Source organism: Paenibacillus sp. CECT 9249 (assembly GCF_918697855.1).
Lineage (GTDB): Bacteria > Bacillota > Bacilli > Paenibacillales > Paenibacillaceae > MSJ-34.
Window position 1 is genome coordinate 1 of sequence record NZ_CAKKLI010000048.1, and the last position, 40,845, is coordinate 40,845.

Annotated in this window: 34 protein-coding genes, 1 pseudogene and 1 other annotated feature; of the genes and pseudogenes, 24 read left to right on the forward strand and 11 right to left on the reverse strand. The window is 49.9% G+C overall.

From position 1 onward, the window contains the following. Positions 1 to 300 precede the first annotated feature (300 nt). The 6 genes from LQ229_RS22540 (at position 301) to LQ229_RS22565 (ending at position 6,286) form a co-directional block, all read left to right on the forward strand. Complete coding sequence (locus LQ229_RS22540) at positions 301 to 1,530, forward strand: S-layer homology domain-containing protein (protein WP_230192963.1); 1,230 nt, start codon at positions 301 to 303, stop codon at positions 1,528 to 1,530. Positions 1,531 to 1,682: 152 nt separating this feature from the next. Then, positions 1,683 to 2,186, forward strand: a complete 504-nt coding sequence (locus LQ229_RS22545; RefSeq protein ID WP_062410729.1) for a hypothetical protein — start codon at positions 1,683 to 1,685, stop codon at positions 2,184 to 2,186. 644 nt (positions 2,187 to 2,830) lie between these two features. After that, positions 2,831 to 3,262 carry a hypothetical protein gene (locus LQ229_RS22550; protein WP_062410728.1) on the forward strand — a complete coding sequence of 144 codons (432 nt, stop codon included), beginning with the start codon at positions 2,831 to 2,833 and terminating at the stop codon, positions 3,260 to 3,262. A gap of 64 nt (positions 3,263 to 3,326) precedes the next feature. Beyond that, positions 3,327 to 3,491 carry a hypothetical protein gene (locus LQ229_RS22555; RefSeq protein ID WP_160327413.1) on the forward strand — a complete coding sequence of 55 codons (165 nt, stop codon included), beginning with the start codon at positions 3,327 to 3,329 and terminating at the stop codon, positions 3,489 to 3,491. Then, entirely contained in the window at positions 3,466 to 5,364 is a 1,899-nt protein-coding gene (locus LQ229_RS22560) for an FtsK/SpoIIIE domain-containing protein (protein WP_230192964.1), read from the forward strand. The genes LQ229_RS22555 and LQ229_RS22560 overlap by 26 nt, the downstream gene beginning before the upstream one ends. Positions 5,365 to 5,446: 82 nt before the next feature. Further along, positions 5,447 to 6,286, forward strand: a complete 840-nt coding sequence (locus tag LQ229_RS22565; RefSeq protein ID WP_230192965.1) for a tyrosine-type recombinase/integrase — start codon at positions 5,447 to 5,449, stop codon at positions 6,284 to 6,286. A gap of 38 nt (positions 6,287 to 6,324) precedes the next feature. Here LQ229_RS22565 and LQ229_RS22570 read toward each other — a convergent pair whose 3' ends face one another. The 3 genes from LQ229_RS22570 to LQ229_RS22580 all read right to left on the reverse strand — a co-directional run bounded on the left by LQ229_RS22570 (position 6,325) and on the right by LQ229_RS22580 (position 10,294). Continuing rightward, entirely contained in the window at positions 6,325 to 7,188 is an 864-nt protein-coding gene (locus LQ229_RS22570; protein ID WP_230192966.1) for a DUF3775 domain-containing protein, read from the reverse strand. A 551-nt stretch (positions 7,189 to 7,739) separates the two neighbouring features. Further along, on the reverse strand, positions 7,740 to 9,998 hold the full coding sequence (locus LQ229_RS22575) for a DUF3987 domain-containing protein (RefSeq protein ID WP_230192967.1): 2,259 nt from the start codon (positions 9,996 to 9,998) through the stop codon (positions 7,740 to 7,742). Between the two features lie 107 nt (positions 9,999 to 10,105). Then, entirely contained in the window at positions 10,106 to 10,294 is a 189-nt protein-coding gene (locus LQ229_RS22580; RefSeq protein WP_230192968.1) for a helix-turn-helix domain-containing protein, read from the reverse strand. A gap of 154 nt (positions 10,295 to 10,448) precedes the next feature. On the opposite strand from LQ229_RS22580, the gene LQ229_RS22585 reads away from it, so the two are divergent. After that, positions 10,449 to 10,856 carry a helix-turn-helix transcriptional regulator gene (locus LQ229_RS22585; RefSeq protein ID WP_230192969.1) on the forward strand — a complete coding sequence of 136 codons (408 nt, stop codon included), beginning with the start codon at positions 10,449 to 10,451 and terminating at the stop codon, positions 10,854 to 10,856. 5 nt (positions 10,857 to 10,861) lie between these two features. Then, positions 10,862 to 12,064: a tyrosine-type recombinase/integrase gene (locus LQ229_RS22590; RefSeq protein WP_062410719.1), complete on the forward strand. Its 1,203-nt coding sequence runs from the start codon at positions 10,862 to 10,864 to the stop codon at positions 12,062 to 12,064. 35 nt (positions 12,065 to 12,099) lie between these two features. Here the strand turns inward: LQ229_RS22590 and rlmD are convergent, their stop codons facing one another. Next, entirely contained in the window at positions 12,100 to 13,557 is a 1,458-nt protein-coding gene (gene rlmD, locus LQ229_RS22595) for a 23S rRNA (uracil(1939)-C(5))-methyltransferase RlmD (RefSeq protein WP_230192970.1), read from the reverse strand. Positions 13,558 to 13,782: 225 nt separating this feature from the next. On the opposite strand from rlmD, the gene LQ229_RS22600 reads away from it, so the two are divergent. The 4 genes from LQ229_RS22600 to LQ229_RS22615 are packed head-to-tail and all read left to right on the forward strand — an operon-like array spanning position 13,783 to position 19,626. Continuing rightward, positions 13,783 to 14,820 (forward strand): ABC transporter ATP-binding protein, encoded by a 1,038-nt coding sequence (locus tag LQ229_RS22600; protein ID WP_230192971.1) that lies wholly within the window; start codon positions 13,783 to 13,785, stop codon positions 14,818 to 14,820. Beyond that, the gene (locus LQ229_RS22605; RefSeq protein WP_216541284.1) at positions 14,817 to 15,959 is read left to right on the forward strand and encodes an ABC transporter permease; all 1,143 of its coding nucleotides are present in this window, start codon (positions 14,817 to 14,819) and stop codon (positions 15,957 to 15,959) included. The genes LQ229_RS22600 and LQ229_RS22605 overlap by 4 nt, the downstream gene beginning before the upstream one ends. Next, positions 15,950 to 17,758, forward strand: a complete 1,809-nt coding sequence (recQ, locus tag LQ229_RS22610) for a DNA helicase RecQ (RefSeq protein WP_230192972.1) — start codon at positions 15,950 to 15,952, stop codon at positions 17,756 to 17,758. Before LQ229_RS22605 ends, recQ begins: the two co-directional genes overlap by 10 nt. 56 nt (positions 17,759 to 17,814) lie before the next feature. Next, positions 17,815 to 19,626: a B12-binding domain-containing radical SAM protein gene (locus tag LQ229_RS22615; RefSeq protein WP_230192973.1), complete on the forward strand. Its 1,812-nt coding sequence runs from the start codon at positions 17,815 to 17,817 to the stop codon at positions 19,624 to 19,626. A gap of 1,020 nt (positions 19,627 to 20,646) precedes the next feature. Here LQ229_RS22615 and LQ229_RS22620 read toward each other — a convergent pair. Genes LQ229_RS22620 through LQ229_RS22630 form a run of 3 tightly spaced genes read right to left on the reverse strand, consistent with a single transcriptional unit; the run spans position 20,647 to position 23,215 of the window. After that, positions 20,647 to 21,618 (reverse strand): type I phosphomannose isomerase catalytic subunit, encoded by a 972-nt coding sequence (locus LQ229_RS22620; RefSeq protein ID WP_216541281.1) that lies wholly within the window; start codon positions 21,616 to 21,618, stop codon positions 20,647 to 20,649. A gap of 25 nt (positions 21,619 to 21,643) precedes the next feature. Continuing rightward, positions 21,644 to 22,261, reverse strand: coding sequence for a class I SAM-dependent methyltransferase (locus LQ229_RS22625; RefSeq protein ID WP_216541280.1), 618 nt, complete (start codon positions 22,259 to 22,261; stop codon positions 21,644 to 21,646). Next, the gene (locus LQ229_RS22630) at positions 22,262 to 23,215 is read right to left on the reverse strand and encodes a TIGR01212 family radical SAM protein (RefSeq protein WP_230192974.1); all 954 of its coding nucleotides are present in this window, start codon (positions 23,213 to 23,215) and stop codon (positions 22,262 to 22,264) included. A 346-nt stretch (positions 23,216 to 23,561) separates the two neighbouring features. On the opposite strand from LQ229_RS22630, the gene trmB reads away from it, so the two are divergent. The 5 genes from trmB (at position 23,562) to rplT (ending at position 27,347) form a co-directional block, all read left to right on the forward strand. Continuing rightward, a complete protein-coding gene (gene trmB, locus LQ229_RS22635) occupies positions 23,562 to 24,275 on the forward strand; it encodes a tRNA (guanosine(46)-N7)-methyltransferase TrmB (RefSeq protein WP_216541278.1) in 714 nt (237 codons plus the stop codon). Positions 24,276 to 24,684: 409 nt separating this feature from the next. Beyond that, on the forward strand, positions 24,685 to 25,926 hold the full coding sequence (locus LQ229_RS22640; RefSeq protein WP_216541277.1) for a glycosyltransferase family 2 protein: 1,242 nt from the start codon (positions 24,685 to 24,687) through the stop codon (positions 25,924 to 25,926). A gap of 101 nt (positions 25,927 to 26,027) precedes the next feature. Continuing rightward, positions 26,028 to 26,171, forward strand: a sequence feature (ribosomal protein L20 leader region). A 47-nt stretch (positions 26,172 to 26,218) separates the two neighbouring features. Next, complete coding sequence (gene infC, locus LQ229_RS22645) at positions 26,219 to 26,716, forward strand: translation initiation factor IF-3 (protein ID WP_216541276.1); 498 nt, start codon at positions 26,219 to 26,221, stop codon at positions 26,714 to 26,716. Positions 26,717 to 26,756: 40 nt separating this feature from the next. After that, entirely contained in the window at positions 26,757 to 26,957 is a 201-nt protein-coding gene (gene rpmI / locus LQ229_RS22650) for a 50S ribosomal protein L35 (RefSeq protein ID WP_216541275.1), read from the forward strand. A gap of 30 nt (positions 26,958 to 26,987) precedes the next feature. Next, a complete protein-coding gene (rplT, locus tag LQ229_RS22655) occupies positions 26,988 to 27,347 on the forward strand; it encodes a 50S ribosomal protein L20 (protein WP_216540379.1) in 360 nt (119 codons plus the stop codon). A gap of 267 nt (positions 27,348 to 27,614) precedes the next feature. Here the strand turns inward: rplT and LQ229_RS22660 are convergent, their stop codons facing one another. Then, positions 27,615 to 27,722, reverse strand: coding sequence for a putative holin-like toxin (locus tag LQ229_RS22660; protein WP_216540378.1), 108 nt, complete (start codon positions 27,720 to 27,722; stop codon positions 27,615 to 27,617). A 233-nt stretch (positions 27,723 to 27,955) separates the two neighbouring features. Here LQ229_RS22660 and LQ229_RS22665 point away from each other — a divergent pair, with 233 nt between their 5' ends. Then, entirely contained in the window at positions 27,956 to 28,222 is a 267-nt protein-coding gene (locus LQ229_RS22665; protein ID WP_216540377.1) for a hypothetical protein, read from the forward strand. Here the strand turns inward: LQ229_RS22665 and LQ229_RS22670 are convergent. Beyond that, positions 28,204 to 28,671, reverse strand: a complete 468-nt coding sequence (locus tag LQ229_RS22670; protein ID WP_216540376.1) for a GNAT family N-acetyltransferase — start codon at positions 28,669 to 28,671, stop codon at positions 28,204 to 28,206. The genes LQ229_RS22665 and LQ229_RS22670 overlap by 19 nt on opposite strands. A gap of 479 nt (positions 28,672 to 29,150) precedes the next feature. Here LQ229_RS22670 and ilvB point away from each other — a divergent pair, with 479 nt between their 5' ends. The 6 genes and pseudogenes from ilvB (at position 29,151) to LQ229_RS27370 (ending at position 38,074) form a co-directional block, all read left to right on the forward strand. After that, on the forward strand, positions 29,151 to 30,896 hold the full coding sequence (gene ilvB / locus LQ229_RS22675) for a biosynthetic-type acetolactate synthase large subunit (RefSeq protein ID WP_216540375.1): 1,746 nt from the start codon (positions 29,151 to 29,153) through the stop codon (positions 30,894 to 30,896). Continuing rightward, positions 30,897 to 31,388, forward strand: a complete 492-nt coding sequence (gene ilvN, locus LQ229_RS22680) for an acetolactate synthase small subunit (protein ID WP_216540374.1) — start codon at positions 30,897 to 30,899, stop codon at positions 31,386 to 31,388. It abuts the gene before it with no gap. Between the two features lie 122 nt (positions 31,389 to 31,510). Beyond that, entirely contained in the window at positions 31,511 to 32,503 is a 993-nt protein-coding gene (ilvC, locus tag LQ229_RS22685) for a ketol-acid reductoisomerase (RefSeq protein ID WP_216540373.1), read from the forward strand. 895 nt (positions 32,504 to 33,398) lie between these two features. Beyond that, positions 33,399 to 34,199: a LamG domain-containing protein gene (locus LQ229_RS22690; RefSeq protein ID WP_230192975.1), complete on the forward strand. Its 801-nt coding sequence runs from the start codon at positions 33,399 to 33,401 to the stop codon at positions 34,197 to 34,199. Between the two features lie 11 nt (positions 34,200 to 34,210). Further along, positions 34,211 to 37,624: pseudogene (locus LQ229_RS27365) on the forward strand (endo-alpha-N-acetylgalactosaminidase family protein); the annotation flags it as partial. Positions 37,625 to 37,699: 75 nt separating this feature from the next. Further along, positions 37,700 to 38,074: a dockerin type I domain-containing protein gene (locus LQ229_RS27370; RefSeq protein WP_356711725.1), complete on the forward strand. Its 375-nt coding sequence runs from the start codon at positions 37,700 to 37,702 to the stop codon at positions 38,072 to 38,074. Positions 38,075 to 38,850: 776 nt separating this feature from the next. On the opposite strand, the gene LQ229_RS22700 is transcribed toward LQ229_RS27370, so the two are convergent. Together LQ229_RS22700 and LQ229_RS22705 are read right to left on the reverse strand one after the other, a co-directional pair. Beyond that, positions 38,851 to 40,041 (reverse strand): MFS transporter, encoded by a 1,191-nt coding sequence (locus LQ229_RS22700; protein ID WP_216540370.1) that lies wholly within the window; start codon positions 40,039 to 40,041, stop codon positions 38,851 to 38,853. A gap of 105 nt (positions 40,042 to 40,146) precedes the next feature. Next, entirely contained in the window at positions 40,147 to 40,713 is a 567-nt protein-coding gene (locus LQ229_RS22705) for a TetR/AcrR family transcriptional regulator (RefSeq protein WP_216540369.1), read from the reverse strand. Positions 40,714 to 40,845 lie beyond the last annotated feature (132 nt).

Here is a 40,845-nt window from a genome sequence, read left to right on the forward strand (position 1 = left end):
CATGCCGGAAAGTCCAGTCCCAGATGAAATTTTCAAAGAACGAGCCTGGAAATTTCGAGGCCGTTTTCCATCCCCCTCAGGGGATGGAAACTAACCTATAAGAGCTTTCAAAAGATACTATACGAGGGAGGTTAAGACTATGAGAATTAAGAAACGTTTAGTCTCATCTCTTTTAGTTGTTAGCCTTTTAGTAAGCATGGTTCCTTCATTTGCTGTTGCAGCATCTGGGGATAGTCTTCTTATAGTTAAATAGGATTCAAGGGAAACTTAATTCAAATAAATAACATGGTGGTGTTTTACTTGAAAAAATCTGTAGTCAGCTTTTTCCTTGCAGTACTATTGTCTGTTTCTTTGCTAGGCGTTGCGTATGCTGAAACGCAAACTACCGAATCGAAAATTATTTCTTTCACGGATATTTCCGGGCATTGGGCTGAATCTCAAATCAACAGCGCGGTTGCGGCTGGCTATGTTAGTGGCTATCCGGATGGAACGTTCAAGCCTGACCAAGAAGTCTCGCGGGCGGAATTTACAAAAATGTTGACTACGGCGTTGGGACTGAAAAGTGTGTCCGGTGCTTCTGGGGCATGGTATCAAGAAGCCGTAAATGCCGCTACGGAAGCCGGAATTTACGCTGACGATTTCAAGACTGGCACTTGGGATACGAAAATGCCGCGTAAGGAAATGATGCTTCTCTCTGTACGGGCAGGCATTACCGGTTACAAGCAAGATTATGACATAAACCGGAACCTCTATGAAGGAGCCAGGGCCGGGTTGATTATGGGTACGTCTCCCGGAAATATTGACCCTGACGGTACAACGACTAGAGCACAAGCAGTTGTCGTAATTGAAAGGGTACTTGCAGTTAAACGTGGCGAAACCTTGCCGAGTGACAAATACGCGGTCGGGGCGGCTGAAATCTTGTGGCATCGGACTAACATTTTGACGATGTTACCACAGTATTTTGGGAATCCAACTCAGGAATCCGCTAACGAATATAGCGAGTTTAAAGATGACCTCATGCGGTCTGTTTCTGATAATGGAAAGATTGCTTGTTCAGTAAATAGGCTTGTTGTTGTAGACCTCGATGACCCTAATGATCCTAATAGGGCTCTTGTGACATCTGATGATTTTCGTTGGTATAACGCTAAAGACTCTTTCAAACTGAAAGAAGCTTCTGGCGGTTACGCTGTATTCTATATTGTGGATATTAGCTTAGATAAAGATCATGGTGCCTCCTACGTAACACCTTGTAGAGCTACTGTATACAACAGTGAATGGCATGAGTCTCCCCTTAATGCAACAGATACTAAAAATCTCAATAGAGATTATTCATTTTTCCCTTGGGATAGTAAATATGAAGAATTTATGCTTGGTATTCGTACTGGGACTGAGAGCGGCAAAGTCACTTATACTGCAGGTCAGTTGATTCCTAAACAACATAAAGTATCTAATAAAGAATTTGTTGTTAAGTTCTCTGGAATTGGAAAAAATGAAGGCGTCAAACAGATTTATAGCTCTACGTTAAAATAATCCCTTGAGGGTGATTTAATGAACAGAAAATTGCTAGTTCTGGCGGCCAGTTTACTGGCCGCCATTCTTTTTTAAGATTTAAGTAACCTATTTCAAAATATACATGCTTTTTGTTATGATAAAAGTAACCTTTTTCTAACGGGGTGGTTATGATGTCAAGAGGCGGAAAACGGGTAGGCGCGGGACGGAAAGCCCAAGGTGTAACACGTAAAGTATCTTTAACCCTCACAGAGGTGGAATGGGCGCAGATTAAGGAATCCGGCTTGACGGTTGCGGCTTTCTTAAAACGCCTTATGCACGGGCAGACGGAAGCGCCAGCAGCCAAACCAAGCGGCTACCCGCGCCGCCATGCGGAGGAACGTTGGCAGAATTATTTAATGAACAATGAGCAGCAGTATGCAACCGAAGTTGTAGAAGCAGCGCAGCAATCGTTTTATAATATCCTGTTTCCTCAAGGAGCCGAAACCGCCCAAGTCAAAACCAAAACACAATATGAATGCCCGTTTACCGGCAAGCGCTTCGGCTCGATGGATGCCCTCGTTAAAGCGGCCATTCCGTATTTGCTGAAATCAGCCGGACACGATCTGCGACACAAGAGGGAATTGGCTTATATCCGAGAACGCGAAAGCTCTCCCCGGTATATTGACCAGCTATAAATTGTTACCGGGAAGATAGCCTGTTACCGGCTCATCCTTAGAACCACAAGGGTTTTCAGGTTCGGTAACAAGGTAACAAGTTTTTTTCATACACCTATGCTTCTATACAAGGATTTGATGCAATCTCATCCCACGGCTTCATTGCTTGCCGCACCGATTGTGTATATCCCCTCGCAAATCCTGTTACTTTGTTACCTTATTATCAATAAAAATAAAAAATATAGATAAATCAAGGGTTTTCAGCTATTTTGACGGTAATATGCGGTAACAAATCGCTGGTCAAAAGTAACGAAAACGGCCTCATTTTAAGAAAAACTAATATTCACTTTACGAAGAATGCAGTGTCACGCTTTATTATGACGCGCATTCTTTTTTCATTTTTCTAACTTTATCAGAGTGCTACCTTTCCAAAATTAGAGTATAAAAAGGTTCATTAGATTATGTATTTAGGTGAACTCTGCAATATTCACTTCTCCTCAATCGCTTCTCTAAAAAAATGCAGAGTCTATCAAATAGTCCGATGTTTCAACGGTGTTGTCGGCGGGGAGGCGTGAAAAGTAATGGTTATGTTCAAAGGGGGTGGAGCGCATGTAATTACTATTTGCCGCAGGTAGGAGAATCAAAGATGATCAGGAGGTTTGCTTATGCCATTTTTAGGCTATATCATCATGGCGCTGTTGCTTTGGTGGATTTTTTTCTCAGGCGGGAATCAGAAAAACCGCCCTTCTGTGCCAGCGGCGATAAAGCTTGTTGACAGCGGCAATGTTTTGCTGGAACGGTTGGTGGAGTGCATTGAAGGCGGTTGGTCTATGGCTTCTGAACAGGTGGAAAAAGGAAAATGGCCGGAGTTTGGTGCTGCTCTGTTTCTCTTCCTTCGCAATGAAAATTTCCACTCCAAGCGCAATAGGTTAAGTATCTCTGAATTTTTGGGGAAATCCGCTTTTGAGAAGGACGATCTGTGTTATTTAGCTAGAGCAGCCGCTTCGGAAGGTTTATTAAAGTTTGATGGCAATTCCATTGATTTAAAGGATACTCCATGCCTTGAAGAACTGCTGAAAAACAATTTATTTCGTTAAAACCAGAAGGGCTTGTATATTAACTCACACTGCAAGCCCTCTTGTATCTCAGGAGGAAAAGCGAATGCGCAAACGATATACCTTACTTATTGACAATCATCTTTTAAAGGAATTGAAGCGCTTTGCACTTGATCATGACATGAAGCTGCCTGATCTTTTTGAACGAATGGCGCGGACGTTCTTGTCACAGGCGGGTGAAAACCATGAGTATCATTCAAAAAGTTCGTAAGCAGCTTTCTTCGCTTTTTCCGCCAATCAAGCGTTTCCTTGCTTGGTGGCGCTATGACGATCAAGAGCGCTTACGGAATAAGGTTATTGAAATTTGGATACGGTCAGCACAAGAAGAGCTTCTGCGTGCTCATCATCTGCTCAATGATATCGCCAACAAGCCATATTATGAAGTAGATGTTCCACAGAATACAATTGATTGGGTAGTGCGATCAATTGCTCACTATGAGGTGATTAAACGCCCGACGTCGCCGCTAGATCGCCGATTGGCTTTGAGGTTGGGGATGCAAGCTCCGGCTCTAAGAAGGCGGTTATTGTGGCTCCTGAGCGGGTTTGCTTTTGCCGTCATAACCACATTTATACTTGGGTTATTTACTGATTTCCCTTTATTTCATTGGTTCCCTATTGTAATTTTAACAGGCTTGTTTTTTTATATCGTCTGCCTTTATACAGGTTACAAGCTGTTTCCTTTCATCCGTTCACTTACCGCTGATCATACGGCTTGTGAACATCTCTTTCACGCGTACTTGTCACAGATTTTTCAGCAAGCGAACGCGCTGCTTCATAGCAGGAATTTGAAAAAGGTATCTCAAATCAATACCGCTTTACACGCGATCAGCTATCAGAAGCTGCAAAGGGGGAGTGTGCAAGAATCAACCAATAATACGGTTATGAAAGAAAGCAAACCTGTCCCTGATTTCAAATCCCAGAACCAGACTTTAAACCATCACTACTACCCCATGAAACAGGCATGGGAACGATTTTTAACCGAAGTGCTGCACTTGAAAGACGTTTCAAACATCTCTCCTATACACCATGATTTAGGCCAAACAGAAGTCTTTATATGGGATATCCCTTCCGTTGCCTCTACACGTTGGGAGGAAAACGTTACCCGCATCGAAGCCTATTTGAAAAAGCCGGTATTCTTTATCCACCGGGATTATGACGGAATCGGAACGGTTGGGGTTGAAATCGCCAAGCAGCCGCTGCCAAAGGAAATCCATTTCCAGAACGTGATTAACCTTCATGCTGTCGCCCAAATGCCGGAAAGCGTAATTGTGGGTGTGAATAGCAAAGGCATGGTTACATGGAATTACCGGAAAATCCCGCATGGAATTGTCGCCGGGACAACGGGAGCCGGTAAGTCAACCGCTCTTTATTCGGTCATCTTGCAGCTTCAACGTCAAAATCATTTTCCGATGTTTATTGATCTTAAAGGCGGCGTCAGCTTCGGGTTCGTGGAAGATGCCGGATACCCGATAGCAACGACGAAAGAAGCCGCTTTGGAACTGGTAAAAAGCGCGGCGCAGGAAGTCGAACGGCGCGAACAACTTTTGAAAGAATGGGGTGTGTCGCCCGATATCGCCGTTTACAACGAAATGACCGGTGCAAATTTGCCGGAACTCTTTGTGGTATTTGATGAGTTTGCACAGTTTACGGATAAATGGCAGGGACTTGAGGAAGGCATGTCCTGCCTGAAGGCGATTGCGGCGAAAGGCAGGAGCAACGGCGTTCATTTGCTGATCGCTACACAGCGGCCTAGTCAGGAAAGCCTTGGCTCAACCGATTTTCGGAGTAACATTTCCTTTCGCTGCATAGGCCGGATGGATTCACAAACGTCCAGTCAAATCGCCCTTGGCAATGGCGCTGCTTTTGAACGCTTGCCCTCCACCGATTATGCCGGGCTTTTCATTGTCAGAGGAACGGATGCTCCTACGGACAGTTTGATTAAAGTTCCGTTTATCAATGACATGGATTTTAGGCGGTTATTCTTGGAGTACCGAAATCCGCATGAAGGTTATAAGGTGGGGCGCAACATCGGCTTTTTAGATTCGCGGCGGGAAATTCCTCAAAACTTCAATGATATTTTCTAAGTTCAATTGCAGAGAAGCTGGCTTCCGCGCCAAAACCTTAACGGGAAATGGCGCGGAAGTATGATTATCGGGGGGATTAACGATGAAAAATTTTGTCGCAGAAGTTCAACGTTTTCTTTCCGATCAGGAGGCACAAGGTAAAGCCAAAAATACTATCAAAACTTACCGGCGAATCTTGGAGGCGTTTGGCCGCTGGCTTGATCGAAACGGCGGGGAGTTAGCAGAGCCTACAAGGTATGATGTTCAAGCCTATATCAAGGCGCTGGAACAGGAAGGCAAAAGCGCGGCAACCATTGATAAGGTGTTTGCTTGCTTGAGTATCTACAGCCGCTTTATCCAGCGTCCCGATATTGTTGAACACATTAAGCGTATCAAGCCGCAAAACAAAAGGCAGACGGCTCCAAAATCGTTAGAGGAGTTAGCGGTTAAGCGGCTCAAACGGGAGATTGAGAAAACCGGAAACAAACGGGATATCGCTATCGGGTATATGCTGCTGGAAACCGGCGTTCGGGTATCGGAATTATGTGCGTTGAACCGTCAGGACGTTATTTTGAACGAACGGAGCGGTGAAATGATCGTTCGGAACGGAAAAGGCGGCAAGTCCCGCACTATTCCGCTATCCCGTGAAGTTCGTTATCACCTAATGCAGTATCTTGCAACGCGAAGCGATACCGAACCGGCGCTATTTTTGAGCAGTCATAAAAAACGAATTTCAGCCCGGACAATCCAGCATTTGTTAGCCAAGTATGGGACGCATCCCCACGCCTTGCGGCATACGTTTGCGCGGCGGCTGGTTGCTGCCGGAACTGATATAAGCACAGTGGCGGCTCTTACCGGCCATTCTGATATTAATATGACGAAACGTTATTCTATGCCTTCTTCTGTTGAATTGGCTGAAGCTATAGATAAGGCTTTCTTGTGAAAAAATAAACCGGGAACCAAATGGCCCCGGTTATATTTTTATTCAACGTCATACCCCATAATCTTAGCCCCTTCTTGCAGATATTGGCTAAGATACCTTTTCTCCATCATCATATCAATTTCCAAGTCTTTGTTTCTTCCGTCATGGTAAGCTGCGTTCCCTGATTTATCTAACTGAACCTCGATGTAGTCATGATCTCGGCCAAGATACATCATTGTATATAACAATCCGACTTCGCCAGGTTCGAGGCTGGCCAGAAAGTCTCTTAGAATTTTATTGGATGACTGAATCTTTAAATATTCTGGTGAATTCAGAAAAGCTTTATACTCCTTATAACCGTCTGGTGATACTACAATACACTTCAAGCCATATTTTTCAATATTGCGATCTCGTTCCCTTGCTAAAGCAATGGTTTGTTTGATCAGTTCAAATTTATTGGCCATTAAATCTTCCTCCTTCAAATCCAAATGGGATAACATTGAGAAAGAATCGTTATCGTCGTTTAGCATCAGTCGCACAACAAAAACCGGATTTCCGTTCATTTGGCTATACTCCCTTGTTGCGTAAACCCTTAAATATTTTGGTGAAAGAAAATTATTAAAAAGGAAGTCCTGCTCTTCCATCGTCAGATGTTCCGTGAATGGATGAATCCAAATATCATCTTCTCGAATAAATTCAAGCGTGTTGGATAGATTCTTACCCCGCCAATCCGTTCTTGATACTTCGGCAAGCCATTCGATGCAAACTTCAAAGCAGCAGTTGGGATACCAGTATCTCCGCTCTTGCATGTGGATAAAGGCTAGTTTGGCATAGGCAAATGCAATTGGCAGAGAGTTCGTATCCACAAGGTAGCATTCTGATTGCGAAAATAGCTCCGTTGCAACAACCTTGAATTTTTTCATAGATACAGATTCCCCCTTAAGTAAGAAATACTTTTGTGAGACCGGTAAATAAATTATGATTTCACAGGCAACATCCCCCTTTTTAAGTAGAGTAATTAATGATTAATTCGCCAATTTTTAGATCATGTTTCTCAATCATTGAAGTAAAAAAAGAACAAAATTTTTTTGGTAGACCTCTTGAACCTTTTTGCGACACTCATCCCTGAATTAATGGAGTAGATTTATTCGTATATTATTCGTATAAATTACGTACAACAAAGAAGTTGAAAACCCTTGATATCTCATGTTTATTCCTAAAATTTCGTAATTTCGTTTAATTTGTATGTGGAAACAAAACCGAAGGAAAATGCGATGATCAACTTCTAAGCTCTACTCAAATTTATTTCCACAGAGGGTGTTACCCCTGTGAACAAAATCAATACTTTTATGTTGTCATGTATCACGAAATAAACGAATTTACGAATAAAACGCCAGAACCCTAGTGTGATATGGAGCTCTGTCATCGGGTACAGACGAAATTATTGCGAAATTAACACGAAGTAAATCCTCCGTTATTCCTGTTCAATTAATCGAATCATCGTGATCGGTTTGCCCTTGCCTTTTGGGTTCGGCATTTTATCAACTCTAATTAATCCTAATTCGCGGAGCTTGCCGATGGCAGCAGCAATATCGGCTGCCTTTTGATTTTTTTTGAAAATCCCAACGCTGATTTCCGTAGAAGTAAGACCTTTTGGGTGTTCTTTCAATGCTTCGAGAATTCGCGCTGTTATTGGGTCAAGGGAATTGAAATTTTGCCCAAATATGAATTGAGCGGACTTCCGGCAATACTCCCAAACGGCCAATCCTGCTTTAAGATGTTCAATGCGAACCGTCCACGACATATCAAGCAAGGCATAAATGCAAGCTAGACGCATGATATAAGGCGTTCCACGACTGATCGCTGCTCCGATGATTCCCGGAATGTCACGCTGTAATGAATCATATACACGCTCCCACAAGGCATTAGCGGCTTCATCACGCTCCATAGGCCTTCTTTGGTTTGAACCCTCACCTTGTGCAAATTTTACTGCTCCTTGAATGCGTTGGACGGCAGATGAAATATCCACTTTATGAAATTCACCGCCGGATGGCAAAGACTTGGACTGCTGAACGTATACCCACAAAAAGCGATTGACAAAGCCGCTATGAATTTCAGTATCGCTTATGAGCTTTCTTAACTCCTCCGGCGTAATATGCCCCAGAATTGAAATATGAGTGTCTGAGGCACTTACAGGATGTTTTGTAAGAGTCTGAATATCTCCCCGGCCATCCCAAGCGTTCCGAACGATCGCGGCCAGTGTGTTTCCGTCCCGACGCAGCACCTTAAGAACCCCACCAAACTCACTTTCCACAATAAGCAGCCGCTTGTCTTCAACGCCGTAATCGGTAATAACTTCTTCATATTCGCCAGTAGGCTGCTTGTTCTTTCCATTGCCTTCTATGACTGGCCTCATTTCAGTGACTTGATCGCGAACAGCGTAAATGACACCTTCGCCGCTTGATAAACCTGATTTCTTGCGTTTGGATAGTTCAGGATCAACCGCACTCATAAGGCGAATAATTGGTTCAAGAGAAGTACCCTTTTTACCTTTGAATGTGGCACCGACAAGAACCGCGAACAATTTCATACGATGTTCGCCCCCCGAAACGGTGAAATGCGGCCATGTTCCTACCGTATTGCCGAATATCGTAAGAAAGTTGATAAGTAAAGCAACTGGGTCTGCCTCCGTATGCGGCAAAATTAGTTTCACGACTTCCCCAGCCAAGCCATAGAACGCATCCGGGGAGACCGTTACATTCCATTCCTGCTTAGGGATAAGCATTAAGCCAAGATCATCATCAGCAGTTTCACCAGTGGTTGAGTTTCCCTTTCCTCTATATTGAGCAGTGACCTTAGTTAAAGCTTGTGCTATAGTTGGTTCCCGGTAATCGTCCCGTTTCCATTTTTCACGCATTAAACCACTACTTCGGAATAGTCTGTCGATTTGCACAACATCTTGGGTATAGAAGGCCAATAAATTGCATAAAGCCTGATCGGCCTCTGATTGACTTCCATAATTGCTCCAATCGCCACTATAGAGCTTTTTAAATTTCTCGCCGTTCTTAGCCTCTGTTGCAATGCTGATAATTTCTTGATCGGATAAATTCGGGGTTTTAACCCGTACATTAATTGCATTTGAGCGTAACCTTGCGGTTGGTTCTTCTATTGCAAACATTCGTTTGCATAACTCATCAACTTCTTTCTGCCGGTTCTCGATGGTTTTCGGTGAAAGCTCCAAATGATCGCCAGTGATTGCAAAAAAGCGTTTGCGGTCGTAAATTTCAAATGCTCCGATTCGATTCCTCTCGCTGTTTAGCTTCGCTTTAACAATGACATGAACGCCTCTTCCGCTCTGGCTGCGTTCCGAATAACTGTCAAGAGCGTACAAAATTTCATCTGCTTCATCAGTAAGCTTGCCACCGTCAATACAACCATCAATGTCAATTCCAGTAAAAGGGTCGTCTGTACTAAATACATACCCGAGGCCGCTGTAGGCTCCCGGTTGGCGCTTGTAAGCTTTTAGCGCCTCCGCAAAGCTTGACCAACAAAGGGAATTAGTTGTATCCGCTTTTTCACCCTGAACAGTGTAAGGAATTTTGCTAGGTTTTTCCTTCCCCGAAAGCAACTCTAATCGCCATAGTATCCATTGATTGCGTTCTTTCAGTTCATTTGGGATGTTGTCAGGGTAGAAGTTTAAATTTACGTTTACTGAATGTTCTTGTTGTGTCAAGGATTTTCCCTCCTCGTATTGTTCTTGATCACGAGAAGTTAAGGGAAAATAGGGGTATGAGGGAATTGTGGAATTAAGAGGATGTTGTGGAAATCAATCAAACTTGCTTATCTAACTTGCTGCTCTTGCGAAGCTAACCAAGCGTCAACCGCTTCTTTCCTGAACAAAATTCGCCCTCTTCCAATGCCAAGACGAATATACGGTACTTTCCCCGCCTTAACAAGCGCATAAGCTAAATCCTTGGAAATACCCGCATATTTTGCGAACTGCTCTAGCGTCATAGTCGCTTGCTGCATTCGGCTTCCTCCTCCCGTTAAAGTTGAAATCACTCTAGTCACACTTAGAACATGATTTCTAGGGATAGATTACATCTCTATTGTTTATTTGTCAACAGATGTTGTTATTTCAACGATATTAGGTTATATTTATGTTGAAAGGAGGTGAAGCATTATGCAGCCTAAAGAATTTGGATTATATTTGAAAAATCTTAGACAAAGTAAGCATCTTTCACTTACAGCAGCGGCACGAAAGGCAAATATATCTCATGGTTACTTGTCTCAGTTAGAAAGCGGCTCAAAAGGTGTGATGCCATCACCGGAAATTTTACGAAAGATAGCATCAGCGCTAGAAACTCCAATAACTGAGTTAATGTATCATGCAGGTTATTTACCTTTTTACGACCCGCAAATTGAATTGGATGATACCCAATTTAACCAAGAAAATATTAATAACGGCAGGGAATTGACTTATATAGTCGATCAACCTGATTGTACCCTGTATTCAAAATACTTAACCGATTTTGAAAGAACGCAATTGAAAACATTCCTAGATTTTTTGTACCATCAACGAAAGGAATGAAGCTTATGGCCAGCATTGAAAAACGCGGAAAAAACTCGTGGCGGCTTGTTGTTGAATTAGGTACTGACGCACATGGGCACAGACTTAAGAAATCAAAAACCATCAAAGTCGAAGATGAGGCATTATTGCGGACTAAAAAAAGACTTAACGATTATTTAAATGAGGAGTTGACTAAGTTTAAAATCGAGGTTGAAGCCGGTGAATATATCGCTCCTGAAAAAATGAAATTTTCCAGCTTTGTTGAGGAGTGGGAAACAAAATACGCGGTTAAACACCTCGAAGCCAGTACACTGAATACTTATAAACGCTGTCTGAATAAACGCATTTTACCTGTATTCGGCCATCTTCGGCTTGACCAAGTGAAACCAATTCACATCCTGAACTATATTGATTCACTCGAACAGGAAGGAAGCCGTTTGGACGGTAAACAAGGCAAATTATCCTCCGGCAGCGTATTCATGATGTATCGAATTTTGAAAAACATTTTTTGCCGCGCCGTTGAATGGAAACTGATCAAGAGTAACCCTGTAGCTGATGTTGCTCGTCCACGTGTAAAGTACAAGGAATCACGGGTTTACTCGGAGGAAGAAGTCCATAAGTTATTTGAAGTATTGCAACATGAGCCGTACCACTGGCGCATGATGATTACGTTGGCTCTTACAACGGGGATGCGCCGGGGTGAATTGGTCGGATTAGAGTGGAAGCACGTTGATTTAAAGAATGGCATTATCGACGTTCAACAGAATATTACAACGTTTAAAGATGGCGAACCTATTATCAAACAACCAAAGACAAAGCATAGTATTCGTAAAATTGCCCTTCCCGCATCCGTTACGGCAGAACTGAATGATTACTATCTTCACTGCCGTAAGGAGCGCATGAAAATGAAAACCGTCTGGAAACGGGATGAACACTTTTTTGTATTTTTCAATGAAGAAGGCAAGCCGTTCTATCCAGAAACGCCTTACCTTCATTTCAGAAATCTATTGCTTAAACACAAGCTCCCGTATATTACTTTCCACAGTTTACGGCACACTTCGGCCACACTGCTTCTAAACCAAGGTGTCCATGCAAAAATCATTTCTGAACGACTAGGACACTCTAATATTGGCACGACAATGAACATCTACGGTCACGTTCTTCGCTCCGCTGATCAAGAAGCGGCAAACAAGTTCGACGCGATTTTACCAATCACCAAAGCAAAATAAACCTCTCAGTTCATTCGTCCCCATTTCGTCCCCAACTAACACTTCAATGAGTCAAATCCCTTATAAATCAAAGAACAAACAACTTCCACATGCACCGTATGCGGGAACATATCCACCGGCTGAACCCATTCGATGCGGAAACCGCCGTCCTGCAGCACCTTGCAATCTTTGGCCAGCGTGGACGGATTGCACGAAACGTAGACGATCCGTTTCGGTTTCGTCTGCACGAGCGTGCGCAGCAGGCGCGCATCGCAGCCCGTACGCGGCGGGTCGACGACGACGACGTCGGGGGAGACGCCCTGCTTCACCCAGCGGGGAAGCAATTCCTCGGCTTTGCCGGCGTAGAAGGCGGCGTTCGCGCGCCCGCTGCGCTCGGCATTGCGGCGCGCATCGTCGACGGCCTCCGGGATCGCCTCGATCCCGCGCACCTCTTTGGCGTAAGGAGCGAGCCAGAGTCCGATCGTACCTGTGCCGCAATAGGCGTCGATCACCGTTTCTCGGCCTGTTAGCGCCGCCGCGACGCGCACCGTCTCATACAGCTTCACCGTTTGTTCCGGGTTTAGCTGGAAGAACGCGCGCGGCGACAGGGCGAACGGCAAGTCGCCCAGCGACTCTTCAATCGTTTCTTTGCCCCACAATATGCTCGTTCGCTCGCCGAAAATCAGCGAGGTATTCTTCGGGTTGATGTTCTGCGCGATCGTCGTCACCTCAGGCAGCGCGCGCCGGATCGCCGCGACGAGCGCTTCGCGCTGCGGCAGCTTGTCCGTTGCGGTAACGAACGTAACTTGCAGCTCTCCCGATTGCAGGCCGGCGCGAACGACGACATTGCGGACGGAGCCCGTATTGCCTCGTTCCTTATAGACAGGAATGCGGAGCGCCGTTAAAATGTCTCTGATCGTATCGACCGCCTCGTTCACCTTCGAGTGCTGGATCGGGCAGCCGGAAATATCGACAAGCTTATGGGTTCCCGGTTCGTATAAGCCTGTAATCAACCGTTCTTTCTCGAATCCCAATTGCACTTGCGCCTTGTTGCGATAACCCCAGGGCTGCTCCATACCCAGGATCGGCTTGATCCGTACGTCTTCCGCCCCCGCATACCGCCGGAACGCTTCCCGCACGATTTCTTCCTTCGCTTGCAGTTGGCCTTCGTATTTCATATGCTGCAATTGGCAGCCGCCGCACCGGTCGAATACCGGGCAATCCGGCTTCTTCCGCATCGGCGAGCGCTTTTCAATTTCCGTCAATTCGGCATAAATCAAATTCGGTTCGATTCGCGTCACTTTTGCTTTGACGACTTCATCCGGCAGCGCGCCGTCGATAAACACCGCTTTGCGCCGGTAATAGCCGACGCCTTCGCCGTTGATTCCGATCCTTTTGATCGTAACCACGATCCGCTGTCCTACCTGCAAATATTCCGCCGATGAGGTTGCGGCCTCTTTTTTTCTCCCTTCGAACTTTCTTTTTCCCGGATTTGTTTCTTTGTATTTATTCACGTTCATTCGCTCCACTTCGTTCGATTCAATTCGCGTTGGACTCACTATATCACGAGTTGCAAGCGGCGCGCAATTTCGAGCGCCAGGGAGGACGGTTCCGCAGTCCGGATCGGAATGCGGCCTTCGAGTGTGCAGCGTTTCCAGCGCATGGTATAATGTAGAAATGACAAAACTGCTATCGGAATACTTCGATAACAATCGACGCAAGCAGGAGGAGGGAATAGGATGCGCGAACAGAACGAAACGGAAGCTGCGGGCGGCGGCGCGGCGGATACGGAGGCAGAGAACGCGAACGGGCGGCAAGGCCAGGATTCAAGCGACAATATCATTGAAGTCCGCGGACTCGTCAAACGATATGGGACATTTACCGCGGTCAACGGCGTTCATTTCCAAGTCAAGAAAGGGGAAGTATTCGGCCTGCTCGGACCGAACGGCGCCGGAAAAACGACGACGATGGAGATGATCGAAGGACTGCGGCAGCCCGACGAAGGATCGGCGGTCGTAGCCGGTTACGATACCCGGACGGATCTGAAAAAGGTGAAAGAGGTCATCGGCGTCCAATTGCAATCCACATCTCTGTTTGAACTGCTCAAGGTCAAAGAGATTACGAAGATGTACGCCAGCTTCTACGATCATTCCGTGCCGATCGAGCCGCTGCTCGAGAGCATGATTCTAAGCGAAAAAATAAACGACCGCGTCAAAAATTTATCCGGCGGCCAGAAGCAGCGTCTTGCCATCGCGCTCGCGCTCGTGAACGATCCGCAGGTCGTCTTCCTCGACGAGCCGACGACGGGGCTTGACCCGCAGGCGCGGCGCACATTATGGGACATTATTCTTGCGATGAAGGAGCAAGGAAAGACGGTCGTGCTGAGCACCCATTATATGGACGAAGCTCATATACTATGCGACCGCATCTGCTTGATGGACCGCGGGGAAGTGATCGCGCTCGATACGCCGCGCAATTTGGTGCGCAGCCTCGAATCCGAATCCGCGGTCGAATTCCGCATTCCCGAGCAAGAGCAATGGGATGAGGAACGGAAACGGCGGACGCTCGAGCAATTCCAGACGATATCCGGCGTACGGCTGGCGGAATGCCGGAAAGATTCGTACGTCTTATATACGGATCATTTGCAAAGCACGTTAACGGAATTCGTACAGAAGACGGAGGCGCTTCGCGTCGCATTTGCCGATTTGCAAACGCGGACGGCTACGTTGGAGGACGTGTTCATTCATATGACGGGAAGGAGCTTGAGAGAAGAATGAGCTCATATTGGCAATTAACGGTCGCTCAGCTTCGACTGTTTGCTCGCAATAAGCAAGTGCTGTTTTTTACGTTCTTTTTTCCCGTCTTTTTTATGGTCATGTTCGGATTGCTGCTAGGGAACAACAATGGCACCGTGGCGGACGGCATTCTGATCGACCGCGACAAGTCGCAGGCCTCGGAAGCGTTCGTTCAAGCGCTCGGTCAGCAGCAACAGGTGCTGAATATGGAGACGATGGCGAATGAAGACGAAGCGCTGGGTATGCTGCGCAAAGGCGATAAACAATTGGTTGTCGTCATTCCGGAAGGGTACGGAACCAAGCTCGCGTCATTGACGCAAACGGAAGCGGGCGCCGGACAAGCGATCGAGGCGAATGCGCAAGCGGAACAAGCGAGCGTTACCGTTTATTACGATCAGACGCAAGCGGCCAAGGCGGGCAATGCGCTGAACGCGATGTCGCAAGTAGTGGACGGGATCAGCAAACAAATCGTTCATTATGAACCGGTCGTGACAATCGAACCGAAAGGCGTTCAATCGCTCAATTTGCAATATATCGATTTTCTCGTGCCAGGGATCGTCGCCATGATGATTATGTCCAACAACTTGAACGGCGTGGCCGGACAGATCGCTTCCTGGCGCGAACGCGGCGTTCTTCGCCGCATGCAAAGCACGCCGCTCAGCGCTTCGTCGTTTATCGCGGCGCAAATTACGGCACGGTTGCTCATGAACGGAACCCAGGCGGTCATCGTGCTGTTAATCGGCGCGCTTATATTCGGAACGCAGGTGAACGGCTCGTGGCTGCTCTTGCTATTTTTCGTCATTATCGGTACGCTTGCATTTATGGCTATCGGTTTCATTATTGCCGGATTGGCCAAAACGCCGGAAAGCGCCGGCCCGATTGCCGGATTCATTTCGTTTCCGATGATGTTCCTGGGCGGCGTATTTTTTCCGATCAACAGTATGCCGGAGTTTCTGCAGCCGATCGTGAAGGCCTTGCCGATCTCGCATCTGTCGACGGCGCTGCGCCAGGTAATGAATGTGGGCGCGGGTTTCGCCGATCTATGGGTCGAGTCGCTGACGCTCGGGCTATGGTTGATCGCCGCATTTATCGCGGCTAGCTTTACTTTTAAATGGGAGTAGATAGCATGTCGATCGAAACAGCACAACAAGCTTTGCAAAAATATTACGGGTATGCCGAGTTTCGCTCAGGACAAAAACGGATCATTTCCAGCTTGCTCGAAGGGCGCGAAACGCTTGGCATTATGCCGACGGGAGGAGGGAAGTCGATTTGCTACCAAATCCCCGCCTTGCTCTTCGAAGGCATAACCCTTGTCGTATCGCCGCTAATATCGTTGATGAAGGATCAGGTGGACGCGCTGAATACGATCGGCATTCCCGCCGCCTATATCAACAGCACGCTCAGCGCGGGCGAGTTTCAGGAACGGATGCGGGCGGCCAGAGAGGGGCGGTTGAAATTGCTGTATGTCGCCCCCGAACGGCTCGAATCCGAGTCGTTCCGCACGCGCATGCAGTCGCTGCACATCTCCTTCGTGGCGGTTGACGAAGCGCATTGCGTTTCCCAATGGGGTCATGATTTCCGCACCAGCTATTTGGCGGTTGCCCCGTTCGTGGACAGCTTGCCGCAGCGGCCGCTAGTAGCGGCGTTTACCGCGACGGCTACGCCCGAGGTAACGCAAGATATCGTCAAGCTGCTCGCGCTGCGGGACGCGGAACTGTTCGTCACCGGCTTCGGCCGGGACAATTTGGCGATGAGCGTGCTGCGCGGGGCGAACAAGCGCGATTTCGTCTTCGATTACGCGCAGCGAAACACCTCCAAACCGGGCATTATTTATGCCGCGACGCGCAAAGAAGTGGACGAGTTGTTTACGGCGATGCGCCGCAAAGGCTTGAACGTCGGCAAATATCACGCCGGCATGACGGACGAGGAGCGGGCCCGCAATCAGGAGGATTTCATCTACGACGATATTCGCGTCATGATTGCGACGAACGCCTTCGGGATGGGGATCGACAAATCGAATGTCCGTTACGTCATTCATTACAATATGCCTAAAAATATGGAAGCTTACGTGCAGGAAGCGGGCCGGGCGGGGCGCGACGGGGAGCCGAGCGAGTGCATCCTGCTGTTCAACCCGCAAGATATATTGACGCAAAAATTTCTGATCGAGCAAAACGAAGGGCTATCTCCTGAGCGTAAAAAAAACGAGTACCGCAAATTGCAAACGATGGTCGATTACTGCTACACGCCCAAATGTTTGCAAGGCGCCATTCTAGATTACTTTGGCGATATGCAGGAGAGCGAGCCATGCGGCAAATGCAGCTCCTGCACGGACGAACGCGAGCTTGTCGATATTACGACGGAAGCGCAGCAAATCTTCTCATGCATTCATCGCATGCGGGAGCGGTTCGGCGTCACGATGATTGCTTCGGTCCTGAAAGGCTCGCGCAGCCAGAAGGTGCTGCAGTACCGTTTCGACGGCTTGCCGACGTACGGCTTGATGCGCAAATCGACGGAGAAGGAAATTAGCGACCTCATCAACGTCTTGATCGCCGAAGGGTATTTGCAGCTGACGGAAGGACAATATCCTGTCGTTAAAATTCAGGCGCCGGCAGTGGAAGTGCTGCGGGGCGAGCGGCAAGTGTTCCAGAAAGTGCAGAAGCAGCCCGAAGCGTTCGCTGCCGTTGACGAAACGGTATTCGAGCAGCTCCGCGTCATTCGCCGCGATTTGGCCGCCAAAGCGAAGGTGCCGCCATACATTATTTTCAACGACGCGACGCTGCGCGAGATGAGCGAATTAAAGCCGGCGACGGAGCAGGCGATGCTGCGCATCAAAGGGATCGGGGAAGTCAAATTTCGGCAATACGGCAAGCCGTTTCTCGAATTTTTCCAACATTTGAACGAGGAAAGAGAGTTCGGTTAAGCGCTATGCTATAAGAAGACGGTTGTTACTCATAGAAAAAGAGGGCGTAAGTTATTATGAAAGTTGTTGTTTCCACTTTAAACGCGAAATATATTCATACCTCGCTCGCGATCCGCTATTTAAAAGCGTACAGCCAGCACGAATTCGACATCGAAATGGCGGAGTACACGATCAAGGATCCGGTTATGAATATCGTATCCGACTTGTTTCAGCGGGAGGCCGATGTGATCGGCTTCTCCTGCTACATTTGGAACATCGAAGAGACGATCCGGGTCATCGAGATGATGAAAAAGATTCGGCCGGAGACGATCATCGTGCTTGGCGGTCCTGAAGTGTCGTACGATACCGATTATTGGATGAACCGGCTCCCGCAAGTCGATTTTATCGTTATGGGCGAAGGGGAAGAGACGTTTCACCATTTGCTGCAAGAAATTCAAGGCACGCAAAAATACCATTTCGTCTACGGCGCAGCATACCGGAAAGGAACGGAGGTGCGCATCAATCCGCCGCGTCCGAAGCTGGAGCTCGGCGAGCTGCCTTCGCCGCATCGCTTTGCCGAAGATGTGCCGGATCTCGCGAAACGGATCGTCTATTTCGAAACGAGCCGCGGCTGCCCGTTCAATTGCCAGTTTTGCTTGTCCAGCATTGAGGTAGGGGTGCGGTACTTTGACATCGAGCGGACGAAAGCCGATATTTTATATTTGATCGGGCAGGGCGCGAAGCTGATCAAATTTGTGGACCGCACGTTCAACATTAAGCGCGATTATGCGCTGGAAATGTTCCAATTTCTCATCGAGAATCATGGCGGCTGCGTCTTCCAATTTGAGATTACGGCCGACATTATGCGGCCCGAGGTGCTCGATTATTTGGCCGAACATGCGCCGCCGGGCATTTTCCGCTTCGAGATCGGCGTCCAATCGACGAACGACCCGACGAACGAACTCGTCAAGCGCAAGCAAAATTTCGCCAAGCTGTCGCGCACCGTCACGAAAATTAAAGAAAGCGGCAAAATCGATCAGCATCTCGATTTGATCGCCGGATTGCCGCTCGAAGATTACGGCACGTTCCGCAAAACGTTCAACGACGTGTTCGCCCTGCAGCCGGAAGAGCTGCAGCTCGGGTTTTTGAAAATGCTGCGCGGCACCGGCATGCGGATCGACGCGGCCAAGCACGATTATATTTTTATGGACCACGCCCCTTACGAAATTTTGGGCAACAATGTGCTGCCGTTTTCCGATATCGTGCGAATCAAACGGGTGGAGGATGTGCTCGAGAAATATTGGAACGCGCATCGGATGGATCATACACTGCATTATTTAATGAAGTACGAGTTTCCTTCGCCGTTCGACTTTTTCCAGGATTTCGGGGATTATTGGGAAGCGAGAGGCTGGCAAAAAATCGGCCATCAGTTGGAGGATCTGTTCACACGGCTATTGGCTTTCCTTCAGTCCCGCGAGACGAAGCGGATGGATGTCGTGCTCGGCTTGATGAAGTTCGATTATTTCCTGAACCATAAATACAAGCCGCGCAAAATTTGGTGGGAATTCACGCTGGATAAAGACGATTGGGCGAATTATATGAAGCGGGCGGCCGATCATCCGGACCGCATCTCGCCGGAATTTGCCGCGCTCGGCCTGCAGGAGAAGGAATTGCATAAACATGCGGCCATCGAAGTGCTGCCGTTCGATCTTGCGGCGGTGCTGAGCGGAATCGAAGGCCGGGAGGCGGCCTTGTCCGATGCGGACGAGGGAGGGCCAAGCGGCGGGGAACAACATGCGACGCTGCTGCTCGTCTTGTACCAGACGGTGGCCGGCGCGGGACGCCCTGTTTACTACACGCTGCCCCTTGCCGCGGAAGTTAGCTCTTAGCTTGCTATATGCCATAGACCGCCTGGGTAACGGAATGCGAACCTATGGCGGTTTTTTGTTGCAATCGTTCGGCTTGGCGCCGGCCCTATGTTCTATTTTTCCGTCCGGTTATTGGAATTTATCCAATGAATCGCATGTTTTGACTCTGTCATGCGTGTCTTCTTGGAATCTGTCCAATCAAAACTTCTGCAATCTGGCATATATGCGCAAACCGGTTTGGAAATATTGGATATTTTCCAATGGCGGCCCGTTTTTAGCATAATTTTTTCCAACGAGATTGGATATATTCCAATGAACGAACTCGTCGGCACGAGCGTTGCATCGAGTAGGCTGCGGATTCGAGAATTCAGGAGGGTAATGCGTTACTGGCCTGCGACTCATCGCGGCAAATACCATCCTGCAAAAAGAGTAATTTCATAATTCGCCATCGTTGATGTAACTGGCTTAACTGCGCATCGCGCATATAGAAGGAGACACCTCCCTATATCGAAGGCGATCCGCGCAGACCTACGCTTCTTAGCTTGGCGCTGACGAAACTGACAATCCTTATTGGGCTCAAAATGAAGACGTTCCCCATCTTAACGAAAGTACGTATCGTTATTCATTGGAAATCGGCCGTTTTAATGCCTTTTTCCCCCACATTAGCGTGTTGTAGTTTCGTTGCACCAGCAAAAAGGTAATTTACAGGCTGTTAGCGTGTATGCGTTTCGTTAGCCCGCCCGACGGGTCGTCAAAGCCGCTGCGGTATGATGAAATTGACTACAATTGCAGGTTTCTGAATGAAATGGCCTTCATTGTCTGGTTTTCCTGCGACCTGAGCGAATGGAATATCGACAAAAGGCGGAACAAGGAGATGCCAAGGAATCTATGACTCGGGAAGAGGACACGACGAAAGGCCGCACGCAACCGTTGCGCCGATCGGTACTTAAATGGCATGAAAAAGGGGATGCAACTCCCGGCCTCAAAAGAGGCGGTTGCTCATCCCCGAACGAATCGTTGCGTTATCGACTTAAGCTTCTCTTAAGGCAGGAAGGTGCGCAGCACCGTGCAATTTCCTTCGAGCGCGTACGTTCCCAAGTTCGCCGGCAGCAGGAAGCATTGTCCCGCCTTGATCGGCTGCGATCCGTCGGACCATGATAATTCGCCTTCCCCGTCGCAAACGACCAAAATAACGAAGCTGTCCCGGGACGTGCTCAATTCCCGCTTATTGGACGAAACGATTCCTTTCTGCACGATAAAGTAAGGCGATGTCGCAATCGTCAGCCATTCGTTCGGCTGGACGGCATCGGTTTTCATGCGAGCGGCGCCCGCACCCTCGTAAGCGATCACGTTCAGCGAGTCTTCGATATGCAGTTCGCGCAGCTTGCCGTCCAGACCCGGGCGGTCGTAATCGTATAGACGGTAAGTCGTATCCGAATTTTGCTGAATCTCGGCGACAACGACGCCGGCGCATAGCGCATGAACGGTACCCGCCGGAATATAGAACGCGTCTCCCGCTTCGACAGGCACTTCCTGCAAGCAATCCATCACGCGGCCATGCTCGATCGCTTCGGCCAACTGCGCCCGGTCGACGCCCGGCTTCAGCCCGTAAATGATTTTCGCCCCAGGCTTGGCGTCAAGAATATACCACATCTCGGTTTTGCCGAGTTCGCCTTGCGGCAATTTGCCGTAATGATCGTTCGGATGCACTTGAACGGATAAATCGTCGTTGCAATCGAGCAATTTGATGAGCAGCGGAAAGCGCCGATCGGGCTCGTTGCCGTTCTTCGTTCCGAACCACGCCGCACCGAACCGGGCGCGGAGCTGCTCCAGATTGGAGCCGGCCAGTTCCCCGTTGACAACTTCCGTCAGACCGTTCGGGTGATCGCTGATCATCCAGCCTTCGCCGATTGAACCCTCCGGCAATTCCAGGCCGAATTGTTCAAGCGCGCGTCCGCCCCAAATTCGTTCTTTCATTTCCGCTTTAAATTGCAAGGGATACGGTTTCGTCATTGTTCTCTTCTCCTTGATTGATTAGCTATTTTTTCTCCAAAGCGATCATATACGGTGCATCCGATTTTTGCAACATGCGGTAGATGACGGCTTGGGCGGTCGTGCCCGGCAAGGCGGCGCACCAACGTTCGACGGCGTCCGCTTCCGCGCCGCCGCCCTCATGCCCCGGGTAGAGCACGATCGTTGCAATGCCGCCCGGCTTAAGCACGGCAAGCGCGCCTTCCAGCGCCGGCAGCGTCGTCTCCGCAAGCGTAATGACGCCCGTATCGGCGAAGGCAGCGGGCAAGTAGCCGAGATTGAACATGACGGCTGCGATCCGCCCGTGCAAAGGCGCGGGCAGCGCCGCCGCCAGCTCGGCGTGGCTGCGCAGCAACAGCCGCACATTGGCGCGGCCGCCTTCCGGCCCGCTGCCGTCCGCGATCCGGCAGCGCTCGCCCAGCGCCTTGCGCAGCCGCTCCTCCGCAAGCGCAAGCGCCTGCGGTTGGATGTCGAAACCGTACACCGTTCCGGTTTCGCCCGCCGCTTGCGCCAGAAACAGCGTATCGACGCCGGTGCCGACCGTTGCGTCGACGACCGCGTCTCCGCTGCGGACGCGTTCTTTAACCAGCTTATGCGCGAAACTGAGTACCGATAAGAAGCCCATCTAACGCGCCCTCCAATATTTCCCTTGCCATGTGTCGCGCTCGCGCAGTTCCTTGTCGATACCGTTAAGCACTTCCCACTTCTTCAAACTCCACGTCGGCCCGATCAGCAGGTCGCGGGGAGCGTCTCCGGTTAACCGGTGCACGATCATCTCCGGCGGCAGAAATTCAAGCGTGTCGACGACAAGCTTAATATATTCGTCCTGTTCCAGAAAGCGCAGCAGGCCGGCTTCGTATTGTTTGACCATCGGCGTTTTGCGCATCAGGTGGAGCAGATGGATTTTGATGCCTTGCACGTCCATCTGCGCGACGGCTCTGCCCGTATCGAGCATCATTTCATGCGTCTCCTTCGGCAAGCCGTAAATAATGTGCGCGCACACCCGGATATTGTGCCTCCGCAGCTTCTCGACCGCGTCGAGATAACATTGCGTATCATGGGCGCGGTTAATGAGCTTCGAGGTTGATTCGTGAATCGTCTGCAGCCCCATCTCAACCCATAGATACGTTCGCTCGTTTAATTCCGCCAAATATTCGACGACATCGTCCGGCAAACAATCCGGTCTCGTTGCGATCGACAGGCCGACGACGCCCGGTTGTTCCAATATGACTTCGTAATATTCCCGCAGCTCTTCGACGGGAGCGTACGTATTGGTATATGCCTGGAAATAACCGATGTATTTGGCGTTCGGCCATTTTTTATGCTGCAAATCGCGGATTTTGTTGAATTGTGTCGCCAAATCGTCGCGGCGGCGGCCGGCGAAGTCGCCGGAACCGCGCGCGCTGCAAAACGTGCATCCGCCGATCGCAATCGTGCCGTCCCGGTTCGGACAAGTGAATCCCGCATCCAGCATGACCTTGAATACTTTCTCGCCGAATTGCCGCCGCATTTCGTAATTCCACGTATGAAATCGCTTGTCCCCCCAAAGCGCGGGAGGGGTCACCGTCATAAATTCCATATTCGCATCCTTCTCATCATATTTCCTATATCGTTCATTGTTATTGTACCAAAAAGTCGGAGCGCATTGCGAACTTCATGGAATTTGGGAGCGATCTTGAACAGCGTTCGCCAATATGTTACATTAATATAAGTCTATTAGAGGCCGTTCAAAAAGTATCAATTGATTGACTTTTTGAAGCATTGTTCAATACGGTTGGACCCCAATTCCAATATAACAAGAAGGAATTCATGAACTCGCGCTTCGCGGTTATGGATTCCTTTTTGTGTTAAGGCTTTACAACGGGCCATCATTTCGGGCACAATAGTGGATTAGAAACTGATGATATCTATTCGGGAGGAGCAACATGCGACTAAGGGGAAGAAAAGGAATTCGGGAAAGTTTAGAGCGGCAGAGGGATTTGGTCGTTCTCGAACCTCATTTATATAAAGGACGCTGGAATGAGTTTTTCGGAAACGACCGGCCCATCTATGTGGAGCTTGGCATGGGAAAAGGGCAATTCATCAGCCTGATGAGCGCGAAATATCCGGAAACGAACTTTATCGGCATCGATATGTACGACGAGCTCGTGCGGCGAGCCAGCGAAAAGGCGCGGGCTGCGGCCGCCGAGACAGGCGAAGAGCGTCCGTCCAACCTTGCGCTGGCGCGGGCGAATATCGAGACGATCGAAGAAATCTTTGCGCCCGGCGAGATCGAGCGGATTTATTTGAATTTCAGCGATCCGTGGCCAAAGGCGCGCCATGCGCGCCGGAGATTGACCCATGCAAGATTTGTCGAAAAATATATCGAAGCGATGAACGAATGGGGAGAAATTCATTTTAAAACGGATTCCCAAACGCTATTCGAATTTTCGCTCAATTCGTTTGCGGATATGGGGCTGCAAATGACGAATATTTCGCTTCACCTGCATCGCGACGGCATTAATGAGGAGCATGTGATGACGGAATACGAGACGAAGTTTGTAGGCAAAGGGATGAACATATACCGCTGCGAAGTCGTCATCGGATCCAAAGCGTTGGAAGCTTATCGTTTGCGCAGAAAAGGCAATGAAAAAAATTAACAATTTTCCGATGTTCAATATAAATATTTTATAGGATGGAAAATTGGAAACTTTTTTGTAACTTTTTTCGTTAGTATTTCGTTAGTATATATAGCTCTGGCCATTTTTAGCTTCAAAAACCGTCTCGGGCCGTGCGCCCTAGAAAAGGAGGGACTTAAGAAATAAAAAATAAGGAAATGGATGAAAATAAGATGTAATTGAGGTGTAACTCAAGAGTTTTGCGACGGATCGGCACAAAATGCGTATTTCCATCCGTTTTACGCAAAATGGAGTCAAATTGCGATTTTGACAAAAGCTTGCAAAGGATAGAAAATCGAATATGTCGCTCCTTGCGCGAAAGAAAAAATAAAAAAAATTAGAGAGAGAAAAACAAATCGTGAAAAGGGGTTAAAAGGGGGCAGAAATCAACATGGTCAATTCTATTTTGCTTGGATTACAAATTATTCTAGCTTTGATTGGGATTTACCAATTTACGCTTTCGTTGTTCGGCATTATCCGCAAGAAAAAAACGCGGCAATTCGAACCGACGAAATCGTTTGCCGTTCTTGTGGCGGCGCACAACGAAGAGAAAGTGATCGGAGCGTTGCTCGAGAACTTGAAGCAGATGAATTACCCGAAAGAGCTGTACGATATTTTCGTCATTTGCGACAACTGTACGGACAACACGGCCGAAATCGCCAGAAGCCACGGCGTATACGCGTGCGAGCGCAGAAATCCCGACTTGCGCGGGAAAGGGTATGCGATCGAATGGATGTTGAAGCAGTTGTGGAAGCATCCACGTTCGTACGACGCGATCGTGATGTTCGACGCCGACAACTTGGCGAGCCCGGATTTTCTCCATGAGATGAACAACGATCTCTGTTCCGGAGCGCGCGTCATCCAAGGATACTTGGATACCAAAAATCCGCATGATTCGTGGATTACGGAAGCGTACGGCGTCACGTACTGGTACTGCATGCGGTTATGGCAGCTGTCGCGGACCAATTTGAAAATGGCGAATACGCTTGGCGGCACAGGCATGTGCTTTGAAACCAAATTGCTCAAAGAAATGGGTTGGGGCGCAACCAGCCTTGTCGAGGATTTGGAATTTACCGTCCGCTGCGTGCAGCGCGGAATCAATCCGGTGTTGAATTACAATGCCAAAGTGTACGACGAGAAGCCGGTTACGTTCAACGCATCCGCGCGTCAACGTTTGCGTTGGATGCAGGGGCATTTCACGGTAGCGCGTCGTTATTTCTTCCCGCTGCTCTGGCAAAGCATCAAGGAAAGAAACTTGGCCAAATTCGATACCGCTTTGTACACCATCACCGTTTATAACGTGCTCGTCACGTTTCTGTTCACGGCGGTCATGTGGGTGGACGCGGCGTTTTTCGACGGGCCGAACTTTCTGAACATGTATCAATTTATGCCGGGATGGGTTGCGATCGCCGCGTTCGCGGCATCGGCAGGCGCCTTTATCCTCGCTTTGGTGCTGGAAAAGGTGAAGTCCTGGAAAACGTATCTATCGCTCCTTACATTCCCGATCTATTTGTTGTCATGGTGGCCGATTACGTTTTACGCGTTTTTCACCCAAAACAACAAAACGTGGAGCCATACCCAGCATACGCGCGTCGTTCGCCTGGAAGAAGTGCAAAGCAAACAGGCTTCCTAATCTTCCCGAACCGTTCGCGCAGCGCCGCTTAAGCGTATGGCGCTTTGCGGCAGGGCTTGACATCATATGGTGAGCATGATATATTAATTCAGTACTTTATTTCTATGAAGCAGAAGCACCCGCTTCTCACCTGACCGACTCGCGTTGGCTGGTCCGAAATCCATGATATGTAATGGGAATTGTTTCATTATGTGATGGCAATAGGGATGTGGGTTCTTCGCGGGCTCACATCTTTTTTTATTGAGTATAGTGGGAAATTTAATGGAGGTGGCGGGTTATCAGCAAGGATCATTTGATTAACGAGGAGATACGGGCGAAGGAAGTGCGGCTTGTCGGAGCGGATGGCGAACAAATCGGAATTAAGCCCTTCCGCGAAGCGTTGCAAATGGCTTATGACTTGAATTTGGATTTGGTGAACGTGGCGCCTGCGGCAAAGCCTCCGGTTTGCCGGATCATGGATTACGGGAAGTTCCGCTACGAACAGCAAAAGAAAGAAAAAGAAGCTCGTAAAAATCAAAAAGTCGTCGATATTAAAGAAGTATGGTTTCGAGCCAATATCGAGGAGCATGATTTCCAAACAAAGCTTCGCAATGTGGTTAAGTTTCTGAAAGACGGCGATAAAGTGAAATGTTCGGTTCGCTTCCGCGGCCGGGAAATCACTCATGCCGACATCGGCAAAAAAGTATTGGACCGCGTGCTCCAGGAAACGCAGGAGCTTTGCACGGTCGAGCGGGTGCCGAAGCTTGAGGGACGCAGCATGATTATGATTTTGGCGCCTAAAACGTCATAATATTGATGTTGGCGAACTTACTATTCGAGGAGGAAATACAATGCCTAAAATGAAAACGCACAGCAGCCTGAAAGGCCGCTTTAAAATTACAGGTACGGGTAAAGTGAAAAGACATAAAGCGTACAGAAACCACCTGTTGTCCGGTAAATCGAACCGTCAAAAACGCGTGCTCTGCACGCAACCGGTTATGGCTCCAGGCGATGTGAAACGTTTGAAGCAAGGCTTGGCGAACTTGAAATAATACACTAAAAATATTGGGAGGTACTTCAAAATGGCAAGAGTAAAAGGCGGATTTGTAACGCGTCGTCGTCATAAAAAATATTTGAAGCTTGCTAAAGGCTACTTTGGCTCCAAACATAGAATTTTCAAAACTGCAAAAGAACAAGTCAACAAATCGTTGCTGTATGCATACCGCGATCGCCGCAACAAAAAACGCGATTTCCGCAAATTGTGGATCGTGCGCATCAACGCGGCCGCTCGCATGAACGGTTTGTCCTACAGCAAATTAATGCATGGCTTGAAACTGGCCGGCGTGAATATCAACCGCAAAATGTTGGCCGACTTGGCAGTAAACGACATCAACGCGTTCAATTCTTTGGCCGGCGTAGCCAAAGAAAAAATCAACGCCTAATATCGCTGCGCCTTCCGAAGGCGCGGGTAGAAGCGCGAATAGCCGTCACTTGGAATGCCCGATGAGCGCAACGCTCGATCGGCGGCATGTCCTTGGTGACGGTTTTTTTGTGTCGAATTGCGCGTTGCGGGCAAGGACGCTATGTGATACGATGGAAATGAAGAAGAGCCGGCGGCAACCGGCTCCGGCGTATAATAGCCGCCTATAGGCGGGGTTTCAAGGAATCAGCTTTAAAGAGTAGGCCGCTACCCTTCTGACGAGGGCGGCCTATTTCTTTTTGCCGAAATGAGCAAGCAGCGTCACGACCAGAGTCAACAACGCAAATATCCACAGTCCGAATTGGAACATGACGGATAATGCTTCATATGTGCTCATTAAGGCATCCCCCCCATCGAAGAAATCGTACTTCGAAGCCGCAGAGTTCAGCCGCTTGCCCCCTCAAAACCGTCCTATTATACGTAGAGATATTGTACCACATTTTTACAGATTTTCCTACTCAAAATGAAAGCCTTCCCATATCTTTTTTCCGCCGGTTGGACAACGACACAAGCATTGCTATTAAAAAAGAATAGATTATAGAGAATACAAATCGAAGGAGGGAACGAAGCATGAAAAACTCCGTGACGAAAAGTCAGGCGCAGAAATTGCTGGGCAAACAGATTTACGCGGTCCGCAAAGACGGTACGGTAGTATCGGGCAAATTGGTTCGCATATCCGGCAATCAACTGATACTGCAAAAAAAATCAGATAAAAAAGCACAGACTAAAGCGATTATTCCGCTCGTATTATTCGATTTATTGGCGATCGGCACCGGTCCGTACGGATACGGCTATCCTTATGGAGGATATTACGGCGGCTATCCGTTCATATGGTAATCCGGGGTTGACAACGATTTATTCATTTCGAAACAATAGGTTTCCGGCATATAGCGAACCGTTCGGTATCCTAGCCGTTCATAGAAATGCAGCGCATACGTATTGCGAATGTCGACTAACAGCTTGGCCCGCTCGCATCCGCGCTTTTTGGCGGCGGATTCGCAGCGGGCCATTAACTTTGTGCCGTAGCCTTTGCCGCGGTAGGAACTGTCGATTGCGAGCATATCTACGTACAACAGCGCGCCGTGAACCATAAAATGAACGAAACCGAACGGTTCGCCGTTCTCCTCGTCTGCGGCAACATAGGTGATTCCGTTTTTCAGGCGCATCGGCATTTCCTTCCTTAATTGCTCGTCTGTGTATTGAAAATGGGAAAGCGGCAACAATTCGCGTTGAATTAAGCGGATAATGGCGGGGTCGTCGAGGCGCGGCCTCCGTATACGAATCATGTTATGCCTCCTGTTCGTGCGGTTCTGGGGTATTGTATTTTATGCACGAACGCGCGCTTCGGAACCTTTTTTACGATTGCTATTGACTAATGGTAGGACTAGGAATATAATATTCCTTAACATTTGAAACATACTGCAATCGGCAATGAAGAGGACGAAGCGATAAGGGCCCTTATGCTCAGAGAGTGTGCGGATTAGCTGCAACCGCCACCTTAATCCCTTATAGGCGAGCTCACCTCGGAGCTGTTTCCCTGAAAAATCAGGCTAGCATGATCTATTAGGGGAAATCGTCGGGCGTACGTTATACGTCAGGGTATGATGCGAATCGTACTCGGCAAGGTCGGCCATTGCGAAGTGGTCGGCAAATTTGGGTGGTACCACGGAAGCGACAACCTTTCGTCCCTCGGCACAGTCTATGTGCGAGGACGAAAGGTTTTTTTATTTTACAGGAAGTTCAAAAACTTTGAGGAGGAAAGCCAATGAACGCACATCAAGCAACAACAATGCGGTCAAAAGAACAATTACGTGAAAAATGGATGAAGCCGGAAGTCATCACAGGTTCGGAAATTTTGCTTCGCAGTCTGCTGTTGGAAGGTGTCGAATGTGTGTTCGGTTATCCCGGCGGGGCAGTATTGTATATTTACGATGCGATGCACGGCTTTACGGATTTCAACCACATTTTGACACGCCATGAACAAGGCGCCATTCATGCGGCGGACGGTTATGCGCGGGCCAGCGGCAAAGTCGGCGTCTGCATTGCGACGAGCGGTCCGGGCGCGACGAATTTGGTAACGGGAATCGCAACGGCATATATGGATTCGGTGCCGCTGGTCGTCATTACCGGGAACGTCGCGACGACGGCGATCGGCACGGATGCGTTCCAGGAAGCGGATATTACCGGCATTACGATGCCGATTACGAAGCACAGCTACTTGGTTCGCAATGTCGAAGATTTGCCGCGCGTCATTCACGAAGCGTTCCACATCGCATCGACCGGCCGCAAAGGTCCGGTATTAATCGACATTCCGAAGGACGTTTCGGCGCAGACGACGCTGTTCAAACCGGTCACGGAAGTGAACATTCGCGGGTACAACCCGACGGTTCAGCCGAACAAGCTGCAAACCGACAAGATGATCAAGGCGATCGAAGAGGCGGAACGGCCGATCGTGCTGGCCGGCGGCGGAGTCGTTTATTCCGGCGGACACGATGAGCTGTACGAGTTTATTACGAAAACGCAAATTCCGGTCACGACGACGCTGCTCGGATTGGGAGGATTCCCGAGCGGGCACGAGCTATGGATGGGCATGCCGGGCATGCACGGCACGTACACGGCGAACTTTGCCATCCAGCAAGCCGATTTGCTGATCAATATCGGGGCCCGCTTCGACGACCGGGTAACGATGAAGCTGGAAGGCTTCGCGCCGAACGCGAAAATCGTGCACATCGACATCGATCCGGCCGAAATCGGCAAAAACGTCAAGACGGACATTCCGATCGTGGGCGACGTCAAATCGGTGCTGCAAGTATTGAATAAAGACGCCAAGAGAACGGACAAAGCGGATGCCTGGCGCGCGCAAATCGCCCGTTGGAAACAGGAAATGCCGCTCAAATACGTCGATTCCGACAAGGAATTGAAGCCGCAATGGGTCATCGAAATGATCCACGAGACGACCAAAGGCGACGCGATCGTCACGACAGACGTCGGGCAGCATCAAATGTGGGCGGCGCAATATTATAAATTCAACCAACCGCGCTCCTGGATCACCTCCGGCGGTTTGGGCACGATGGGATTCGGCTTCCCTTCGGCGATCGGCGCGCAGCAAGCTCATCCGGACCGGCTCGTCGTTTCGATCAACGGGGACGGCGGCATGCAGATGTGCGCGCAGGAACTGGCCATTTGCGCCATTAACAATATTCCGGTCAAAGTCGCGATCATCAACAATCAAGTGCTGGGCATGGTTCGGCAATGGCAGGAAATCATTTACGACAATCGCTACAGCCATATCGACTTGGCCGGCAGCCCGAATTTCGTCAAGCTGGCCGAAGCCTACGGTGTGAAAGGATTGCGCGCGACGAACAAGGAAGAAGCGCTCAGCGCATGGCGCGAAGCGATCGAAACGCCGGGTCCGGTCGTGGTGGAATTCGTCGTACGCAAAGAGGAGAACGTCTACCCGATGGTTACGCAAGGTTCGACCATCGATCAAATGATATTGGGGGATTCGTAAATGACTGCGACAAAACATACGCTAGCCGTTATCGTCAACGATCAGCCGGGCGTGCTGCAGCGCGTGTCGGGGTTGTTCGGACGCCGCGGTTTTAATATCGAGAGCATTACGGTCGGGCCGTCGGAAGAAGAAGGATTGTCCAGAATGGTCATCGTCACTTCCGGCGACGACAACACGCTGGAGCAAATCGAGAAGCAATTGTATAAGCTGATCGATGTCATCAAGGTCATCGATTTGGGAGCCAAACCGATGGTCGGACGCGAGCTTGCGCTTCTGAAAGTGAAAGCCGAGCCAAGCATGCGTCCGGAAATTATGGGCGTCGTCGAGACGTTCCGCGCCGCGGTGGTCGATATCGGGACGCATAGCATGATCGTGCAAGTCGTCGGCGATTCGGATAAAATCGACGCCATGATCGAATTGATGAAGCCTTACGGCATTCGCGAGTTGAGCCGTACCGGCGTCACGGCGATGATTCGCGGCAACGCGCAATAACAAAGGAATCAAATGCCCGCTTAAGCGGGTGTTTGAGAGGATGTGCGGATTGCGTACTGCGGACGTCCTTTGAAACACCCGCTTTAAGAAGGGGCTTATATTTTAAAGGAGGAACGAATACAATGGCAGTAACAATGTACTATGAAAACGATGCAGATTTAGGTGCTCTTAAAGGAAAAACGATTGCGGTTATCGGGTACGGCAGCCAAGGTCACGCCCAAGCGCAAAACTTGCGCGACAGCGGCTTGAAAGTCATTATCGGTTTGCGCGAAGGGAAATCCGCCGACAAAGCCCGCAACGACGGGTTCGAAGTGGTATCCGTTGCGGAAGCGACAAGCCGCGCCGATGTGGTTCAAATTTTGATGCCGGACGAAACGCAAGCGAGCGTATATAAAAACGAGATCGAACCGAACTTGAAAAAAGGCGCGGCACTCATGTTCTCCCACGGGTTTAACGTGCATTTCGGCCAAATCGTCGCTTCCAAGGACAACGATGTATTGCTCGTCGCTCCGAAATCGCCGGGCCATCTTGTACGCCGCACTTATGTAGAAGGTTTTGGCGTACCGGGCTTGATCGCCATCGAACAAGACGCGACAGGCAATGCGAAAGCGATCGGCCTCGCTTATGCGAAAGGGATCGGCTGCACGCGTGCCGGCGTCATCGAGACATCGTTCCGCGAAGAGACGGAAACGGATTTGTTCGGAGAGCAAGCGGTATTGTGCGGCGGCGTGAGCGCGTTGATCAAAGCGGGCTTCGAAACGTTGACCGAAGCGGGATACGCGCCGGAAATGGCTTACTTCGAATGCTTGCATGAATTGAAGCTGATCGTCGACCTGATCTATGAAGGCGGTTTGGCGACGATGCGCGACTCCATCAGCAATACGGCGGAATACGGCGACTACGTTACAGGCCCTCGCATCGTAACGGAAGAAACGAAGAAAGCGATGAAAGAAGTATTGGCCGATATTCAACAAGGCAAATTCGCTCGCGACTTTATTCTTGAAAATCAATCGAACCGCGCCTTCCTGACGGCTACCCGCCGCAATGAAGCGAATCATCCGATTGAAGTGGTTGGCGGACAATTGCGCGAATTGATGCACTGGATTAAGAAGTAATCATTGCTTATATCGATGCGTTGAACCGGCGGATCGAGAAGCGGGAAACGATAACGCCCGGAGGGGCAACGTAATGTTATGTTAATACGAAGATAATTTGAGGAAATCGGTGGTTTCGGCCACCGGTTTTTTTTGTGTTCCAGCGGTGCGTGGAAGAGTGCCCGCGGGTTCATGCTGTACATAATACAACATTTCCTCGACTCTCCATACTCAAGTGGTCCCCATCTTGTAATATATACAGCATCATGGCGTCATAACGGGTCATTTTGGCCATGTACTTACAATTAGGCTGTACATTGTGCAACATAAGGCTCTATTCCTTCCTTTTTACCCTCCGTATGATGTATTTCGTGCAACTTAGGTGTAGACCGTCCCAGAAGATTGTTCGCCCGCCGCGAAGTTCGCCGATAGAGATTTCTCATGCGTTGCTTCAGGCTGCAATGGTTCCAACGAACCTAAGGGAAGATATTTTGCCGGATCGGGCAGGTCCTAAGTGTTGGTTTCGAAACGATGCGGGCAGCGGAAATTGTCAATTGCGAAAGAACGGTGGCGGCCGGGAGAGCAAGATGGTTCCCTCGGCTTATTTGCGTGCCGTCATAGCAGTATTTGCTGGATGATGAGAACCTTTGTCGAAGTAAAAATAGTTAAGTTAGTAGTCAAAATATTGTATAGGTCGGGCATTGATTTTGTATTAAGATCGGAACGTAAAAAGTTGAAAAAAGGGGTGGTATTGGAAGGCTAGCCAAAAAATTATCGAATAACGATCATACCAAGAGGATGAGAAGAGGAGCCCGCGGAGGCGGCGGCTTGCATGGGGCTTCCCTCTTCCGGGAAAGGACGGATGGAATTGAAAAGCAATGGGAAAAGAGCAAAGTTCTCCGTTATACTTACGGCAATGCTGATGCTGACCTTGGCCGTACCGTGGTCGTCCGCTTTCGCCGCCCAAGATGAGGAGGCGAATCCGGCGAAAGCGGCGGTCGGCGCCACGCCGGCGAATCCCTATCATGTTACTTTCGAGGACGGGAATAACGGGGATTGGAAAGCGGGCGACGGAACCGTTACGCTTAACGTCAAAGACGGCGCGTTGAACGTGGACAATAGAGGAAGAACCGCCATTTACGACAACCAGGCGCCGTCTGTCAAGAACGGCTACTTATCCATGAAAGTTCGGTTTGAAAGCGAGCCGAAGCAATTCGGCATTCTGTTCCGCTATATCGACAAAAACAATTACGCCGGCTTGATTCAAGACGGGCAGAACAATTGGTTATATTATACGATGATCAACGGTCAAGAAGGGTACGGCGGCATTGCGACGAAACCGTACAATCTTGCGGCGGGCCAAACCTATCATTTCGAGGTGACGTTCGACGACGGCAATGCGGCGTTGAAAATTGACGGCAACGAGTTGTTCAGCGGCTCGATCGGCGCGCTGCCTGTCCAAAACGGGAAAATCGGAATGCGATCGTGGTTCGCGAACAAAAGTTGGAACATCGAGGAAGTCACGTACTATGGATTGGACGGAGGCTCGGAACCGAATCCGGACGCCGAGATCATCGAACTGACATCCTCGTCGGGAGCCGTGTCGGCATTCGTGGACAATACGTTTCCGCGCGTAGACCATTACGTGCTCAGAGCGGAAGGTGAAGACGATGTAGAGGTGTATGCGCAAGAGGATCCGGGCTATTCGCTCCGGTAGGTCCGGATACGGCGAAGTATGCGATGATGGTTGACGAGATCGTCAAGTTGACGGTGTTGGTCAAAGCGGAGAACGACGGCCTCGATTTGCGGGTGACCGAGATTGAGGAGTCGAACGGCTTTCAATTGAAGTCGTTGGAATTCCCGGACCACAGCCTCGTTTCGATCCGTTCCACCCAGCCGAAAGCGCAGGAAACCGCCGCTTGGATTACCGGGGGCTGGAATACGATTAACGAAGAGTATAACGATTTGAACAATAACGCCGCGAACGTGAACGGCGGGCGCACATACGCATTCCTTAGTACCGACCGCATGGCGGCGACATTGCTCAGCAACTCGGTCAACGGCAACGATAAAGTCCGCGTCAAAGTCGCGGATCATGCAAGCGGTTACAAAAAAGCCGAGCTATGGAGCGGTGCGTGGACGTATCGCGAAAGCGCGGCGGTGGAACCGGAGCAACTGCCGTTATGGGCGAAAGTCGTCTTTGCCGGAGATGAAAACGCGGACGGCGCCATCGATTGGCAAGACGGGGCGGTCGCATTCCGCAAAGCGGCGGAAGCGAAGGACGAGGCGACAGGCCAATACGCCATGGCTCCTTACGGTCACGAGATGATCCGCGACAACATTTCGTATATCAGCATGAATATCGGTTCTACGACGACGATGCCGTTTCTGCGCGCCTTCGACAATGCGAAGAAAATATCGAATTTGACGGACGGATTCGGGCAAATCGTGCTGTTTAAAGGATATCAGGCGGAAGGACACGACGATTCCCATCCGGATTACGGCGGCCATATCGGCATTCGCCAAGGCGGGGCGAAGGATTTCAATTATGTGTTGAGCGAAGGGAAAAAATATAACATTAAAGGCGGCGTCCACATTAACGCCACCGAATATATGCTTGACGCATTCGAACTGAAATATGACAATTTGAATCAGCCGCTCGGCAAAGGATGGGGCTGGCTCGACCAAGCCTATTACGTCGATCAGCGCAAAGATATCGAATCCGGCGAGTTGAAACGCCGCTTGGATATGCTGAAAGCCGATACGGGCGACAATTTGTCGTTCGTGTACGTGGACGTCTATTCGGGAGCGGGTTGGAATGCGAAAAAGATGGGCGAATATATTAACGCCAACGGCTGGATGCTTGGAACGGAATTTGCCGGACCGTTATTCGAACAAGCGGCTTGGGTTCACTGGGGAACCGATCCCGGATATCCGAACCAAGGCAACAGCAGCAAAATCATTCGTTTCATTCGCAATCATGTAATGGACGGCTTCATGAGCGATCCGCTCTTGAAAGGCAATAAGCAGGTCGGCGTCGGTTATTGGCAGAAGCAATCGGATTTTTACAGCTATAACCGGACGACGGAAGCGTTCTTCAATCATAATTTGCCGACGAAATATATGCAGCATTTCCCGATCGTGAAATGGACGGACAACCGGATTGATTTCGAAGGAAACGTCTATGTGGAGCGCGGGCAAGACGGCAAAATCCATCTGTATAAAGACGATCGTCAAATTGCTGTCATGAGCGACGACAGCGGAATTGCGGCCAGCACGGTCTTCGTTCCTTGGAATCCGCAAACCGAAGAGAAAATCTATCATTGGAATCCCGCCGGCGGGCAGACGACTTGGGACGTACCGCAATCCTGGAGCGGCGTCGCGGCGGCGAAGTTGTACAAATTGACGGATACGGGGCGCGAATTTGTAAGCGATGTCGCCATATCTTCCGGCAAAGCAACGCTTAACGCGGAGGCGCGCACCGGTTACGTTCTGTATAAGCAAGACCCGGGCGAGCAGGCGGAGACGGTTTGGGGCGAAGGCGGGCATGTGAAAGATCCGGGTTTTGACAGCCATACGTTTAACGAGTGGAGTAAATCGTCGAGCTCCGGAGATGCGAACCATATTGCGATGACGGTAGACGGCAACGGCGACGGGCAGTTGCAAATCAAAGGTTCGGGCGATGCAACCGTATCGCAGCCATTGACGGGGCTGACGCCAGGAAAGTATTATACGGCATCGGTATGGGGCAAAGTGGACGGCGTGCGCAAAACGAGCATTACGGTGCAGCAGGGAGAAGACAAGGCGACCAACTGGATGGACAACACGAGCCATCAATATTTGGCGCAGCAGCATAAGTATGTGAGCACCCATTTTCAACGCATCAAGGTGACGTTCCAAGCGAAGAGCGACATCGCGACGCTGCTTCTGCAGGCGGAAGCGGGCGACGCTACGGTCACGCTGGACGACGTGCGCGTATGGGAGAATCCGTCGCATACCGCTCCGGCGGGAGCGGTATTGTACGAAGACTTTGAGAATGTGGACGAAGGGTGGGGACCGTTCGTTTACTCCAAACTGGGTCCGGTGCGCACCCATTTGGTAGAGAGCAACGGCAATCAATATATGTCCTATGTGCTGGAAGGCCGTTATTCCTTAAAAACGAACGAGAGCGGCACCGGCGAATGGCTGCGGACGCTGCCGCAAACGCTGCGGCTGGAAGCGAACACGACATACCGGTTGACGATGGATTACAATGCCGAGACGAAAGATATGTACAGCGTTGCCGTTCGGGTCAAAGAAGGAAGTGCGGTGCGTGATTTGACGCAGACGACTTTGGACGCCGGCAAGGGCAAGCTGGATGTTACGTTTACGACGGATGAAGGCAAAGAACCTTACTTGGCCATTATTAAAAATTTCACGAATAACAACGCCGAATTGACCGGCACGCTAGTCGTAGACAATATCCGCGTTGTAAAAGGCGGCGGTGCCAACATCGCTCCGGTTGTGAAGGAAGAGATCGCGGATCGCACGATTGCGCTCGGCAGCGGCAATGTAGCGATCGATATTAGCGGAACGTTCCATGACGAAGACGGAGACGCATTAACGTATGCCGCCGCTTCCAGCGATGAGACGAAGATTGCCGTCTCGGTGGAAGGCGAAGCCGTCGTGCTGCGGCCGGTGGCTGCAGGTAGGGCGATAATCACGGTAACGGCCGACGACGGCGGCGGCGGAACGGCCAGCGCCGAGTTTCAAGCAACGGTGACGGCAACGAGCGATCCTGCGGCGACGTTAACCGGTCCGGGCACAGTCCAGGCCGGGCAGCCATTCGCGGTGACGTACGGATTGGCCAATGTTTCTCAGCATGTTTACGCTCAGGATATTACCATTCGTTACGACAGCGGGCGATTGGAGTTCGATTCCGCGGCTTCGCTGCGTGACGGCATGGAAGTGATCGAAACTGCCGCGAAGCCCGGGGAAGTTCGTCTGATCGCGGTAAGCCTCGGTCCGGATCATGCGGTAGTCGGCGGGGATGTGCTGGAATTGCGATGGAAAGCGAAACCTTTATCCGAACCTGCGACGGGAACGATTGAAGTAGCGCAAGCCGTTATTGCCGATGAGAAGGGCAATGAAACGACAATCGAGGGCACGCAGCATGCCGTTCGGATTACCGTGACGGATAAGCGCGCGCTGAGCGCGTTGATTGCGGAAGCGCAATCCGTGCATGACGCCGCGGAGGAAGGAACCGGAGTAGGACAATACCCGGCCGGATCCAAGGCGATACTGCAGTCGGCGATCGACGCGGCTAAGGCGGTTGCCGATCGCGCCGAAGCGTCGCAAGAAGAGATCGACGCGGCGGAAGCGGCGCTGCGCGCGGCGTTGAACGCATTTAAAGAATCCGTCCATAGCGGCGTTCCGGGCGATTTGAACGGCGACGGCAAAGTAAGCATCGGCGATTTGGCGATCGTGGCGGCCCATTACGGCAAAACGTCGAGCAGTCCGGATTGGAACATCGCGAAGAAAGCGGATATGAACGGCGATGGAAAAATCGACATCGACGATTTGGCGGCAGTGGCCAAATTGATCCTTCAATAGCGCGGCAATAAAATATAAAGCGGTTGGGCAGAGCTTGGAACTGTCCAGCCGTTTTTCGCTATACTTGGCGAACCCTCGTCTTGGGATCGTTTGGGGCGGAATTTCTGCATAATGAGTCAATTTCAAATACCGCAGCGGCTGACGACCCGTCGGGCGGGGGGCTAACGAAACGTATACACGCTATTAGCCTGTAAATTGCCTTGTTGCCGGTGTAACGAAACGAAAACACGCTAATGAGGGGGAAAAAGCGATAAAACGGCCGATTTCCAAGGAATAACAATACGTACTTTCGTTAGGAAGGGAACCACTTCATTTTGAGCCCAATAAGGATTGCCAGTTTCGTTTACAGCCAAACAAGAGCGCCGCGCGAATCGCCTTCGAAATGTAGGGAAACATCTCCTTCTATATGCGCATTAAAGCCGTTATATCAATGGTTGCGAATGATGAAATTGACTCTTTTCGCAGGCTTTTTGCCTCATTTCCTGTTTCACAGGGCAAATATTCCATGAAATCGAATCCGCAGCCTTTCTCGATGCCGCGCCAGTGGTTACAATCGCAATTTTCTCCTACGTAGCGAGTCTTTTCTATCCCTTTTGTCGATATCCCTCTCGATCAGAAAGCCTGTTTCTTGCCGCCTAGCAGCGTTGTTCTCGTTACGGGTTGCCGCAGATATGATACCCGTTTTCCGTTCCGCTTCCCAGCAGCCATACGATGTTTGCCGCTATCCTGAGCGAACGGAATTTCGATAGAAGGGGGAATAAGTAGAAACCCGGCGCCTAGGAAGCCGTTGTTTTCGCGCCCCGCATCAGCCATATCGACAGCGCCGCGACGGAAGCGAGCACCGTTATGCCGACGGCGACGATGGCGGCCGGAACGGTGAGCATATCCGTCAGTACGCCGCCAACGAGCGGCCCGATAATCATGCCGACCGCATGAAACATATTAAAGAGCGAGTAGGCGACGCCGTACGAGCCGCTGCCGTCCCGGTCGACGATTTGGCCCAGCGTCGGCAATGTCGGGGACAAAGCGAATCCGACGCTGCCGCCGGCCAGCAGACCGGCGATCGCGACTTGCCATATGTTCTGCGAGACGACGATCAGCGGCATCGTAACCGCCAGGCAGCCTAGGCCGATAAGCATCAAGATGCGCGGATTGTACCGATCCGCCAGCGAACCGGACACAGGCGCGACGACGCCGTATGCCAGCGTCATCGCCCCGAACAGCAACCCGAGCGCCAGCGGCGAAAGCAGCAAATGCTCCGTCAGAAAGACGGGCAATGTCGGTTCCATCAACGTTAAGCATGATTCCGCGAGCAGAATGACGATCGCGATATATAATACGGAACGGTTGCGCAGCAAGGAGAATAGGCTGGTTTGTTCGCTTGCCGCCCGTTTCCCTTCTTGTAACAAGAATAACACGAGTACAAAGTTCAACAGCGTTAAACCGGCCGCCGTCACGAACGGCGTCATATGTCCGCCGGCTTCAAACAACCAGCCGCCGACCGGCGCCCCAAGGAGCGAGCCTGTCGAGATGCCCGTCAGCGCGAAACCCATCACTTTGCCGCGCGACGCCTGGGGGAACAGGTCTGCGACGAGCGCGAGCGCCGCCGTCCACGTTGCCGCCGCGGCGATCCCTTGGATGAAGCGGGCCGCGATAAGCATGAACATCGACCCGGCGAACATAAACAATACCGTCGACAGCGCAAGTCCGATTAAACCGAGCAGCAGCGGCTTCCGTCTGCCGATCCGGTCGGATAATTTGCCGAAAAACGGCGTAGCCGCAAGCATCGCGACGGCATAGCTGCCGAATAGAACGCCCATGGCCGTAGCCGAAGGTTGAAGCAGCTCGTTGTAGTAAGGGATAATGGGGATAAGAATGCTGTATAGCAACATATCGATAAATAGAATGGATATCGTTAAAGTTAAACCGATGCGTTGCGCTTTGTTCATTTTTGGACTAACCATCATGTATTTCACCTCATATCACTGCATTGTAACATAAGAAACTATTTTTGTTTCTATAGTTTCCACACGCAAAAAAGAAGAACGGCAGAATCCCGCCCGCTGTCCCATTTACTGTTGCTTATGCGCCGGGACCAAGCCGTATAGCAGCACGTCAACGATCGCATGCAAAGCCTCTTGCGCGGAAATGTTGTTTTCCATGTAAAATTTCTGGTCCAGCGTCGAATTGGCCGCATCGATGAACAGCTTCATAATTAAAGACACATTCATATCTTGGATGATCCCATCGCGAATCCCTTGTTCGATTAGCGCGCGCAACGTTCGCCAATCGTCCTTGAGGGCCGAGTCGACCTTGCTCCATTGTTCCGGATAATAGCGCTTCATTTGCTCCAATATGCGCAGATCCAACAATTCGTTGTGTGAAGGGACGACAGTGAAGACCCTTCTGATTTTATCGAGCAGCGTTAACGAGTCGTCTTGCAAAATCCGTTCCGTCTGCTCGTCGGATTCTTGAAACGATTGATCGATGATCGCCTCCAATATTTCCACTTTGGAAGAGTAATGCTCATACAAAGTGCGTTTGCTGATGCCCAATCGTTTCGCTAAATGATCCATCGTGAACTTCATGCCATGGCTTTGAATTTCCTCGACAAACGCTTTTTTGATACGTTCTTTCATGAACAATCCTCCTCATATAGTATTTCTTGAAGGCAGTTTTGAGTTTACTTCCAGTCCCCTAGGGGACTGGCGGCCGCCTTCAAAATTTCCAGTTGATCTTTGAAAAATAAATTTGGGACTGGACTTTCCGGA

What these genes read in the sequence shown, in the direction of transcription:
- LQ229_RS22545 (WP_062410729.1), top strand. Translation starts at nt 1,683, where the DNA reads ATGTCAAGAGGCGGAAAACGGGTAGGCGCGGGACGGAAAGCCCAAGGT.
- LQ229_RS22550 (WP_062410728.1), top strand. Translation starts at nt 2,831, where the DNA reads ATGCCATTTTTAGGCTATATCATCATGGCGCTGTTGCTTTGGTGGATT.
- LQ229_RS22555 (WP_160327413.1), top strand. Translation starts at nt 3,327, where the DNA reads ATGCGCAAACGATATACCTTACTTATTGACAATCATCTTTTAAAGGAA.
- LQ229_RS22560 (WP_230192964.1), top strand. Translation starts at nt 3,466, where the DNA reads ATGAGTATCATTCAAAAAGTTCGTAAGCAGCTTTCTTCGCTTTTTCCG.
- LQ229_RS22565 (WP_230192965.1), top strand. Translation starts at nt 5,447, where the DNA reads ATGAAAAATTTTGTCGCAGAAGTTCAACGTTTTCTTTCCGATCAGGAG.
- LQ229_RS22570 (WP_230192966.1), bottom strand. Translation starts at nt 7,188, where the DNA reads ATGAAAAAATTCAAGGTTGTTGCAACGGAGCTATTTTCGCAATCAGAA.
- LQ229_RS22580 (WP_230192968.1), bottom strand. Translation starts at nt 10,294, where the DNA reads ATGCAGCAAGCGACTATGACGCTAGAGCAGTTCGCAAAATATGCGGGT.
- LQ229_RS22585 (WP_230192969.1), top strand. Translation starts at nt 10,449, where the DNA reads ATGCAGCCTAAAGAATTTGGATTATATTTGAAAAATCTTAGACAAAGT.
- LQ229_RS22590 (WP_062410719.1), top strand. Translation starts at nt 10,862, where the DNA reads ATGGCCAGCATTGAAAAACGCGGAAAAAACTCGTGGCGGCTTGTTGTT.
- LQ229_RS22600 (WP_230192971.1), top strand. Translation starts at nt 13,783, where the DNA reads ATGCGCGAACAGAACGAAACGGAAGCTGCGGGCGGCGGCGCGGCGGAT.
- LQ229_RS22605 (WP_216541284.1), top strand. Translation starts at nt 14,817, where the DNA reads ATGAGCTCATATTGGCAATTAACGGTCGCTCAGCTTCGACTGTTTGCT.
- recQ (WP_230192972.1), top strand. Translation starts at nt 15,950, where the DNA reads ATGGGAGTAGATAGCATGTCGATCGAAACAGCACAACAAGCTTTGCAA.
- LQ229_RS22615 (WP_230192973.1), top strand. Translation starts at nt 17,815, where the DNA reads ATGAAAGTTGTTGTTTCCACTTTAAACGCGAAATATATTCATACCTCG.
- LQ229_RS22620 (WP_216541281.1), bottom strand. Translation starts at nt 21,618, where the DNA reads ATGACGAAACCGTATCCCTTGCAATTTAAAGCGGAAATGAAAGAACGA.
- LQ229_RS22625 (WP_216541280.1), bottom strand. Translation starts at nt 22,261, where the DNA reads ATGGGCTTCTTATCGGTACTCAGTTTCGCGCATAAGCTGGTTAAAGAA.
- LQ229_RS22630 (WP_230192974.1), bottom strand. Translation starts at nt 23,215, where the DNA reads ATGGAATTTATGACGGTGACCCCTCCCGCGCTTTGGGGGGACAAGCGA.
- trmB (WP_216541278.1), top strand. Translation starts at nt 23,562, where the DNA reads ATGCGACTAAGGGGAAGAAAAGGAATTCGGGAAAGTTTAGAGCGGCAG.
- LQ229_RS22640 (WP_216541277.1), top strand. Translation starts at nt 24,685, where the DNA reads ATGGTCAATTCTATTTTGCTTGGATTACAAATTATTCTAGCTTTGATT.
- rpmI (WP_216541275.1), top strand. Translation starts at nt 26,757, where the DNA reads ATGCCTAAAATGAAAACGCACAGCAGCCTGAAAGGCCGCTTTAAAATT.
- rplT (WP_216540379.1), top strand. Translation starts at nt 26,988, where the DNA reads ATGGCAAGAGTAAAAGGCGGATTTGTAACGCGTCGTCGTCATAAAAAA.
- LQ229_RS22660 (WP_216540378.1), bottom strand. Translation starts at nt 27,722, where the DNA reads ATGAGCACATATGAAGCATTATCCGTCATGTTCCAATTCGGACTGTGG.
- LQ229_RS22665 (WP_216540377.1), top strand. Translation starts at nt 27,956, where the DNA reads ATGAAAAACTCCGTGACGAAAAGTCAGGCGCAGAAATTGCTGGGCAAA.
- LQ229_RS22670 (WP_216540376.1), bottom strand. Translation starts at nt 28,671, where the DNA reads ATGATTCGTATACGGAGGCCGCGCCTCGACGACCCCGCCATTATCCGC.
- ilvB (WP_216540375.1), top strand. Translation starts at nt 29,151, where the DNA reads ATGAACGCACATCAAGCAACAACAATGCGGTCAAAAGAACAATTACGT.
- ilvN (WP_216540374.1), top strand. Translation starts at nt 30,897, where the DNA reads ATGACTGCGACAAAACATACGCTAGCCGTTATCGTCAACGATCAGCCG.
- ilvC (WP_216540373.1), top strand. Translation starts at nt 31,511, where the DNA reads ATGGCAGTAACAATGTACTATGAAAACGATGCAGATTTAGGTGCTCTT.
- LQ229_RS22690 (WP_230192975.1), top strand. Translation starts at nt 33,399, where the DNA reads ATGCTGATGCTGACCTTGGCCGTACCGTGGTCGTCCGCTTTCGCCGCC.
- LQ229_RS22700 (WP_216540370.1), bottom strand. Translation starts at nt 40,041, where the DNA reads ATGATGGTTAGTCCAAAAATGAACAAAGCGCAACGCATCGGTTTAACT.
- LQ229_RS22705 (WP_216540369.1), bottom strand. Translation starts at nt 40,713, where the DNA reads ATGAAAGAACGTATCAAAAAAGCGTTTGTCGAGGAAATTCAAAGCCAT.